The sequence below is a fragment of the Chloroflexus sp. genome (assembly GCF_034431535.1).
Lineage (GTDB): Bacteria > Chloroflexota > Chloroflexia > Chloroflexales > Chloroflexaceae > Chloroflexus.
In genome coordinates, this window is the sequence record NZ_DAOUDC010000069.1 from 1 (window position 1) to 57,671 (window position 57,671).

General features: G+C 58.9%; 49 protein-coding genes (1 of these 49 running past the window's edge). 28 read left to right on the forward strand and 21 right to left on the reverse strand.

The annotated features are described in order from the left end of the window. Positions 1 to 128: 128 nt before the first annotated feature. From U9R61_RS16665 to U9R61_RS16695, 7 genes are all read right to left on the reverse strand, one after another. On the reverse strand, positions 129 to 1,097 hold the full coding sequence (locus tag U9R61_RS16665) for a prephenate dehydrogenase (RefSeq protein WP_322489940.1): 969 nt from the start codon (positions 1,095 to 1,097) through the stop codon (positions 129 to 131). A gap of 15 nt (positions 1,098 to 1,112) precedes the next feature. Beyond that, positions 1,113 to 1,715 carry a hypothetical protein gene (locus U9R61_RS16670; RefSeq protein ID WP_322489941.1) on the reverse strand — a complete coding sequence of 201 codons (603 nt, stop codon included), beginning with the start codon at positions 1,713 to 1,715 and terminating at the stop codon, positions 1,113 to 1,115. After that, positions 1,708 to 2,802 carry a chorismate synthase gene (gene aroC / locus U9R61_RS16675; RefSeq protein WP_322489942.1) on the reverse strand — a complete coding sequence of 365 codons (1,095 nt, stop codon included), beginning with the start codon at positions 2,800 to 2,802 and terminating at the stop codon, positions 1,708 to 1,710. The genes U9R61_RS16670 and aroC overlap by 8 nt, the downstream gene beginning before the upstream one ends. Positions 2,803 to 2,844: 42 nt before the next feature. Next, positions 2,845 to 4,053: a glycosyltransferase family 4 protein gene (locus U9R61_RS16680; RefSeq protein WP_322489943.1), complete on the reverse strand. Its 1,209-nt coding sequence runs from the start codon at positions 4,051 to 4,053 to the stop codon at positions 2,845 to 2,847. A gap of 41 nt (positions 4,054 to 4,094) precedes the next feature. Next, positions 4,095 to 5,282, reverse strand: a complete 1,188-nt coding sequence (locus U9R61_RS16685; protein ID WP_322489944.1) for a class I SAM-dependent rRNA methyltransferase — start codon at positions 5,280 to 5,282, stop codon at positions 4,095 to 4,097. A 238-nt stretch (positions 5,283 to 5,520) separates the two neighbouring features. Further along, positions 5,521 to 6,762, reverse strand: coding sequence for a glucose-1-phosphate adenylyltransferase family protein (locus tag U9R61_RS16690; protein ID WP_322489945.1), 1,242 nt, complete (start codon positions 6,760 to 6,762; stop codon positions 5,521 to 5,523). Positions 6,763 to 6,803: 41 nt separating this feature from the next. After that, complete coding sequence (locus U9R61_RS16695) at positions 6,804 to 8,057, reverse strand: glucose-1-phosphate adenylyltransferase (protein ID WP_322489946.1); 1,254 nt, start codon at positions 8,055 to 8,057, stop codon at positions 6,804 to 6,806. Between the two features lie 191 nt (positions 8,058 to 8,248). On the opposite strand from U9R61_RS16695, the gene U9R61_RS16700 reads away from it, so the two are divergent. After that, positions 8,249 to 8,725, forward strand: coding sequence for a hypothetical protein (locus U9R61_RS16700; RefSeq protein WP_322489947.1), 477 nt, complete (start codon positions 8,249 to 8,251; stop codon positions 8,723 to 8,725). A 25-nt stretch (positions 8,726 to 8,750) separates the two neighbouring features. Next, positions 8,751 to 9,623 (forward strand): universal stress protein, encoded by an 873-nt coding sequence (locus tag U9R61_RS16705; RefSeq protein WP_322489948.1) that lies wholly within the window; start codon positions 8,751 to 8,753, stop codon positions 9,621 to 9,623. A 58-nt stretch (positions 9,624 to 9,681) separates the two neighbouring features. Here U9R61_RS16705 and U9R61_RS16710 read toward each other — a convergent pair whose 3' ends face one another. Next, a complete protein-coding gene (locus tag U9R61_RS16710) occupies positions 9,682 to 10,170 on the reverse strand; it encodes an MOSC domain-containing protein (RefSeq protein ID WP_322489949.1) in 489 nt (162 codons plus the stop codon). 97 nt (positions 10,171 to 10,267) lie between these two features. On the opposite strand from U9R61_RS16710, the gene U9R61_RS16715 reads away from it, so the two are divergent. The 4 genes from U9R61_RS16715 (at position 10,268) to acs (ending at position 16,625) form a co-directional block, all read left to right on the forward strand. Next, entirely contained in the window at positions 10,268 to 11,428 is a 1,161-nt protein-coding gene (locus tag U9R61_RS16715) for a hypothetical protein (RefSeq protein WP_322489950.1), read from the forward strand. A gap of 56 nt (positions 11,429 to 11,484) precedes the next feature. Continuing rightward, entirely contained in the window at positions 11,485 to 12,288 is an 804-nt protein-coding gene (locus tag U9R61_RS16720) for a universal stress protein (RefSeq protein WP_322489951.1), read from the forward strand. 285 nt (positions 12,289 to 12,573) lie between these two features. Next, positions 12,574 to 14,472: a propionate--CoA ligase gene (gene prpE, locus U9R61_RS16725; RefSeq protein WP_322489952.1), complete on the forward strand. Its 1,899-nt coding sequence runs from the start codon at positions 12,574 to 12,576 to the stop codon at positions 14,470 to 14,472. 218 nt (positions 14,473 to 14,690) lie between these two features. Further along, a complete protein-coding gene (gene acs / locus U9R61_RS16730; protein WP_322489953.1) occupies positions 14,691 to 16,625 on the forward strand; it encodes an acetate--CoA ligase in 1,935 nt (644 codons plus the stop codon). 63 nt (positions 16,626 to 16,688) lie between these two features. Here acs and U9R61_RS16735 read toward each other — a convergent pair whose 3' ends face one another. The 6 genes from U9R61_RS16735 to minC form a co-directional block, all read right to left on the reverse strand. Next, positions 16,689 to 18,191: a serine/threonine-protein kinase gene (locus U9R61_RS16735; RefSeq protein WP_322489954.1), complete on the reverse strand. Its 1,503-nt coding sequence runs from the start codon at positions 18,189 to 18,191 to the stop codon at positions 16,689 to 16,691. Positions 18,192 to 18,493: 302 nt separating this feature from the next. Continuing rightward, entirely contained in the window at positions 18,494 to 19,900 is a 1,407-nt protein-coding gene (gene era, locus U9R61_RS16740) for a GTPase Era (protein ID WP_322489955.1), read from the reverse strand. 4 nt (positions 19,901 to 19,904) lie between these two features. Continuing rightward, positions 19,905 to 21,065, reverse strand: a complete 1,161-nt coding sequence (locus tag U9R61_RS16745) for an AI-2E family transporter (RefSeq protein ID WP_322489956.1) — start codon at positions 21,063 to 21,065, stop codon at positions 19,905 to 19,907. Positions 21,066 to 21,191: 126 nt separating this feature from the next. Then, a complete protein-coding gene (gene minE / locus U9R61_RS16750) occupies positions 21,192 to 21,467 on the reverse strand; it encodes a cell division topological specificity factor MinE (protein ID WP_066785746.1) in 276 nt (91 codons plus the stop codon). Between the two features lie 15 nt (positions 21,468 to 21,482). Then, entirely contained in the window at positions 21,483 to 22,283 is an 801-nt protein-coding gene (minD, locus tag U9R61_RS16755) for a septum site-determining protein MinD (RefSeq protein ID WP_322489957.1), read from the reverse strand. 9 nt (positions 22,284 to 22,292) lie between these two features. Then, positions 22,293 to 22,955 (reverse strand): septum site-determining protein MinC, encoded by a 663-nt coding sequence (gene minC, locus U9R61_RS16760; RefSeq protein WP_322489958.1) that lies wholly within the window; start codon positions 22,953 to 22,955, stop codon positions 22,293 to 22,295. Positions 22,956 to 23,119: 164 nt separating this feature from the next. Between minC and U9R61_RS16765 the strand changes: the two genes are divergently transcribed. The 3 genes from U9R61_RS16765 to arsJ all read left to right on the forward strand — a co-directional run bounded on the left by U9R61_RS16765 (position 23,120) and on the right by arsJ (position 25,984). Beyond that, positions 23,120 to 23,419 carry a nucleotidyltransferase family protein gene (locus U9R61_RS16765; protein ID WP_322489959.1) on the forward strand — a complete coding sequence of 100 codons (300 nt, stop codon included), beginning with the start codon at positions 23,120 to 23,122 and terminating at the stop codon, positions 23,417 to 23,419. Between the two features lie 259 nt (positions 23,420 to 23,678). Continuing rightward, positions 23,679 to 24,686, forward strand: a complete 1,008-nt coding sequence (locus U9R61_RS16770) for an ArsJ-associated glyceraldehyde-3-phosphate dehydrogenase (protein WP_322489960.1) — start codon at positions 23,679 to 23,681, stop codon at positions 24,684 to 24,686. After that, a complete protein-coding gene (arsJ, locus tag U9R61_RS16775) occupies positions 24,683 to 25,984 on the forward strand; it encodes an organoarsenical effux MFS transporter ArsJ (RefSeq protein WP_322489961.1) in 1,302 nt (433 codons plus the stop codon). Before U9R61_RS16770 ends, arsJ begins: the two co-directional genes overlap by 4 nt. A 51-nt stretch (positions 25,985 to 26,035) precedes the next feature. Here arsJ and U9R61_RS16780 read toward each other — a convergent pair whose 3' ends face one another. Beyond that, positions 26,036 to 26,458: a MerR family transcriptional regulator gene (locus U9R61_RS16780; protein ID WP_322489962.1), complete on the reverse strand. Its 423-nt coding sequence runs from the start codon at positions 26,456 to 26,458 to the stop codon at positions 26,036 to 26,038. A gap of 150 nt (positions 26,459 to 26,608) precedes the next feature. Between U9R61_RS16780 and U9R61_RS16785 the strand changes: the two genes are divergently transcribed. The 11 genes from U9R61_RS16785 (at position 26,609) to U9R61_RS16835 (ending at position 38,682) form a co-directional block, all read left to right on the forward strand. Continuing rightward, positions 26,609 to 26,986 (forward strand): metalloregulator ArsR/SmtB family transcription factor, encoded by a 378-nt coding sequence (locus U9R61_RS16785; RefSeq protein WP_322489963.1) that lies wholly within the window; start codon positions 26,609 to 26,611, stop codon positions 26,984 to 26,986. Then, positions 26,974 to 27,210 (forward strand): thioredoxin family protein, encoded by a 237-nt coding sequence (locus tag U9R61_RS16790; protein ID WP_322489964.1) that lies wholly within the window; start codon positions 26,974 to 26,976, stop codon positions 27,208 to 27,210. The genes U9R61_RS16785 and U9R61_RS16790 overlap by 13 nt, the downstream gene beginning before the upstream one ends. A 120-nt stretch (positions 27,211 to 27,330) precedes the next feature. Then, positions 27,331 to 28,380 (forward strand): permease, encoded by a 1,050-nt coding sequence (locus tag U9R61_RS16795; RefSeq protein WP_322489965.1) that lies wholly within the window; start codon positions 27,331 to 27,333, stop codon positions 28,378 to 28,380. A 501-nt stretch (positions 28,381 to 28,881) separates the two neighbouring features. Then, entirely contained in the window at positions 28,882 to 29,292 is a 411-nt protein-coding gene (locus U9R61_RS16800; protein ID WP_322489988.1) for a sulfite exporter TauE/SafE family protein, read from the forward strand. Between the two features lie 72 nt (positions 29,293 to 29,364). Continuing rightward, positions 29,365 to 30,285: a phosphate/phosphite/phosphonate ABC transporter substrate-binding protein gene (phnD, locus tag U9R61_RS16805; protein WP_322489966.1), complete on the forward strand. Its 921-nt coding sequence runs from the start codon at positions 29,365 to 29,367 to the stop codon at positions 30,283 to 30,285. Continuing rightward, entirely contained in the window at positions 30,282 to 31,760 is a 1,479-nt protein-coding gene (locus U9R61_RS16810) for an ATP-binding protein (protein WP_322489967.1), read from the forward strand. The genes phnD and U9R61_RS16810 overlap by 4 nt, the downstream gene beginning before the upstream one ends. Beyond that, positions 31,735 to 32,376, forward strand: coding sequence for a response regulator transcription factor (locus tag U9R61_RS16815; protein WP_322489968.1), 642 nt, complete (start codon positions 31,735 to 31,737; stop codon positions 32,374 to 32,376). The genes U9R61_RS16810 and U9R61_RS16815 overlap by 26 nt, the downstream gene beginning before the upstream one ends. Positions 32,377 to 32,508: 132 nt before the next feature. Beyond that, positions 32,509 to 33,468 carry a 4Fe-4S dicluster domain-containing protein gene (locus tag U9R61_RS16820; protein WP_322489969.1) on the forward strand — a complete coding sequence of 320 codons (960 nt, stop codon included), beginning with the start codon at positions 32,509 to 32,511 and terminating at the stop codon, positions 33,466 to 33,468. Positions 33,469 to 33,479: 11 nt separating this feature from the next. Next, positions 33,480 to 34,622, forward strand: a complete 1,143-nt coding sequence (nrfD, locus tag U9R61_RS16825) for an NrfD/PsrC family molybdoenzyme membrane anchor subunit (protein WP_322489970.1) — start codon at positions 33,480 to 33,482, stop codon at positions 34,620 to 34,622. Positions 34,623 to 34,672: 50 nt separating this feature from the next. Beyond that, a complete protein-coding gene (locus U9R61_RS16830; protein ID WP_322489971.1) occupies positions 34,673 to 37,927 on the forward strand; it encodes a molybdopterin-dependent oxidoreductase in 3,255 nt (1,084 codons plus the stop codon). A gap of 134 nt (positions 37,928 to 38,061) precedes the next feature. Beyond that, a complete protein-coding gene (locus U9R61_RS16835; protein WP_322489972.1) occupies positions 38,062 to 38,682 on the forward strand; it encodes an FmdE family protein in 621 nt (206 codons plus the stop codon). A 61-nt stretch (positions 38,683 to 38,743) separates the two neighbouring features. Here the strand turns inward: U9R61_RS16835 and erpA are convergent, their stop codons facing one another. The 3 genes from erpA to U9R61_RS16850 all read right to left on the reverse strand — a co-directional run bounded on the left by erpA (position 38,744) and on the right by U9R61_RS16850 (position 41,352). Then, positions 38,744 to 39,187, reverse strand: a complete 444-nt coding sequence (gene erpA / locus U9R61_RS16840; protein WP_322489973.1) for an iron-sulfur cluster insertion protein ErpA — start codon at positions 39,185 to 39,187, stop codon at positions 38,744 to 38,746. Positions 39,188 to 39,304: 117 nt separating this feature from the next. Continuing rightward, complete coding sequence (locus U9R61_RS16845; RefSeq protein WP_322489974.1) at positions 39,305 to 41,068, reverse strand: heme o synthase; 1,764 nt, start codon at positions 41,066 to 41,068, stop codon at positions 39,305 to 39,307. Between the two features lie 71 nt (positions 41,069 to 41,139). Then, positions 41,140 to 41,352 (reverse strand): hypothetical protein, encoded by a 213-nt coding sequence (locus U9R61_RS16850; RefSeq protein ID WP_322489975.1) that lies wholly within the window; start codon positions 41,350 to 41,352, stop codon positions 41,140 to 41,142. 499 nt (positions 41,353 to 41,851) lie between these two features. Here U9R61_RS16850 and ligA point away from each other — a divergent pair, with 499 nt between their 5' ends. Then, the gene (gene ligA, locus U9R61_RS16855; protein WP_322489976.1) at positions 41,852 to 43,897 is read left to right on the forward strand and encodes an NAD-dependent DNA ligase LigA; all 2,046 of its coding nucleotides are present in this window, start codon (positions 41,852 to 41,854) and stop codon (positions 43,895 to 43,897) included. 67 nt (positions 43,898 to 43,964) lie between these two features. Here the strand turns inward: ligA and U9R61_RS16860 are convergent, their stop codons facing one another. Together U9R61_RS16860 and selB are read right to left on the reverse strand one after the other, a co-directional pair. Next, positions 43,965 to 45,149, reverse strand: a complete 1,185-nt coding sequence (locus tag U9R61_RS16860) for a zinc-dependent metalloprotease (RefSeq protein ID WP_322489977.1) — start codon at positions 45,147 to 45,149, stop codon at positions 43,965 to 43,967. 105 nt (positions 45,150 to 45,254) lie between these two features. After that, positions 45,255 to 47,102 (reverse strand): selenocysteine-specific translation elongation factor, encoded by a 1,848-nt coding sequence (gene selB / locus U9R61_RS16865; RefSeq protein WP_322489978.1) that lies wholly within the window; start codon positions 47,100 to 47,102, stop codon positions 45,255 to 45,257. Positions 47,103 to 47,486: 384 nt separating this feature from the next. On the opposite strand from selB, the gene U9R61_RS16870 reads away from it, so the two are divergent. The 7 genes from U9R61_RS16870 (at position 47,487) to U9R61_RS16900 (ending at position 55,609) form a co-directional block, all read left to right on the forward strand. After that, positions 47,487 to 48,086, forward strand: coding sequence for a DNA-3-methyladenine glycosylase (locus U9R61_RS16870; protein WP_322489979.1), 600 nt, complete (start codon positions 47,487 to 47,489; stop codon positions 48,084 to 48,086). Between the two features lie 70 nt (positions 48,087 to 48,156). Continuing rightward, positions 48,157 to 48,909 (forward strand): ribonuclease PH, encoded by a 753-nt coding sequence (gene rph, locus U9R61_RS16875; RefSeq protein WP_322489980.1) that lies wholly within the window; start codon positions 48,157 to 48,159, stop codon positions 48,907 to 48,909. A 59-nt stretch (positions 48,910 to 48,968) separates the two neighbouring features. Continuing rightward, on the forward strand, positions 48,969 to 50,192 hold the full coding sequence (locus tag U9R61_RS16880; protein ID WP_322489981.1) for a tetratricopeptide repeat protein: 1,224 nt from the start codon (positions 48,969 to 48,971) through the stop codon (positions 50,190 to 50,192). 412 nt (positions 50,193 to 50,604) lie between these two features. Continuing rightward, positions 50,605 to 51,504, forward strand: coding sequence for a UV damage endonuclease UvsE (locus U9R61_RS16885; protein WP_322489982.1), 900 nt, complete (start codon positions 50,605 to 50,607; stop codon positions 51,502 to 51,504). 339 nt (positions 51,505 to 51,843) lie between these two features. Beyond that, positions 51,844 to 52,587: a peptidylprolyl isomerase gene (locus tag U9R61_RS16890; RefSeq protein WP_322489983.1), complete on the forward strand. Its 744-nt coding sequence runs from the start codon at positions 51,844 to 51,846 to the stop codon at positions 52,585 to 52,587. Between the two features lie 130 nt (positions 52,588 to 52,717). Then, on the forward strand, positions 52,718 to 54,550 hold the full coding sequence (locus U9R61_RS16895; RefSeq protein ID WP_322489984.1) for a 2-oxoacid:acceptor oxidoreductase subunit alpha: 1,833 nt from the start codon (positions 52,718 to 52,720) through the stop codon (positions 54,548 to 54,550). A gap of 27 nt (positions 54,551 to 54,577) precedes the next feature. After that, positions 54,578 to 55,609 (forward strand): 2-oxoacid:ferredoxin oxidoreductase subunit beta, encoded by a 1,032-nt coding sequence (locus U9R61_RS16900; protein ID WP_322489985.1) that lies wholly within the window; start codon positions 54,578 to 54,580, stop codon positions 55,607 to 55,609. Positions 55,610 to 55,680: 71 nt separating this feature from the next. Here U9R61_RS16900 and U9R61_RS16905 read toward each other — a convergent pair whose 3' ends face one another. Continuing rightward, on the reverse strand, positions 55,681 to 57,671 hold the 3' portion of the coding sequence (locus U9R61_RS16905; protein WP_322489986.1) for a glutamate mutase L. The gene runs 25 nt beyond the window's last position; only the last 1,991 of its 2,016 coding nucleotides appear in the window; its start codon lies beyond the right edge, outside the window; its stop codon occupies positions 55,681 to 55,683.

Below are 57,671 nucleotides of genomic sequence, written 5' to 3' on the forward strand. Positions count from 1 at the left end.
GGAAGGGACTTGAACCCTTACGAGCGTGGTTAGCTCACTAGGCCCTCAACCTAGCGCGTCTGCCAATTCCGCCACCTGGGCGCTCAACGCCCCGTTATTATACGAAATGACAGCCTAGTTGTCAAATCTCACTGCTCGCGCTTGGGCAAGCGAAAACCGAGCAGGCTAGGTCGTTCAACGGTGGGCATTGCCGTGAAATCGGCTTCACCGGGACGCAAGTGCGGCTTGCTTTCCAGCCATGCGTCGCGAGTGGCTTTGGCCTGTTGTAGTATCTGTTCGATGGCAGCCACATCACCGGCATTGATCTGCTCACGGACTGTAACCAGAAACCGGATCAGTTCGTCAATCCAGCGTGTGAGACCATGCGGGTTCGTGAGCAGAATATCGCGTTGCATTTGCGGATCGCCGGAGGCAAGGCGTGAGACATCGCGAAACCCGGTGGCCGCCAACGGCGCCATCTCTTTCCACGCTGGGCTAGTGCCGGTGGCCGTCACCAAGCCGACCGAGAGCAGCAACGGCAGGTGTGAAATACCGGCCACATACGCATCGTGCTCTTCGGGGTCGATATAGTACGGTTTCGCTCCCACCGCGCGCACCAGCGCCTCAACCGCTTCAATCGCCGGCGGCGCAGTATCGCCGGTCGCCGTCAGGCCGTAGATCGCCTCGCGGAAGAGATCGGGATCGGCAGCAGCCGGCCCCGCCTTCTCACGTCCGGCCATGGGGTGCCCGCCCACAAAACTCACCGTGCGCGGAAGCAGTTCGGCGGCCCACTGGCAAACCTGCGCTTTGGTGCTAGCCACGTCCGTCACCACGACCCCAGCAGGCAAGAGCGCAGCCAATTCGCGAAATACCTCTCGCATCGCGCGCACCGGCGTCGCCACCACCACCATCTGCGCCTCACGCACCGCTTCGGCTAGCGTGCGCGCTTCGCGATCGATCGCCAACCTTCCCCGCGCCTCGCGGATCACGCGCGGCTCGCGGTCGAACCCGATCACCTCGACCACACCGAGCGGCGACTCTTTGGGGTCGGCGTTGCGCAGCGCCATGCCGAGCGACGCGCCGATCAAGCCGAGACCAATGATAGCAATCCGGATCATGGGTTTCCTCTTCTCCTAACCCGCCGGTTCGACGCCGATCAACGACAACAAGATAATCTCAACCAACACAACTATCACCGCCAACGCAATCAGCTTAATCGGATCGAGCGTGCGGAGCGCGGCTAAAGCCAGTGCTGCCGCAACCAAGATGCCAGCCTCATACGACTCGCGCCGCACCCGCCGGTTGTCGCGCGCCCATGCCTTGAGCGCTAGCCAGCGCCGGCTCAGCACCGCGATCACCGGACGCACGAGCGCGGCCACGCTGAGAAAGACGGCAAACAGCATCAGCGCATAGACCGGCGTATCCGGCGGGTCGAGCAGGGTGCCGGTTGGGGCCGGTACGATCGCGATGGCGGTGAACAACAACCAGACTCCTAGCGTCCCTTCCACCGTGAGGCCGGCCAGACCTAGCCACTTTTCCAGTGGCCAGAAGGTCAGGATGCCGGTAATAAGCGCCAGAGCGTGGAAGATGAGATTGATCGGCGACAACAAGTTCGGCCCGTGCGTCAGATCGACGCCGATGACCAGCCCAATCACAAGCGCCCAACTCAATCCTGCCAACAGACCGAGCGCCGGCAACCAGCGCTTGAGCGGCTCAACCAGCTCCTGTTCAGCCATCGCGCTGCTCCGGCCATGCCACGCGGGCAAGGCGCTGGCGCAGCAGATGATCGGCCAGCACCAGCGCCAACATTGCTTCGGCCACCGGCACCAACCGCGGCAACACGGTCGGGTCGTGGCGGCCATGCACTTCGATCATCAACGGATTGCCGTCGCGATCCACCGTCTGTTGCGGGCGGGCAATGCTGGCCGGCGGTTTGGCTGCTAATCGCACCACTATCTCCTCACCGGTTGAGATACCGCCGAGAATACCACCGTGATGGTTAGAGGCCGTACCGATTGAACCATCATCGCGCCGGATGAATGGATCGTTGTTCTGCGAACCACGCAGCATTGCCACCCCAAACCCTTCACCAATCTCAACCCCTTTGATCGCCGGAATCGAGAACATGGCCTTGCCAATATCAGCTTGTAGCTTATCAAACACCGGCTCACCGAGGCCGGGAGGCACCCCTCGCGCCCGCACTTCAACGATCCCACCCAGCGAGTCGAGTTCGCGGCGCGCCTGATCGACACGTTCAACCATCAACGCTGCTACTCGCGCATCAGGGCACCGCATGATGTTGCGTTCGATCTCTGCTTCGTCAAAGACCTCGGCGCGCAAATCGGCCAATTGGAGGGTATACCCCACAATCGTTACCCCCACCGTCGCCAACAGCTTACGCGCAATGGCACCGCCGGCCACCCGCCCAATCGTCTCGCGGGCCGACGAACGCCCACCACCACGCCAATCGCGAAAGCCGTATTTTACGTCCCATGTGTAATCGGCGTGGCCGGGCCGGTAGGCGTCTTTGATAGTTTCATAGTGGTGAGATTTAGCATCGGTATTGTAAACAACCATCGTTATCGGCGTACCGGTGGTGCGACCCTCAAACACACCGGAGAGTATCTGTACCTCATCAGCTTCGCGCCGTTGCGAACTAACCCGGCTTTGACCAACCCGCCGCCGGTCGAGTTCGCGTTGAATATCAGCCACATCGAGCGGCAAACCGGCTGGGCAACCGTCAACAGTGCAACCAACCGCCGGGCCGTGCGACTCGCCCCATGTCGTTAACCGAAACACATGACCAAAACTATTTCCGGGCATCTGTCGACTCCGCCACATACACCGCAACGCCTTTGCGTTGCCTTACGCCCGGCGCATGATCTCTTTGCCCCACGCGCCGGCTTTCCACTCCGTCCACACCCGATCGTACACCGCTTTAACCTCGCCGGCAATCCGGTTCCACGTATAGTATGCGCGAGCTAGCGCCGCCCCCCGCGCGGCGCGCAGGCGCGACTCGGCGGGAGCGTGCAGGCTAGCTAACAGCGCATTGGCAAGCGCTACCGCATCGCCAGCCGGTACCACCAACCCATTCAGCTCGTGTTGTACCACCTCGGCCAAGCCACCGGCGTCTGAAACGATTACCGGGCAACCGGCGGCAAACGCCTCGAGCGCCACGATCCCAAACGGCTCGTAGAGCGAGGGAAAGACGGCGACATCACCGACGGCGTACAAGCGATTGCGATCTTCATCGCTAATAAAGCCGAGAAACTCAACTGGGACCCCCAATTCGGCGGCGCGTAGCCTCAGTTCATCGAACGCCCTGCCAGCGCCGGCAATCACCAGCCGGGCCGGCAGTTCCGCCACCACCCGCGGCCACGCTTCGAGCAGAATATGGACGCCCTTTTCATACACCAGCCGCCCGACAAAGATCACCAGCGCCTCATTATCGGCGACAAAGCGGCGCCGAAACGCCACCCAGTCAGCCGGCGTGGCGAAGGGTTGCGGCGGGATGTGGACGCCATTCGAGATAACATCGATCTTATCAGGAGGAGTTGCGAAGTACTCGCGGATTTGGCGGGCCATAAAGTGCGAACAGACAATCACCCGCCACGCTTCATACGTGAGCCGCCACTCGAGATCGTTAATCTGCTGTGATCGATGGCCATTGAGATCACCCCGGCCCCGCCCCCGCTCAGTCGCGTGAATGGTCGCAATTAACGGCACCCGCCAATGGTGTTTGAGCGCAATGCCTACTTCAGCCGTTAACCAATCGTGGACGTGAATGAGATCGGGTCTGCCGCCGGGAAAGAGCGCATGTGCGGCGTGTTCAAGGTAACGGCCGGCGTGACGGACAAAGCTAGGGAAATCATCGGTATCGAACGACGGGATCTCCACCCGGCAGATCGTGAGGTTATGCTGGCGCTCGAACGTCTCACCGCCACGTAATTGCGGGGTAATGACGGTGACGGTTACTTCGTGGTCGATGAGCGCCGGCGCGAGATCGGCGACATGCCGGCCCAGACCGCCCACAATATGAGGAGGGTATTCCCACGAAATCTGAAGTATGTGCATGGTCAAAATTATAGCATAGCCGAGGCGTAACCGGCAGCGCCTTACACCAGCGACTGCACGCGCGCAACGATGAATTTCAAATAGCGCCCTTCGGGAAAACCAGCCGGCACCGGATGATCCAGCGGCTGGCCGGCCTCGTGAATAATTTGCAGGCGGCGGTGCGCTTGCGCTGCCGCTTCGCCGAGCAAGGAGCGGAACTGTTCGGGGCCGATCTGGGCCGTGCAACTGGCACTCACCAGCATACCACCGGGGGTTACGCAGCGCATCCCAAGTGCATTGAGGCGCACATACGCCCGCAACGCCACGTGCTGGCTGGCCCGCGCGCGGGCAAAACTTGGCGGATCGAGTATCACCATGTCAAAGGTACGCCCGTCCTTGGCATACCGATCGAGCAACGCAAAACAATCTTCCGTCTCGAACCGGTGGCGTTCCGCTGGCAGCCGGTTGAGCGCGATATTGGCAGCGGTCGCTTCGGCCAACCCACGTCCCACATCGCAACTCACCACCTCAGCCGCATCACCCCGCAGCGCATACAGCGAAAACCCGCCGGTGTAGGCAAAGCAGTTGAGCACACTGGCGCTGGCTACGAATCCCTCGACGGTGCGTCGGTTATCGCGCTGATCGAGAAAGAGCCCGGTCTTTTGGCCATAGAGCATATCAACCTGAAAGAAGAGACCATGCTCTTGCACCACCAAATCGCGCGGCGGCAATTCGCCCCACAACAACCCCGGCTGCGCTTCGCTCGCATTGTCGTCGTGAAGGCGGGGACGCTGCACCACCCCACGCAATTCGGGATCGACAGCGCGCAGGGCCGCAGCAATGGCTGGCACCAAGGTCTGCACACTTTCGGCATAGGTCTGGATAACGGCGTAATCGCCGTAGCGATCGACCACGATCCCGGGCAAGCCATCGCCCTCGCCGTAAATCCAACGGTAGGCTGTCGTCTGCCCGCTATCGCGGAGCGGCGCGCGCAATTCCCACGCCTCCCAAACCCGTTCGCGGAACCACGCCTGATCGGGCAGGCCATTCCGGCTAAAGATCCGCAACCCGATCGGGCTCTGTTCATCGTACAGACCATAGACAGTCAACCCGCCGCAACGGGCGCGCACCCATTGCCCGGAGCGCAACCGTTCCGTCCCGATCAGATGGTTGCGGTAGACCCACGGATGGCCTTGTTGCAGCCGGGTGCGAATAGCGGGATCAATCGTGATGTCGGCAAGTGATGGCATAAAGAACCAGTAAATACCAAAGCGCTTGTATACGAGGCGGGAAGGGCGAACGTTTGGTTCGCTCCCCGCTTGTCATTGCGAGCCGCCCCGGCGGTGCAGCAATCTCCCCCGAGCACGGGAGCGACCCGCTCAGCCATGCTTCCCGCTGCAGCAGGAGATTGCTTCGGGCGCTACGCGCCCGCGCAATGACAGGAGGGTACGACACGCGCAATGACAACATGCCACCGCTTTTCAAGCGCTAAACTGTCGCGCCGCTCGGCACGCAGCCATCGGCAGGGAAGGCAGCCGGCTGCGTGCGCGGACGGATCGCCACATTACGCCCAATCCGCACACCGGCGGGGATGTGCGCTTTCAGGCCAACAATCGTCAGCCCAGTATTGAGCCGCTCTGGCGCTTCGGCGTTGGGCGTGTTGTCATCGCCATCGCCAACCCGCGCCCCCGCGTCGATCCGCACCCCTTCATCGACGATACACCGGTCGAGAACGGCGCCTGCCTCAATCACCGCATCGCCGAGTACCACCGAATCGCGTACCACGGCACCCGGCGCCACCACCACACCCGGCGACAACACCGACCCGATCACGGTGCCATACACCCGGCAGCCATCGCTCAGCAAGCTGTTCTCAACCCGCACCTGTTCGCCGATCTCAGCCCCTGGCCGGTCAGAGCTCACGGTATGGATAACCCACTCCGGATCGTACAGATCGAGCGCAGGCGTTTCGGCCAACAGAGCCAGATTGGCCTCGTAATAGGCTTGCACCGTGCCGACATCGGCCCAGTAGCCTTGGAAATTGTAGGCAAAGGTGCGAGCGCTCGTGACAATCTTGGGCAGCAGATGGCGGCCAAAATCGACCGCATCGGTCGAGCGAAGCAAGTCAATCAAATATTGCTTGCGAAAGACGTAAATCCCCATCGAGGCCAAATTCGAGTCGGCCCGGCGCGGTTTTTCGACAAACCGATCGATCCGGCCATCGCTACCAACCGAGACGATCCCATAGCGATGAGCGTCGTGCGGGCTCACGCTGCGCACCGCCATGGTCAGATCGGCCGCGCGCTCTTCGTGCCATTCGAGCAAGGGGCGATAATCCATTTTATAAATGTGATCACCGGCCAACAACAGCACGGCATCAACCGGCTGATCTTCAACCACATCGAGATTGTAGCGCACCGCATCGGCTGTACCGCGCTGCCAGCCGCCACCGTCGGGCGTCGGCGAGGGATGGAGCAAGCGCAAACCACCCTGCGCGCGGTCGAGATCCCACGGTCGGCCAACACCAAGGTGCGCGTGCAGCGAGCGTGGGCGATACTGGGTGAGCACCGCCACATTGTACAACCCCGAATTGACACAATTCGAGAGCGCGAAATCGATAATCCGGTACTTCCCGCCAAACGGCACCGCCGCCTCGGTGCGTTCCGCGGTCAGCACACTCAACGCCGGTGAGTCACCGCCAGCCAATATCATCACCAACGTACGCAACATACCAACTCCCCTGTATGGGCATAGCGTGCGCTGCCCGCACATCAAATCGTCTCGCCGGAAGGCACATCACCGGCCGGAAAATCCTCGGCGTCGCGGTCAGCATTGATCACCACATTGCGCCCGATCGTAATGCCGGCCGGAATGTGGGCCGCTTTGCCGACCACCGTAATCCCCGTATTAATCTTATCGGGCTGCTTGCGGTTTGGCACGGTCAGATCATCGCCAAAACCGAGGCGGGCACCAGCGCCGACCACCACTTTCTTATCAACAATCACCCGATCAAGCACCGCACCGGGGCCAATCCACGTATCGTTCATCACCACGCTATCACGCACAATCGCCCCCGGCGAGACATACACTCCCGGCGACAGCACCGAATGCACCACTGTGCCACGAATGGTGCAGCCGTTGCAGATGATCGACTGCGTCACCCGCGCCTGCGGCCCGATCTTGGCCGGCGGGCGCTCTTCGCTGCGCGTGCGGATCAGCCAATTCGGGTCGAACAGATCGAATTCGAGCGAGGGGTCGAGCAGTTGCATGCTCGTTTCCCAATACGATTGGATGGTGCCGACATCAACCCAATAGCCCTTGAACCGGTGGGCAAAGACGCGATCTTCGGCAACCATCGCCGGAATGACATCTTTGCCGAAATCGATCCGCGGCTTCTCCGGACCGCCTTCCGACAGCCGCCGGATCAAGATATCGGCGTTGAAGACGTAGATCCCCATCGAAGCCAGATTGCCCTTATCGCGCGCCTTCGGCTTCTCGGTGAACTCGATGACCCGATCGTTTTCATCGGTGGTCATAATCCCGAACCGATCGGTCTCTTCGATCGGCACCTCCATCACCGCCACTGTCAGATCAGCGCGCTTGCGCAGATGGGTGTCGATGATGTCGTTGTAGTTCATCTTGTAGATATGATCACCGGAAAGGATCAGCACCAGATCGGCGCGGCGTTCTTGGATGTAATTCAGATTTTGGTAGATCGCATCAGCCGTGCCCCGGTACCACGACTCATCGCGCCGGCCTTGGTAGGGTTGCAGCAATCGCACCCCGCCCCGCGCCCGGTCAAGATCCCACGGCTTGCCAATCCCGATATGTTCATTGAGCGAATGGGGCCGGTATTGCGTCAATACTGCCACATCAAAAATACCGGAATTGACGCAATTCGAGAGGGTAAAATCAATAATGCGGAACTTACCGGCGAAGGGCACTGATGGTTTTGCGCGCTTTTCAGAGAGCACACTGAGGCGCGTGCCTTCGCCACCTGCCATAATCATCGCTACAATGCGCATACGCCTCCCGTAACATTGCTAAGATCCGGCTGCGCTATGGATTGTAAACCCAAGCGGGCAATCGCGCAACGCGCGCTGATTGCTAGCGATAGGTTGTGAATTGCCGCCTAACAATTCGTGAACATGCTCTAGACGGCTACCAGCGGTTTGCTATCATACAATTAACGATCTCGTGGATGCAGGAGTCTGGCATGGCGGTCTGTCCTTCCCCCACCCAACCGCAATCGACCGGATGGAAACGTTGGGTATTGATCGGCGTGGCGATCATCGTGCTCACCATCGCGCTCTGTTGCGGACTGTTTGTCTTCGGCGGCTGGCGCCTCTTCACCGGGGTGATGGAGGAAACACAGGCGATCGAGCAGGTGATCACGCAGTTGATGGATGCCGGCAGGCGCAACGATATCGATGCGGCGCTCGCCCTTTTCGCCGACTCCGCGCAGAGCGTCGTTTCACGCAATGATTTGGAACGGCAGTTTGCCAACCGCCAACTGTTCCGCGAGGTGAGCAGCGTTTCGCTCAATAGTTTCAATATCAATACCGACTTAGAAGGCACAACCGCCGAAATTGCCGGCCAGTTGAACTACGCTGATGGTTCGACCCAAGCATTTTCGGCCCGCTTGCAACAAGAGAACGACCAATGGCGATTGATCCGGATCAATTTTCGCTAAGACTAGCGGCATAAGGAGGCGCGCCATGTTTCGTACCATTCTCGTTCCGCTTGACGGCTCGCCGGTTGGCGAACAGGCCTTGGCCGCCGCTACCCGACTGGCGCGCGCGGTGCAGGCAACCGTGCATCTAGTGCATGTCCATTACCCCAATTCCCTGACGCCCATCGTGATCGAGACGTTGCCGATCATTGATGCCGAATTGCAATCGCTGGCCACCCAGCACGAGCAGTTCTATCTCGAACAGATTGCCGCCGCACCGGTGATGCAGGGCATTCATACGGTAACGAGCCTGCTCGAAGGCGAGATCGCCGAGACCTTAGCCGCGCATGCCCAAGCGATTCAGGCGAACCTGATCGTGATGACGACCCATGGCTGGAGCGGGTTTGAACATTTTTGGCTCGGCAGCGTCGCCGAATCACTCCTACGGATGACGCATACGCCGCTCTGGTTGATGCGACCGGGTGAGCCGGCGCAACGGGCAGCCCAACCGCTACGCCGCATTCTTGTGACGCTCGATGGATCTGCGCTCTCTGAGCAGGTGTTGCCATATGCCCAAGCGCTAGCATCGCTCGATGGCGCACGGCTGATCCTAGCGCGGGTGATGGCACGTCGCCGGCGCAGTGACGAACCGAGTGAAGCCGAGCAGAAACCGCAGATCGAGGCATATCTGCAAGAGGTCGCCAACCAGCTTGAAGCGCAAGGCGTTCCTGCCGATATTGCGGTTGGCGCTGCCGAACAACCGGCGCGCGCATTGCTCACCCTCAGCCGTGAGTTGCAGGTCGATGCGATTGCGTTGGCGACCCGCGGGCAAGGTGGTTGGCAACGTATCATGGTCGGCAGCACCGCCGACAAGGTAATCCGCGCCAGCCCGATCCCTGTGTTGGCCGTGCGCCCGTAAGCGCATGCCGCGACGTGTCCGGAGGGGCGGTAGGGGCGCATAGGCTGTATGCCCCCTATCATCCGGCACGCAGGTGGATTACCGGATCACCCACCCGCATCTCGCCTTCGCTGATCACCCGCGCATAGAGCCGGCTCCAGCCGGGGTAGAGGCGTTGGCTGATCCGGCTGAACCAGCCGCGTTGAAACGAACCAGCGATCGTGTTGCATGGCGTGGTGTAGTCGGTAATTTCGAGTTCAACCCATGAACCGATAAGTAAGCGGTCGCCGATCGCCAGTTGATCCCAATCGAGACCGCTAATGGTCAGATTTTCGCCGGTTGTGCCCGGCGCGATGGGGTGGCCTTCAGCTTGCAGCGCCGCAATCCGCTCGGCGGAATAGAGCGAGACGGCGCGCCGCGGTCCGCCATGGTGCTCGTGGTCGCGCTGGCGATCGCCGCGCACACCATCGATCGTGATTTCGGCGGCAGGCACCGGATACTTGGGAACGCCCCCGTTGGGATTGACGTTGATCTGAACGACTCGACCCTGCGCATTTGCTGAAGTCATGGAATTCACCTCTTCTCAAACAGATGGCCATCGGCTATCATACCAGATTACCAACGCTGTTCCACACCAACCGTTTGCCGTCTAAGGAAACATCTTTATGGAACCCTCACCACCCCGTAAACCAACCCCGCCAACCGCCACCGCTTTCACCGAGCCAACGGCAGCCGGCCAATTGGAACTCCGTGAAGCCGATCCGGCCACGTCTCAACCGCGTTGGTGGGCAGTAGCCCAACGAACTGTCTTTGCCCTCATTGGATTGTTGGTCTTTGTGCTGGCGCTCGAATTGCTCAAGCGCGGCGCTGCCGGCTACGGGAGAACGCTGATCGCGTGGCTTGATATCTCGTCAGCAGCCAACGCACTCGGCTTTGGCTGGTTGCTCGCCTATATCTTTCTCAGCGGTTCGCCAGTTGCCGCCGTCGCGGTCGCGTTTTTTGCTTCAGGCACGATCGACGGCTTGCAAACCTTTACCATGATCACCGGTTCGCGGCTGGGGGCTTCGTTCATTGTGCTCTTTGTCGGCTTTCTATACTATCTACGCGGCCACCGGCGCGCCGCCAGCGTCTCGATTGGCGTGCTGGCGTTGCTGACCACGGCAGCCATCTATCTCCCAGCGCTGGCCTTGGGGTATTGGCTGCTCAGTTCGCAATGGGTAGGAATCATTTCGGCCAGTGCCAATAGCCCGCTCAGCTCGGTGATCGATCTAGCCGTTGACCCGATTGTGGCCATCTTGGTCAGCATCTTGCCGGAATGGTCGTTGCTGATCGTAGGTGCGCTAGCGCTGCTCGGCGCCTTTAGCCTGCTCGACCGCGCTATTCCCGACATTCCCGGCGGGCAGACAGTCTTTAGCAGAGCCGGCCAATTGCTCTACCGGCCATGGGCGATGTTTCTGCTCGGCGCGGCCATTACCTCGTTCACCCTCTCGGTATCGGTGTCGCTGTCGATGCTGGTGCCGCTCACGGTGCGCGGCATTATCAGGCGCGAGAATGCGTTGCCCTACATTATGGGGGCAAATATCACCACCTTTATTGATACGCTAGTCGCCGCACTCATTGTCGGCGGCGCCGCCGCATTCACGATTGTGCTGGTCGAAATGCTCTGCGTTACCTTCTTTTCCCTGCTGGTCTTGCTCGTGTTTTATCGCCCGTTCGCGCGCGCGTTGCTCGGCTTGCAAGAATGGATTGTCAGCTCCACGCCGCGCCTGATCGGTTTTTTAGGAGTCATGCTGATCGTGCCGCTCTTGCTGTTGTTTGTGAGATAGGGAAGCAGGGAATCGCCAAGAGTCGCGCTCCTGCCTTCCCACGATAGAGAATGCCTATGCACCTTGCGCTCTACGCCGGAACCAGCTTGCAGCGCGCCGAGCTGCTCAGCTTTGCCGCACCGCTCATCACCGCATTAGCTGAACGCTTAACCCTCATCGCGCCGGTGAGCGAAGCAACGACGATCGATGACACTATCGCGCAGATCCAACCCGCACCAGCGATCCAGTTGCGCCGTTGGTGTCAGGGTGACAACTTCGCCGCTGCTATTCTCACAGCCATTGCCCGCGAGCGACCTGATCTGTTGCTCGTGCCGGCTTTCGCCGCCCACACCACCCCCATGAGCTGGCGCCGGCGGCAACTCGAGTTCAGCCTGCTCGGTTCGCTCCCCATCCCGTTTTTGCGCGTGTATGGCCGGGTCACACCCATTCGCCGGATCGTGGCCGCCAGCGCCGGCGGCGAGCAGTCGCTGCGCTGCGTGCCGCTGGTCAGCCAATTGGCGCGCGCGTGCCAAGCCGAGGTGACGGTGCTGCACGTGACGTCGCAGGAAGTAATCTATTTCGATGGGTTCACCGAAATGCCGCCCCGTGACGAAACCACGGCAGTCACCTTACAGCGCTTGGTGGCCGCCATCAACGACCAAAGGGTGACTGCGCGCTTAGAGGTAGTGTATGGTCTGGTTGAAGAGACCATACTGGCCGCATGCCACCAATACGACCTGCTAGTGATCGGCAGCCATCAGGCCGCCATCGCGCCAACCACGCCGGCAGGAAGCTGGTTGGGCCTGCTCCAGCGTCTGTCGCTGCAAGACGTCACCCGCGATTTGCTCGATCGCAGCCCGATTCCGGTGCTCGTGATATAACCCATCAGATCAACAACGATGCGTTGCCCAATGCTTCATCCCCTGCCCGGCGCGAGGACGAGAATCTCGGCGGGTAGGGTTAGAAAAGGGTCATAAAAACAGCAACGGTATTTCCTAGCCTACTAAGAGGTTATATCAACCTAACAACCATCGTTGTGGTTTCTCAATGAGCAATTGCACCCCATACGTTTTTAGCGTCACCCATCTGTGACTCAGCGATGGTATAATAAGGCAACCATTTGTCTCCCTCGCATACAATGCGTACACTCGCAGAGGAGGATCGCTGTGGGCTACGAAGCCGTCTATCACCGATCGATCGAAGACCCCGAAGGATATTGGGCCGAATTCGCCGCTGAATTGCACTGGTATAAGCCATGGGATAAGGTGCTCGACAACAGCAACGCTCCCTTTACGCGCTGGTTTGTCGGCGGCGAAACGAATCTCTGCTACAACGCGGTGGATCGCCACGCCTTCGGCGGCAAACGCGGGCAAGCCGCCATCATCTGGGAAAGCGCCGAGACTGGGCAATCGCGCACCCTCACCTACTTCGAGCTGTACCGCGAAGTCAACCGGCTGGCCGGCCTATTCCTCAACCTCGGCGTGCGCAAAGGCGATCGGGTGATCATCTACATGCCAATGGTGCCCGAAGCGATCTTTGCGATGCTTGCCTGCGCACGCATTGGCGCCATCCACTCGGTAGTTTTCGGCGGCTTCTCGGTCACATCGCTCGCTTCGCGCATCGACGACGCCGAACCAATGTTGATCGTCACCGCCGATGCCGGGATGCGCAAGGGCCAGCCGGTGCCGCTGAAAGAGGTGGTCGATAAGGCGCTCGACGAAGCGAATGTCGATAGCGTGCGCGATGTGCTCGTCCTTAACCGCGGGATCGTTCCGGTCGAGTTGAAGAAGGGACGCGATCTCGATTGGTACGAGCAACTCGCCAAGCGCGGCGAACGGTACGTTGAGCCGGCCCGCCTGGCCAGCACCGATCCTTCGTACATCCTGTACACCTCTGGCACCACCGGCAAGCCCAAGGGTGTGATGCGCGATACCGGCGGCTATATGGTGGCGCTCTACGCCAGTATGAGCACCATCTACAACTGCGGCGACGGCGATGTCTTCTGGAGCACAAGCGACATCGGCTGGGTGGTCGGCCACTCCTACATCGTCTACGCGCCGTTGCTCAAAGGCGTGCCCACCCTGGTCTACGAAGGCCGTCCCGATCACCCCGATCCCGGTATCTGGTGGCGGGTAATCGAGAAATACGGCGTCACCCATGTCTTCACCGCGCCGACGGCGCTGCGCGCGCTGCGCAAGTTCCCCGAGCAGTGGATGCGTGATGCTGATATTAGCTCGCTGAAGATCCTCTTCGCCGCCGGCGAACCGCTCGATGCGCCGACCTACGAGTGGGCAACGCAGGCCCTCGGTGTACCGGTCATCGACCACTACTGGCAGACCGAAAGCGGCTGGCCGATGGTGACCAACCCGGTCGGCGTCGAGCTGCTGCCGGTTAAACCGGGCTCGCCGACTAAGCCGGCCTTCGGCCATCGCCTCGAAGTGGTTGACGCTGACGGCAACCGGGTGCCACCCGGCGAGAAGGGGTTCCTCGTCGAACACGGCCCGTTGCCCCCGGGCACCCTGCTCACGCTGTGGAACGACGATGAGCGGTTTGTGAAGGGCTATTGGGGCTATTTCAAAGACAAACTGCTCTATATGACCGGCGACTACGCCATCGAAGACGAGGACGGCTACCTGTTCATGCTGGGCCGCGCCGATGAGGTGCTCAACGTGAGCGGCCACCGTCTCGGCACCCGCGAGATCGAAGAGGTGGTCTCGGCCCACCCAGCCGTGGCTGAAGCCAGCGTGATCGGCGTGCGCGATGAGCTGAAGGGCGAAGATGTGCTAGTGGTCGCGGTGCTCAAGCAGCACATCACACCGCAAATGCAAGATGATATCACCAACGAGATCCGGCAATTGGTGCGCGAGCGGATCGGCCCGATCGCGACGCCGAAAGCCGTCCACTTCGTCAGTATGCTGCCCAAGACGCGATCGGGCAAGATTATGCGTCGCGTCATCCGGGCCGTGTACCAAGGCGACAATATCGGCGACCTGAGCACGATCGAAGACGATGCTACCGTCGATATGGTGCGCGAGGCGATCGAAATGCTGCGCGGCGATCTCTAGTCGCTCCGGCGCGCCACCCAGCATCGCATTGTGTGGCGCGCCTACACTATGGTTGTGCAAAACTTTACCGGATCTTTAATCTCTGCTCACAATTGTTCGCTATCGTGAAAATATCCACATAGCATCGGTTTGACATGCCGGCGCGGCCACGCCTATAATCGTTGTATCCGCTGTGATAACGCATTGCCGCGCAGACACGCAACAAGGAGGTTCGACTCATGACCGAGACCCACGATGTGGCGCTGCCCGACACCAGCGATATGTATTATCCCGATCCGGCGCTGGTTGAACAATCGAACGTGATGGCCTATGCCCGCAGCAAGGGCTTCAGCTCTTACGACGCGCTGTACCAGTGGACGATCGCGAACCGCGAGGAGTTCTGGGCCGATATGGCCAACCAACTGGAGTGGTTCCAGCCGTGGGAGAAGGTGCTTGACGACAGCAACAAGCCCTTCTACAAGTGGTTTGTTGGTGCCAAGACCAATATTGTTCACAACGCGATCGACCGTCACCTCAAGACATGGCGCAAGAATAAGCTGGCGCTGATTTGGGAAGGCGAGGATGGCAGCCAGCGTACCTATTCCTATTACCAGCTTAACTATGAAGTGTCGCGGATTGCCAACGTGCTGAAGAGCATGGGGGTGAAGAAGGGCGATATTGTCACCATTTATATGCCCCGCATCCCTGAGCTGATGTTTAGCATGCTGGCCTGCGCCAAGATCGGCGCGGCCCACAGCGTGGTCTACGGCGGCTTCTCGGAAGCGGCCCTCGCTGACCGCCTGGCCGACGCCAAGAGCAAGGTGCTGATCACCGCCGACGGCGGCTATATGCGCGGCAAGGTGGTCGAGCTGAAGAAGATCGTTAACGAGGCACTGTCCCGCACTCCCACCGTGCAGACCTGTCTCGTCTTCCGCCACACCAACCACGGTGCGCCGATGGAGCAGGGTCGCGACTTCTGGATGCACGATCTGCTTGGGCTGCCGATCGCCAATGGCTATTGCCCCACCGAGCAGATGGACGCCGAGGATATGCTGTTTATCCTCTACACCTCGGGCACGACCGGCAAGCCCAAAGGTGTGGTGCATACCCACGGCGGCTATATGGTCGGCACCTATACCGCGCTGAAGTACGTCTTCGACATCAAAGACGAAGATCGCTACTGGTGCGCCGCTGACCCGGGTTGGATCACCGGCCACTCGTTTATCGTCTACGCGCCGCTGATCAATGGCGCTACCTCGTTTATGTACGAGGGCGCTCCCAACTATCCCTACCCCGATCGCTGGTGGAGCATGGTTGCCAAGCACGGCATTACCATCCTCTACACTGCTCCCACCGCAATTCGCGGTCTGATGCGCTTTGGCAATCTCTGGCCCTCGCGCCACGACCTCAGCACGTTGCGCTTGCTCGGTTCGGTCGGCGAGCCGATTAACCCCGAAGCGTGGAAATGGTTCTACGAGAAGATCGGCGGGAGCCGCTGCCCAATCATGGACACGTGGTGGCAGACCGAGACCGGCCACTTTATGATCACGCCGACCCCGGCAGTGCCGCTCAAACCCGGTTCGGCCACCCGCCCGTTCCTCGGCATTGATGTTGATGTGGTGCATGAAGATGGCACCCCCTGCGCCCCCGACGAGGACGGTCTATTGGTGATTAAGAATCCGTGGCCGGGTATGATGCGCACGGTGTTGAACGATCCGCAGCGCTATGTCGAGGGCTACTGGCAGAAGGTGCCGCCGTACTATGCCGCCGGCGACAGCGCGCGCAAAGACAAAGATGGCTACATCTGGGTGATTGGCCGCCTCGACGACGTGATTAAGGTGTCGGGCTACCGACTGGGCACCGCCGAGGTCGAGAGCGCGCTGGTCAGCCACCCGGCGGTGGCCGAGGCGGCGGCGATCGGATTGCCGCACGAGGTGAAGGGCAACGCGATCCACGCCTTCGTGATCCTGCGCGCCGGCCACGAGCCGAGCCACGAGCTGGAAGAGAAGCTGCGCGCGCATGTCGGCCACGAGCTTGGCCCGATTGCCCGCCCCGACTCGATCACCTTCGCGACCTCGCTGCCCAAGACGCGGTCGGGCAAGATTATGCGCCGCGTGCTGAAGGCGCGCGCCTTGGGCCTGCCCGAAGGCGACGTGTCAACCCTCGAGGAATAAACACCGGAAACGTAACGGGGGCGGCGCATGCGCCGCCCCCGCCATCATGTGTCACGCCAACCGTTACGGCCCCGGCACCCACACCTGCCCTGTCAACCGCACCCGATACGTTACCTGCTCATTCGCTTCACCTACTTGCACCGGTTGGCCAACGTAGCTGATCGGTACGTTTGGATTAATCTGCGCATTCGCACCGTACTCGCGTTGCACCTGTTCGCGATACACTTGCCGGAACGCTTCGCGCACCGCTTGATCATCACTCCCCGCCGGGACGGTCACTTCAAGCTCATACTCGATCGTTTGCAGTTGGCCGGTCAACGGCGCTGGCTGGCTGCTGCCATCGAGGATCGGTGCAATGAACGGCTCGGCCCACGCTGGCCGAGTTGCCACCACATACGCACTCAACAAGGTAAGCGCAATCAACCCCAGCAAGAAGAGCGCCGCGATCATCTGCCCAATCGGGCGGCGAACCGGCTGGGGGGATGCAACCGGCATTGACGGTATCGCTGGCGGCGGTGACGCCGGTCGCGTTGGTGGCGGCGCGGGCGGCGTAACCGGTCGCGTCGCTGGCGTTGGCGGCGGCGCGGCTGGTCGCGCCGGCACTGGCACTGCTGCCGGCGGGGCTACCCGCACTTGGGCCGGTTGCGGCTGCACGCGCGGAATCAACGCTGCCCGAAACTCATCTATCGTGGCGAAGCGATCCTTGGCTACTTTTTGCAATGCCTTTTCCAGCGCGGCGCTCGTGCGCTCAGAGATCTCCGGCACTAACGCACGGGCCGGCGAAAACGAAAACGGCATCTCTTTGGTTGGATCACGCCCGGTCAGCAAGTGGTGCAACGTCGCCGCTAAGGCATAAATGTCCGACTGTGGCGTCGCCAAACCCTGATACTGCTCAGGCGGGGCATACCCCGGCGTGCCGATCTGAGTGCCGCGTTCGGTGGGCTTGAACACCTTGGCAATACCGAAATCGATCAGCTTGACATCGCCGCTCGGCTCGATCATCACGTTCGAGGGCTTCATATCGCGGTAGATCAGCCCTCTGCCGTGCAGATAGCCCAGCACGTCGCAAATCTCATCGGCCCAGCGCAGTACCCGCTGCTCGTCGATGCGACCTTCGCGCTCGATGATCTGTTCGAGATCCTCGCCGCGAATGAAATCCATCGTCAGATAGTGGCGGCCCTCATCGGTGAAGTGGCTGTAGACGCGGGGAGTACGCGGGTGGCGCAACTGTTGCAATAGCTCTGCCTCGGCATTAAACCGGGCCACTGCTTCGGCTCGCTCGTTGGGATCGGCGAAGCGGTCGAGCATCTCTTTGATCGCATAGACGTTACCGTCTTGATCGATGCCCTCGTAGACCGCCCCCTGCCCGCCGCGCTTGATGATCCGGGTAATCACGTAGCGGCGATGATCGGTAGGCTGATCGTTGTTCAGCACCACATCGTGGCCGCAGTGCTGGCAAAACCGGGCCCGCCGCAGGTTGGGCTTATGGCAGATTGGGCAGAGGATTTCAGTCACCTCGGCCATATCACTCCGGGTTGTAGCAGCGGGCGAGCGGCGGGTTGCCATTGGTGCAGTGTGCCTTGCGGTACAATCTTTTGCCAATCTAACGAATCATACGCAATTGCCGGCGGCAAAGTTGCATCATGATGGTTCTATCGGACAGGCTTCGCTACCGCCAACGCACAGCCAATCTGCGCAACGTGTCCAACCGTACTTACGCTTATCGTAGCATGGATTGTTGCGCTATGCACTGCGCCCCAACCCTTGTAAAGAGAACGCGGCAGCGCAGTAACCGCATGCGATGAGCCGTGTATGCACTATCACGGTATTCATCGCCAGCGCACTCTCGTCAAGACACCTACGCCCAACTACAGAAAATTCTTCGCTCGATACCCCAACCATCCCAACGCCGCCGGATCATCGCGCCAGTTCGAGCGCACCTTGACCCACAAATCGAGAAAGACGGGCCGGCCGAGCATCCGCTCAATCGAGGCGCGGGCAGCGCTGCCGATCTTCTTCAGCATACCACCACCGGCGCCGATCAGGATGCCCTTTTGGCTCTCTTTTTCGACATTAATCGTCATGCGAATGTAGGTAGCCGTCTCCTTCTCGATCCACTCCTCCACCTCAATCGCGATCGCGTGTGGCACCTCTTGTTGCAGGTAGAAGAGCGCCTTTTCGCGCACAAACTCGGCGGCCAGTTGCTGCTCGTTTTGGTCGGTGATCTGGTCAAGCGGGTAGAGCGGCGGACCTGCCGGCAAGCGCGCGCTAATCTCGCTCAGCAACGCAGCCAACCCCAGCCGGCGGTAAGCCGAGATCGCAATTTCCATTTCCCACTCACCCAATTCGCGGTAAGCGGGCAAATAATCAGCGCCGGGCTGGCGCGGCTTCTGGTCGACTTTGTTGAGCACCAGCAGCTTATGCCCGCGCGCGCGCTGCACCTGCTGCGCAATCATGCGATCGAGTTTGCTCGGCGGCTGGCTGATGTCAACCATAAAGCAGATCACATCGGCATTGGGCAAGGTGCGTTCGGCCAATTCGACCATCAGCTTGCCCAGCCGGTGATCCGGCTCATGAATACCGGGCGTGTCAATGAAGATGATCTGTTCACCCGGACGGGTGAGGATGCCACGCACCGGCACTCGCGTGGTTTGCGGGCGCGGCGAGACAATTGCTACCTTTTCCCCCAGCAACGCATTGAGCAGCGTGCTCTTACCGACATTCGGCTTACCGACCAGCGCAACGAAGCCGGAACGCCACTGCTCAGGCGGGATGACAGCTAGCTCCGGCGGCACGGCTTCCTCGGCTGTCGCCTCATCCATAGTTGCTGGTGTCCCAAACACCACTGGCCCTTCGCCAGCCACCGGCTCATCGTCGAACGGCACCAGCAGCGGGGCCAGCCGGGCCAAGCGTTCCGGCGTGCGCCACTCGTCAGGTAACATCAGCTCGACACCGACCACCAGATCACCGGCGTCGAGATCGAGCACCACCGTTTCGTCCAGCTCTACCACCTCAGCCGGCTCTTCATCAGCCATACGGATGTAGAGGTGGCCGTATTGGCCATCGAGCCAATTGTATGGCCCATCCAGCGCCAGCTCGAGCTGGCTGAGAATCACCTCATCGTCAAGATCGATCCGACAGCCGAAGATCGCGCCCTGCGTATCGAGCAGCAGATGGGCGGGGTATTCCATCATCCCCGCCACCTGCCCCGTTTCCAGATCGAGAAAGTAGAAGTACAGCGTGCCGGCGTCGTTATCAAGCGAACAATACTTCATCGCGTCACCCTTGTGAACCGAGCGCCACTTCGCCGGTCGCCGGTTCGGGTTGGGCCGTTACCATCGGATGATCGGCGTCACATGGCGGTTCGGGCTGATCGGTCAACTTCCGGTAGATATAACTGAGCAAAATCCGGATCACAGCCGCAATCGGGATCGAGATAAACAGACCAAACGCACCGGCTAGCGCGCCGCCGGCCAAAATGGCAAAAATCACCACTCCCGGATGCAGGCGCACTAGCGGCCCCATGACATTGGGAATGATGAAATGGTCTTCGATCTGGCGCAAGACAAAATAGATGATGCCAATCAACACCGCTAGCGCCACATTCGAGAGCCCAAACGGTGTCACCGGCTGGAACAACGCCACCGTCATGGCAATCCCAGCCGCCGACCACGGCCCGATAATCGGCAAAATTTCGAGCACGCCAGAGGCGACCGCAATCACCAGTGCATACGGCACCTGCAAAATCGAGAGCGGGATGTAGAGCAGCACCGACATAATCACGATCAAAATCAATTGGCCGCGAATATAGGCACTGAACACCCGATCGATTTGAGAACCAAGCTGGCCAATCTCGCGCCGGTACGGGGCCGGAATCAGATGACGCGCCCATGCCTTCAATTGCGGCGCTTGTAAGAGCAGATAAAACGTAATAATCAAATACACCAACAGATAAATCACACTTTCGAGGGCCGAAAAGACAATCTTGGGCACATTGCCGCTCAACCAGCCGGCCACATCGCGCACCAAACTAATGACTTGCGCCTCAAGCGGAGCGAGGCTAATCACGACATCGCCAACGTTCACCAACTGATTCTGCTCAAAGAAGATCGTCAACTCACGAATAATCGCCGGCGCATTAGCAGCCAAATCACGGCTCTGCTGCACAATTCGCGGCCACAGCGCGGTAAACAGGCTATAGAGCGCAAACCCGGCCACAATATACAGCACAACAATCCAGATTGCACGCCCGATCCGGGTGCGGCGATACAACCAGCCAATCAACGGATTAAACAAATACGCGGTAATAATCGCGCCGATAAACGGCGGCAAAATATGGGTTACTTCCATCAACAACAAAATTGCCAGCGCCACTACGATGGCGCTGCTGATCCATTTGGCTTGGTACGAAAACCGGATTGGGCGCGATTCGGCATCCATGGCGATTTCCTAGACGACGCAAGCTTGCACGAACATAGCAGCACTGCCTACGACATGAAACAGGCGAACGAATCACAGCATCGGTGATTCGTCGCCCTTCATTATAACGGTAACGGCGAACGACGCCTAGCGGTTCGGATGGCTATCGGGCGCGCGGCGAAGCGGCACATCGGCCTTGAGCAGATCGTGGGCTTCGCCCCGGCTGAGCGTCACCTCGATCTGTTCGGCATCGATCGCCGGCAAATAGCGCTTCAACACTTCCGCCAGATCGGCTTTCATCTGCGCCATCATTTCAGGCGTTAATTTATAGCGGTCGTCGATCAGCACCGTCAACAGCCGTTGCTTGGCCAGTTCGGCGCTCGAGTCACGTTTTCGACCGAAAAGGCCGTTCAGAAACGACACAGGCTCTCCTTTCCGCTATGTCCGCCGCCGCCCGAACAAGCCGAGCAGCCGTTCAAGCATCCCCTGCTGATCAGGGATCGCCATTACCGGCACATCTTCGCCGGCTAAGCGTTGGGCGATATTGACATAGGCGCGCCCGGCGAGCGAATTGGGGTCGTAGACCGCCGCCTCACCGCGGTTGGTCGCAATCACAATCGTCTCGTCTTCAGGAACAATGCCGAGCAGCGAGATGGCCAACAATTCCAGCACATCTTCCACTGACAGCATCTCGCCCCGGCTAACAAGGCGCGGCTTGATCCGGTTAATCACCAACGAGGGCGGGCCTTTCTCAGCCGCTTCCACCAGCCCGACAATCCGATCGGCATCGCGCACCGCCGACACTTCAGGCGTGGTAACGATAATGACCTCATCGGCGCCAGCGATCGCATTGCGGAAACCGGATTCGATCCCCGCCGGGCTATCGATCAGCACAAAATCAAAATCATGGCGCAGTTGGTTGGTCAGATCGATCATCTGCTGCGCATTCACCGCGTCTTTATCCCGCGTCTGCGCGGCGGGCAACAGGCACAATTCCGGCAACCGCTTATCTTTAATCAACGCCTGCCGCAACCGTGCCCGGCCCTCGACCACATCCACCAGATCGTAGACGATGCGGTTTTCGAGCCCCATCACTACGTCAAGGTTTCGCAGGCCAATATCGGCATCTACCACCGCGACGCGCGCCCCGCGCATCGCCAGCGCCGTGCCTAGATTTGCAGTGGTCGTCGTCTTGCCAACGCCCCCTTTGCCCGAAGTGACGGTAATGACTCGCCCCATAGCACCCCGCTAACGCTTGAACGATTCCCATCCATCAACCACGATCTCGCCGGCCACCACCCGCGCAAACTCTGGACGGCTCACCTTATCGCGATCAGGCGCACGCGCAATCAGATCGGCAATCCGTAACTGGGTCGGCGTCAATTCGAGCGCGCAGATAATCGCATTCTGATCACCGAGCGCACCGGCATGCACCAACCCGCGCAACCGGCCCCAAACGACCACGCTCCCGCCGGCAATCACTTCGGCCCCCGGATTGACATCGCCGATCAAGGTAATATGGCCAGTATGGCGCAGCACCTGCCCCGAACGCAACGTGCGCATAACCATGAGTGCTTCAGCCTCAATTGCCGGCATCGGTTCGGTGTAGCGCGGCAACGGGCGCGCCGCCAACCCCACCGCTCGCGCCGCCGCCCGCGTGGCCCGCTCCGACGAATCGATCGCGGCGGCCTGCACCCCATGCTGGCGAATTAACGCTAACATCTCGTCGAGCTGCGCCGGCGACACCTCACGCTCACCCAGATCGATCACCAAGCTGGCGCCATGAAAAAAGCCGCGCCGTTCGCCCAAATGGTGGTCAAGCCGGCTGAGCAATTCCGGCCATGCAGCGTTGGCGTCTAAACGAAGCCGTAGCCCGTCACGGCTGCCTTTTATCGTGATCAAGTCGCTCATGGCTATACTACCAATATAGAACGCATGATTGTGAGAAATTATAGCATAGCTAGCGCGTGTTGTCGCGCTCTTGCGCGGGGATTTCGCTTACAGCATGCAGAGAAGAGAGGCGTGGTCATGGATAATGCTACTACAAGCGGACAATCCCATAACAGGCAATGATGATGCCGAACCAGATAACCTTTCCCCAAACCGAACTCGCTGCTTTCTGTCGCCGCTATCAGGTACGCCGGTTGTCGCTCTTTGGCTCGGCGCTTCGCAAAGAATTCCGGCCGAATAGCGATATCGATCTGCTGGTCGAATTCGAGCCGGATGCAGCGATAGGCTTCCTTACCCTCAGCCAGATGGCACGCGAATTGGCTGCCCTGATCGGCAGACCCGTTGATCTCGTGCCTCGCAGTGGTTTGAAGCCGTTGCTGCGTGAGACGATCCTGCGCGAGGAGCAGGTTATCTATGCGGTGTAAGCTGTCATTGCGAGCCGCCATCGGCGGCGAAGCAATCTCCTACCCAAGAGGGATCCACATCTTACGCTGCGTGCTTCCACCCTTCACCCAATAGCTTGCTTCGGGTCCTCTTGGGTATAAGTACATTTTATTGAGACAAAAACCGAACAGTTTGGATTAATAGCGCCACCTTCCTACCCCGCCCTGCCCGGCGGGATTCCTTTTCTGCTCCATATCGTATATAATATCAATGTTGATTGATATAAATCAGGAGGGCGCTATGGCGGTGCGGGTTGGGATCAACGGTTTTGGCCGGATCGGGCGGTTAGCGTTGCGGGCGGCGTGGGGATGGCCGGAATTGGAGTTTGCCCATATCAACGAGATCGGTGGCGATGCATCGGTAGCGGCTCATCTCTTAACGTTTGACTCGGCGCATGGGCGCTGGTCGCATGAGGTACACGGTGAGGGTGATCGGTTGGTTATCGATGGTCGTGCTATTGGCTATAGCCAGATCAAGGACCCGGCGGCGGTGCCGTGGGCAGCCGCCGGGGTTGAGATCGTGCTGGAGGCAACGGGGAAGTTTCGCAGCTCTGAACAGTTAGCAGCTTACTTCGCTGCCGGTGTGAAGAAGGTGATTGTGGCTGCACCGGTGAAGGGCGAAGCGCTTAATGTAGTGATGGGGGTGAATGATCACCGGTATGACCCGACGCGCCATCATCTGCTGACTGCGGCCTCTTGTACAACCAACTGCCTGGCGCCGATTGTGAACGTCATTCACGAGGGTATTGGCATTCGCCACGGTATGATCACCACCATCCACAGCTCAACCAATACCCAGAGCGTGCATGACCAACCGCATAAAGATTTGCGGCGGGCACGGGCGTCGAGCTTGTCGTTGATACCTACAACCACCGGCTCGGCAACGGCGATTGGGCTGATCTTCCCAGAATTGCAAGGAAAGCTCGATGGGCAAGCGGTGCGGGTACCGCTGCTCAACGCTTCGCTGACTGACTGTGTGTTTGAAGTCACACGACCAACCACCGTAACCGAAGTGAATGACTTGCTTCGGGTGGCTGCCGAAGGCTCGCTGAAGGGTATTTTAGCCTACGAGACGCGCCCACTGGTATCAATCGATTTTCTGACAAATCCGCACTCTGCGATTATCGACTCATTGTGTACCATGGTCACCAATGGCACACAGGTCAAGATCTACGCTTGGTACGATAACGAGTGGGGCTACGCCAACCGGTATGTGGAATTAGCACGAAAGGTGGCAATGGCGCTATGAAACCAGTCCAATCTGCCAGCGTGGCCGTCACCGCCGAACAGCGGCGCGCTGACCGGCGCAATTATCTGTTGGTGACGGCGGCCTACTGGGCCGATACCCTCACCGATGGCGCAATCCGGATGCTGGTGCTGTTCTATTTTGCCCAGCTTGGCTATTCGCCATTTGCGGTCGCATCCCTCTTTCTGTTTTACGAAATCTTTGGCGTGATCACCAATCTGTTCGGCGGTTACCTCGGCGCACGCTTTGGCCTGAAGACGACGCTCTTTCTCGGTTTGGTCACCCAGTTGGTTGCGCTGAGCATGCTGGCATTCGCGCCACCGTCGTTGCTGGTCGTACCTTACGTGATGGCGGCGCAAGCGTTGTCGGGTATCGCCAAAGACCTGACCAAGATGTCGTCGAAGAGCGCGGTGAAACTGGTGGCGGGCGAGGGCGAGGGCCAGCTCTACCGCTGGGTGAGTGTGCTCACCGGCTCGAAGAATGCGATTAAGGGGCTAGGTTTCTTTGTGGGTGCGCTCTTGCTGACCATATTTGGCTTTCAGACCGCATTGCTGATATTAGCGGCACTTGTATTGGCAGCGCTGATCGGCGCCGTCGGTACGATCAGCGGCAATCTGGGGAGGGCGGATAAGAAGGCAAAGTTCAAGCAGATATTTTCGTCCAACCGAGCGGTCAATCTGCTTGCCGCAGCACGGATCTTTTTGTTCGGTGCGCGCGATGTCTGGTTTGTGGTCGGGTTACCGGTCTTCTTTATTACTGTGCTCGGTTGGGATTTTTGGCTAGCCGGTGGGTTTATGGCAGCTTGGACGATTGGCTACGGCTTTGTGCAAGCCGCCACACCGGCACTTATCCGACGGCGTGTAGCCGATGCGCGCGCGCCTGATGGGCGTACTGCGATGTGGTTGGCATTTGCGCTGGCTGCGTTTCCGGCAGCAATTGCTCTGGCGCTTGGCGTTGGTTTTGCGCCGACTGCTGCGGTGGTGATCGGGTTACTCGCGTTTGGTGTTATCTTTGCGCTCAATTCGGCAGTACACAGCTATCTCATTCTGGCCTACGCCGATGATGCGAAAGTAGCGATGAATGTCGGTTTCTATTACATGGCAAACGCACTGGGACGGCTGGCCGGTACCGTCTTGTCGGGTGCGCTGTACCAATGGGGGATGCAGAACGGACTGTACGGTGGTCTCATTACGTGCCTCTGGGCTTCGGCGGGATTTGTGCTCATGGCCGGGTTACTTTCGATCCGGTTGCCGGCCCCGACGCGCGTCGTGACCGGTGAGTGGAAAATTGCGAGTGAATAGGTCGTTCATAACGGGAACATGATGACCGAACGCACAGCCGACACAGAAGACCTATGAGCCGGCATTATGCGCGGTGGCAAGTGCTCGATCACGCACCAGCGCACAGACACAATCTTCCCACAGCGTCGCGTTCCGGTTACCCTGCTGACGAAGCGCGATCAGCAAACTGTGTAATGCCTGCAAATCGGCGATACGTCGTTCAATTACGGTGATATGTTGATCGAGTGTATCTATCATCTCGGGACAAGGTACTTCACCGTGATCGCTGAGAGCGAGGATCGCGGCAATTTCACGTAATGAGAGATCAAGGCTACGTGCACCAACGATAAAGCGCAGCCGTTCGACATCGGCTTGGGTATAGCAACGGTAGTTATTTTCGGCACGTTGCGGCGGTGGTAGCAAACCAATCTGCTCATAGTAGCGGATGGTCTTAGGCGATACGCCGGTCTGACGCGCTAGATCACGAATGTGCATACCGTTTCCTTATCGTAAGGACTTCACGAAAACAACCTTACCGTTCTACCTAGCTCATCTTATCACAACCCCAGAGAGTTATCACATCGCAACGATTACTGTTATAATCTCTTAACGAACATATTCAAAAAATCGTATATCATAGCAACTATGAAGAACACAACCGCCGCCAAACAAGCTCACCTGTTCAAAGCGCTGATGCATCCCGTTCGGATACAAATCCTCGAGATCCTCCGGCAGGGTGAGGCGTGCGTATGCCATATCGAAGCAGTGCTCGGCCTACGCCAAGCGTATGTATCGCAGCAGTTAGCCGTCTTACGTAAAGCCGGCCTGATCGGCGACCGGCGCGATGGACCGAATATCTATTATCGGATCATCCACCGTGAGGTGCTCGACCTCCTCGATATGGCGCGCAACCTCGTCGGCGAAGGCGAGCCGTGGCAACCAAATTCGGCGGGGTGTTCGTGTCCGCAATGTACACCTCATTTTATCATCTTGGAACAGGGAGTGAAACCATGGTCGATGTGAAGGTACTTGGTCCCGGTTGTCCCAACTGCCAAAAGCTGGAAGCGCGTGTTCGCAACGTGATTCAGCGCTACCAACTAGAAGCGTCTATCGAGAAAGTGACCGACTACGCACAAATCATGCGCTGGAATGTGATGCGTACTCCGGGGTTAGTCGTCAATGATGTATTAGTCGCCGCCGGTCGCATTCCCTCGGAAGAGGAGATTGCCGACTGGTTGAAGCAGTAGTATCCGCAGTTAGAATTGGCTTTGCAGGTACAATGAGTGGGCGGTTACGCCCAATTTCTTCCGACCGGATATGCAAAAATTTGCATATCCGGTGAAAATCTACCGATGAGGACAATAGCAATGGAACAGACCCTTACCAAAACCTCTCGTCAATCTGACAACCGTGCGTGGCTGATCGTCGTTGGTATAGCAATCATCTGGCTCATCGCGTACAACGCAATCCAGCCTTTAGCCAACTGGCTAACGTATGATCTACTTGGTTTAGCCGAAGATTCGCATTTGGGTGAGTCGGTCGCCTTTTTCCTTTATGATGTACCGAAGATTCTCTTGCTCTTGAGCGGGATGATCTTTGTGATCAGCACCTTACGCTCGTTCTTTAGCCCTGAACGCACGCGGATGCTGCTCGGTGGCAAGCGCGAGGGGATCGGCAATCTGCTGGCTGCCGGTTTAGGAGTCCTGACTCCCTTCTGCTCATGCTCGGCAGTACCTTTGTTCATCGGCTTTGTTGAAGCCGGTATTCCGCTTGGTGTAACCTTCTCGTTCTTGATCGCTGCACCAATGGTAAACGAAGTAGCACTGGTGATGCTGTTCGGGATGTTCGGTTGGCGCGTAGCAATGCTCTATCTCGTAGCCGGAATGACTGTGGCAGTGGTGGCCGGTCTGGTGATCGGACGGCTGAAGATGGAGCGATTCGTAGAAGATTTTGTCTGGCAGATTCGTGGTGGTACCGGTGAGATTGCCATCGAAAACCCGACTTGGACTGAACGGTTCAGGCTCGCTTGGGAGAACACACGCGATATTGTCGGCAAAGTATGGCTCTATGTTGTCATCGGTATTGCTATCGGTGCTGGCATTCACGGCTACGTACCTGAAGATGCATTGGCCGGCATTCTAGGCCGCGATGCATGGTGGTCGGTACCGGTAGGCGTCATCTTAGGTGTACCGCTGTACTCGAATGCTGCCGGCATCATTCCGGTGGTGCAGGCCCTCATGGCAAAAGGGGCTGCGCTGGGGACGGTGCTCGCATTTATGATGGCGGTGGTAGCGCTCAGTTTGCCGGAGATGATCATTCTCCGCCGCGTACTCAAACTACAGCTCATTGTCGTGTTTATCGGAGTCGTCGCCGGTGGTATTGTGATGGTGGGCTACCTGTTCAATCTGATAATGTGAGGGAGGGTGGCCGCACGTACCGCGGAGGATGTCCACAGCACGGGAGGAAGGGGCCGGTTATGTTGTTGTACCCCATTCTGACCAGCGTGCTCTTCGGCCTGCCATTTCCCGCAGGGAGTGATGGGGTTAGGGGTTGTCTTTATCGCTACGCCGGTACTTGGCCTATTTGGGTTCGACCTCAAGCACGAGATTATGCCGCTCTCACAGTAGCTGAACGGCATCACCGTGATTACCGGTACGATCACGCTGGCGCGTAAGGGAATGGTAGACTAGCGTACAGCCATTCCCTTTGCTCCTCATCACTACCGTCGTTGCCCCAATTGGTGTGTGGTTACTGCAATTTGTAGCAACGACCACCGTTTGGTGGATATATGCCGGTGTGCTATTCTTTCTCGCCTATCGGATGGCGTTTCCACCAGTACAAGACGACTCCGCATCACAACACATCGATGATCGGATCGCATACGGATCAAAGCCGGCATAGCGAGCACAGCTATCGGCATCTTCGCCAGCTTCCTTGGCGTCGGTCTAGGCTTTCTGACGATGCCAACATTGGTACTTCTCGGTTATACGGCGCGGATTGCTATCACAACTAATGCCATGATCGTCACGCTACCTTCTTTTTCGGCTTTTGCCACGCATCTGCTCAATGCACGTTTTGATTGGTGGTTGCTAATTCCGACCTCAGTTGCGTCTGTATTAGGAGCACAAGCCGGTGCTGCATTTATGGCTCGGCGGGTGAAGAGCTTGACACTGACGCGCATTTTTGCAGGAGCATTGGTATTGTTGGCGTTACAACGGGCTTGGATTCTCATCATGGGAGAACATCTGGCACCAGCCGATACACACACGGCACCGTTTTACAGCAGTAGAGCAGTGCTCTATCGCTGTAGACTATTTACCGATAGTTAACATCTTTATTCTAACACGCCGCCGTACCACGTGATATGCTCGATTTATCACAAAGAATGCAACGAGGTCACGATGGTACGACAGATCAGATGGCTCATCCTTACCCTTCTTTTCATCGGTGCTTGCGGCAACAACCCATCAGCGCCGATTATTAGTCTCAACAACTTACAGCCACTACCGGCACCGACACCGGTGACATCACCGCCACTACGAGTATCGGTAGCATCGGTGGTTTCACCGCAAGGCACCGTGCAGAGTTATCAACCGCTGCTTGACTACCTCAGCGCCCACCTCGGACGGCAGGTCGTGATCGTCCAACGCCGAACATACAGTGAGACGAATGAATTGATCGGGCGCAACGAGGTCGACATCGCATTTGTCTGCACTAGTGCCTACATTGACGGGCGTGATCGCTATGGGATGCAGCTTCTGGTTGCACCTCAGGTCAACGGCGAAACCGTCTATCACTCGCTGTTGATTGTACCGGCCCATAGTGCAGCGCGCTCCATGGCGGATCTACGGGGGAAGACCTTTGCCTTTACTGACCCCACTTCTTTCAGTGGACGGGTATATCCGACGGCACTGGTGCAGCAGCTTGGCGCCACACCGGAGCGCTTTTTCCACAACACCTTCTTCACTTACAGCCACGATACTGCGATTGAAGCGGTAGCCAATGGTTTAGCCGACGGTGCAGCCGTCGATAGTCTGGTATTCAATTTTGCCATAGCGCGCAATCCGACTCTCGCCGACGCTGTAAAGGTCATTCACACCTCGCCACCATTCGGCATCCCACCAGTAGTGACGGCCTCAGGCGTGCGTCCGCAACTCCGCGCCGAGTTGCAAACTATTTTGCTCGGTATGGCCGACGATCCATCATCGCTGGCTCAAACTGCGTTAGCGGTACTTGGCATTGAGCGCTTTGTCATGATCGACGATGCCGCCTACGCGAGTGCGCGGCTATTACGCTCACAGGTAGGAGACTTAGTGCCATGAACCCAACCGTGCTTCGCCACTACGCTACGGATGTTATAGACGCAATCTGGCATGTGATCGGTGCAGTCAATATTCGAGCCAAGATTCTGGGGATCGTGCTGGGATTAGTGACTCTCATGGGGATTGTGGTGACGATTGAGGTCCGATTACTGCTGGAACATACACTTACGAATCAAGCTTACGAACGTTCGACGGCCATTGCGCGCGATGTAGCTGCCCGCGCAACTGATTTGGTGCTCATGCGCGACTACTACGGTCTCTTTCGTCTGCTCCGCGACACGCAAGTCAACAATCCCGATCTGCGCTATGCCTTCGTGATGGATAGCGAAGGGACAATTATCGCTCACACCTTTGGAGCCGGCTTCCCGCCGAACCTGCGCGACGCCAATACGGTAACGGCCAATGAGCACCACCGGAGCGTATTGCTAACCACCGACGAGGGCGAGATCTGGGATACAGCCGTGCCAATCTTCGACGGACGCGCAGGAATCGCGCGCGTCGGCTTGTCATTGGTAACACGTGAACAGACGGTTGCCGCAATGACCGGACAGTTGCTCCTCACAACGATGATGGTGGCGGCTGTGGGTATTACCGCGGCAGCCTTATTGACATGGATTCTCACCCGCCCAATTCTCCAATTGGTAGAACTAACCCAAGCTGTTGCCCGCGGTGATTTTAACCGGCGAGCCTCACGGTGGGCAAACGACGAATTGGGCGCGTTAATCGAGGCGTTCAATGCGATGAGTGAAGCATTGGCACAAGCTGCACAAGAACGGACCGAGCGTGAACAGATGCAGACTCAGTTCGTTGCCCAAGTTATTGCCGCGCAAGAAGAGGAGCGTAAGCGGATCGCTCGCGAACTCCACGATAGTACTGGTCAGGCGCTCACATCATTGCTGATCGGATTGCGTTCCTTGGCCGAACGCCATCACTCACCCGATATCAATCGCCAAATCAATGACCTGCGGGGCATTGTCGGACAGGTACTGAAAGATCTCCACGGCTTGGCTCGCCAACTACGCCCTAGTGTACTTGATGATCTCGGATTGGCGGCGGCCTTACAACGCTATATAGCTGAGTGTCGCGCACGTAGTGGTCTTATCATCGACCTAACTCTACCCGGTTTAGCCGATAGCCGCCTCGATCCGGTTTTGGAAACGGCCTTGTACCGAATCGTCCAAGAGGCCTTAACCAACGTGATTCGTCACGCCAATGCGACCACTGCCAGTGTAGTAATCGAACGACAATCAGATCAGGTGCGGGCAATTATCGAAGATGACGGTTGTGGGTTTGATCCTAATCGGGTGAGTGGCGATGGTCATTTAGGATTACAGGGGATTCGCGAACGGGCGGCACTACTGAACGGCAGGTTAATCATCGAGTCGACGCCCGGTCATGGGACTACCCTGTACATTGAGCTACCATTGCCGGTCGCAAAGGAGGAGGTTGATGAACACCATTCTGTTGGTCGATGATCATGCAGTATTACGTGCCGGTTTGCGCCTGTTGCTCGATACGCAACCCGATTTGCACGTCATCGGCGAAGCTGAAGATACACGAACCGCCATTATCCAGGCGAGTACGCTCCAACCCAATCTGATCTTACTCGATCTGAGCCTGATGAACAGTAGTGGATTGATCGCCATTCCTGCGCTTCGATCGGCTGCACCCCAGGCCTACATCGTGGTACTGACAATGCACGACGACGAAGGGTATGTACGACAGGCGCTAGCAGCCGGTGCCCATGGCTACGTCTTGAAACGCGCTGCCGATGCTGAATTGATCGCTGCGATCCGAGCTGTGCTGCGGGGAGAGCTGTACCTCCATCCCGCATTAACCCGCCAATTGCTTGAGGACCTATTGCCCCACACACCATCGGTTAGCCCCTGGGAAGGGCTGAGTGATCGTGAACGGGAAGTACTGCTGTTGGTGGCGCGTGGCTATACAGGTGCCGAAATCGCTACTCAGTTGAGCCTTAGTCCCAAGACGGTCGAAACCTATCGTACCCGTGGGATGGAGAAGCTAGGTTTACGTTCGCGTGCGGCGCTAGTACAATTTGCGCTCGATCACCATCTCCTGACACCAACGTGAAAAGCCGCAATCTGTCGGGAAAATCCTGACAAATCAGTTGCAAGGAACCGACATTTTCCTGCTACCACTAACACAAAGAACGACTTACCGTATTGTTAGTGACACACTATGTTAGTACGAGGAGCTTGGCCTATGTCCCGTCAACCGATCATTCCCCTCACGCCGGTCAGTCGCCGCAGGGTTCTCGGTACACTGGTAGCCGGGGCAAGTGCGCTCGCATCTGCTTCAGTTCACGCAGCTCTACCGACCGTCCCTGCTAAACCACACCACACGACGGTCAAGATGATGTCACCCGAAGAAGCACTTGCCGCCTATGAAGCCGAAATCGCCCGTCTTCGTGCAGCCAAGATCAACGGTGTTCCAATCGATCATCTGGAGCGGATGCGAGCCGATCTGTTACGTGCACTTGCCAAGCCGGTGAGCGAACGCCGTTGGGTCATGGTCATCGATCTGCGGGCATGTGTAGGCTGTCATGGCTGCACCATCGCCTGTGTCGCCGAAAACAAGCTACCTCCCGGCGTCGTTTACCGTCCGGTGCTCGAAGAGGAGATCGGGCGTTATCCGTATGTCAGCCGTCGCTTTATTCCGCGACCCTGTATGCAGTGCGACAACCCACCCTGTACCGGGGTTTGTCCGGTTGCAGCCACATTCACGAATGAGCATGGGGTTGTCGAAGTGAATTACGAACAGTGCATTGGCTGTCGAGCCTGCATTGCCGCTTGTCCCTACGGTGCACGCACGTTTGATTTTGGCTATACCTACACAGCCGATAGCCCTGCGCCTGGGGCGGTTTTCGGCGATGAACGGGCCGTCCAGTACGAACAAGTCAGCACCTTTGAGAATGGCGAGGTTCGTGAACGCCGCAACCTGCACGATTCGCCGGTCGGTAATGTACGCAAGTGTCACTTCTGCCTGCACCGTGTGCTCAACGGTCAATTGCCGGCCTGTGTCACGACCTGCATTGGGCGGGCGACGTTCTTCGGTGATGCGAACGATCCAGAAAGTTTGGTGAGTGAGTTAATTGCCAAACCGAATGTGATGCGCCTAAAAGAAGAGCTTGGTACCGAACCGCGTGTTTATTATTTGCAGTGAGGAGCAGACCTATGCTCAAACGACTTCTCTATCTCGCAGGTGCCTTTGGCCTCCTCATCGGCCTCTGGGGCTTATACGACCGCTTTACATATGGTCACATGCACGCTAACTATGGCTCGTATGTGGTATGGGGATTATGGGTAGCGCTGTACATGTTCTTTGCTGGTGTGGCGACCGGTACGTTCATGTTAGCCACGCTCGATTTGCTATTCGCGTTGCCGCTCTTTCGCGGTACCGGGCGGATGGCATTGTGGGGGTCATTGGTTACGCTACCGGCGGGTCTAGCCGCCATTGGTCTCGATTTAGGACATCTTGATCGAGTCTGGAAAGTCTATGTTCAACCGCAATTCGGCTCGGTGATGGCGCAACTGGTCTGGGGTTACACTATCTTGCTTGGCATCATTATCATCAGCCTCTGGCTTAGCTTGCGCCCACAGCCTTCACGCTGGCTAAAACCGGTCATGGTAGTGGGTTTGCTGCTTGCCATCTTCCTCAGCGGCGGTATCGGCGCACTACTCGGCATCAATCAAAGTCGGATAAGCTGGCATGTGAGCAACTTACCTGCCCAGTTCCCCGTCTTTAATCTCACTTCAGGTGTTGCCCTGATGCTCATTGCCATTGGCTGGTTTGGCCCGCAACACGATCCGCGCCGGCCCCAACAATTGCACGTCCTCTCAATCGCACTGGTCTTGTTGCTGTTGGTGAAAGGATACTACCTCTGGACGGATGTATCACAGGCGTTGTACCAGAACAGTAGCCATAGCGCAGCCGCGATCAATCTGGTCCTTTTCGGTCCTTACGGCTGGGCGTTCTGGTTGCTCCAACTTGGATTCGGCATGTTGTTGCCAATTCTTGTGCTGACCATACCGACGGCCCGTACCGGCTTTACAGCCGGCCTGATGGGTGTATGTGTATTGCTCGGGTTGGTCGTCGCGCGTGCAAATATTATCTTCCCAGCACTGAGTTTACCAGAGTTAAAGGGCCTCGGCGATGCTTTCCACGGGCCGCACTTGAGCTTCACCTACAGCCCAAGCTTGATGGAATGGGCGGTTACTGCCGGTATTGTCGGTGCAGCGACCATCGGTTTCTTGTTCGGTATCGACCGACTCCCACTCTTAAACCGTACTACCCAAACTGTCGGCACGGCTGATTAGGCCAACCGGCAATGACGAGTATCACCTGTGATAACGACGGGAGTAGTGATATGAAGCGACAGCACGACACTTCAGCGCCTACCGGCTCTGGTATCAGCCGGCGCGATTTCCTCAAAGTTTCGGCATTGCTCGGCGGCAGCGCAGCTTTAGCCGGCTGTGGTCCGCTCGCTAGCCTCTCACGCGGCGAACCGATCGATCTGCCGCTGGTCGATGCCGCTAACTCGATCCAAACCGTTTGTTTGCAGTGCAATACCGGCTGTGGCCTCAAGGTCAAGTTGCTCGATGGCGTGGCCGCCAAACTTGAAGGTAACCCCTATAGCCCTTGGACAATGGAGCCGCCCTTGCCCTACACGACCCCAATTAGCTCTATCGGGCCGGTTGATGGCGCACTCTGCCCAAAAGGACAGGCCGGTATCCAGACCGCCTACGATCCGTACCGGTTGACTCGCGTTCTCAAGCGCAAACCGGGAACACCACGCGGCGCCGGTCAGTGGATTACTATCGACTTTGATCAAGCTATTACCGAGATCGTCGAAGGCGGCGATCTGTTTGGCGAAGGGCCGGTCGAAGGGTTACGCGCACTGTATGCGCTCAAAGATGCAAAGCTGGCCAAAGCGATGGCCGCTGCAGTGAACAATATTCTCGCCGCGAAGCCCGAAGAGAAGCCCGCACTGGTCGAGCAGTTCAAGCGTGACTTTGCCGAGCATCTCGATGTCTTGATCGACCCCGATCATCCTGATTTAGGGCCAAAGAATAACCAATTCGCCTTCATTTGGGGACGCTTGAAGAACGGACGTGGTGACTTGGTGCAGCGGTTCGTCAAGAGTGGATTTGGCTCGGTTAATGCGAACGGCCATACGACCGTCTGTCAAGGGTCGCTCTACTTTACCGGCAAGGCAATGAGTGAGCAGTTCGATCCGGCAACCGGCAAATTCACCGGTGGTCAGAAATTTTACTGGCAAGCCGATCTCGAGAATGCCGAATTTGTGCTGTTCGTCGGTACCAACCATTTTGAAGCCAACTACGGTCCGACCCCGCAATCGCCGCGCATTACCCAAGGCGTCATTAATAGTCGCCTACGCTACGTCGTACTCGATCCACGACTCAGTAAACTAGCTAGCAAAGCATGGAAGTGGATCCCGATCAAACCAGGCACCGACGCGGCCTTTGCTATGGCGATGATTCGGTGGATCATCGAACAAAAGCGTTACAACGCTACCTTCCTCGCTGCTGCTAATAAAGCTGCTGCCGCTGCCATCGACGAACCAAGCTGGACAAACACCACCTGGCTGGTCAAGGTCAAAGATGGGCAGCCGGGCAAGTTCTTGCGGGCAAGTGAGATCGGGTTGGTTACGGCAATCGCAGAGATCGATACCGAGGGTAAGAAGCATACGAAGTACGTTACTACCGATGGCACGAGCTTCTCCTTCGATCCGTTCGTGGCATTGGTTAACGGCATACCGACGCCGATTGATCCGAACGACCCCGCCGCCGCACCAGTAATGGGTGACTTGTTGGTCGACACCGAAGTAAACCAGATCAAGGTAAAGAGTGGGCTGCAAATCATCTACGAAGCCGCCAGTATCCATACGATTGAAGAGTGGGCAGCAATCGCCGACGTCAATGCCGAAGACATCGTCGAAGTCGCACGCGAGTTTACCAGCCATGGCACTCGCGCTGCCGCCGACATCCATCGTGGCCCTTCACAGCATACCAACGGCTTCTATACCAACTTTGCGTTCTATACCCTGAATGCGCTGATCGGTAACTTCGACCATCGTGGTGGCATGATTAAGGCAACAACCTATGACCGGCTCGGCAACAAAGCGAAGGGGCCATTCCCGATCAACACCATGAACAACGGAGCCAACGTGCCATTTGGTATCGATCTGTTGCGTACCAATACCGCCTATGAAAAGTCGACACTCTTCAATGGCTATCCGGCGCGACGACCATGGTTCCCGCTTGCGACCGATGTCTATCAGGAAGATGTACCCTCGATGGGTAATGCCTATCCGTACCAGATCAAGGTCGCTATGTTCTATATGTCGGCAATCAACTATGCATTGCCGGCTGCCCAGACGGTGATTGAAATTCTTGCCGACCCCAAGAAGATCCCGTTAATCATCACCAGTGATGTGATGGTCGGTGAAACCAGCACTTATGCCGACTACATCTTCCCTGATCTCAGTTTTCTTGAGCGGTGGGAGTTCCATGGTTCGCATCCGAGCATACCGTGGAAAGTCGAAAATATTCGCCAACCGGCGATCAGTCTCCCCAACTGGCCGACCGTCAAGGTCTTCGGCGAGGAGATTCCGCTCAGCTTCGAGGCGCTCGTCCTCGCCATCGCCGAACGACTCAACTTACCCGGTTTTGGTCCCAACGGTTTTGGTGAAGGGATACCGTTTACGCGACCAGAGCACCTTTACTTGAAGTTGGTGGCCAATATTGCGTTTGGCGAAAAGGAAGATGGTAGCGATGGAGTACCACCAGCTGACGATACCGAACTCGCGGTCTTCCGCCAAGCCCGACGATTCTTACCGTCGAGTGTCTTTGACGAAGCAAAGTGGCGGGCTGCCGTCGGCAACGATGAACAACTCTGGCGGCAAACCGTCTATGTGCTTAACCGCGGTGGCCGCTATCAGGCGTATGAACAGGGATGGAAAGGAGATCTGGCCGGCAATCCTTACGTCAAACAGATCAACCTCTATCAAGAAAAAACCGCGAGTACGATCAACTCGATGACCGGTGAACATCTGATCGGCTACCCGACCTATATCCCGCCTGGGCTGGCAGTCGATGGAACGCCCATCGTCGACGAGGGCTATGATCTCCACCTGATTACCTATAAAGAGGTGATGATGGCTAAGGCGCGCGGGATTGCCGATTACTGGCTGCTAGCGTTGATGCCGGAAAACCGCATCTTAATCAATCGAGTCGATGCCGAACGACTGGGGCTACGCGATGGCGACCAAGTACGGATTAGTTCGGCGAGTAATCCCGACGGGGTATGGGATCTGCGAAACGGGATACGGAAGCCGATGATCGGGAAGGTGAAGGTAATCGAAGGCATTCGTCCCGGTGTGATCGCCTTCCCGCTCGGTTGGGGACACTTCGCGAGTGGAGCACGTGAGATCGTAATCGATGGTATCACTATTCCCGCCGACCCACGGCGTGCAACCGGCGTCCATGCCAATGCCGCAATGCGCGTCGATCCGGTACTCGGCAACGTTACGCTGAGTGACTTGGTAGGTGGGAGTGCCGTCTTCTACGACTCGAAGGTGAAGCTAGAGCGAGTTGGATAGCGTAGACCAGTGCGGCTATAGCGACTGCGGGAGGACGTGACCCGTCCTCCCGCTTGCTTTAGTTGTCAGGAAGCATAATGTTCTGGTATCATATCACCACCAAAGCACTGCATCCCCAGAAAGGAGAAAGGATTGTGTCGATTGACGAACTCATCGATACCGCTTCGTTACAATGGCTTGTCGCCTCTGAACCTCTCGCCGAGTTCTTGCGCCGCTCATCGGCGATGCACCGTCACCTCTGTCCACGACAGGTACTAGGGGCACGAATGGGGATGTATGCGGGTGAATTACTCAACCTACCGTTACCCCAGACCAACAAGCGCCTCTATGTCTTCGTTGAAACTGATGGCTGCTTTGCCGATGGAATCGGTGTTGCTACCGGCTGTTGGCTCGGCCGGCGAACGATGCGGCTCATCGATGAGGGCAAAGTTGCCGCAACGTTTGTCGATACGCAGACCGGCAACGCCGTGCGAATTGCCCCTCATCCGAACACGCGAACCTTGGCCCACCAATACGCACCCGATGCCCGTAGCCGTTGGCATGCCTACTTGATCGCGTACCAACTGATGCCGGTGACGGATCTGCTGATTGCCCAACCGGTAACGTTAACCGTCGATCTGAAGGCGATCATTAGCCGTAACGGAATTCGCACGATGTGTGATCGTTGTGGGGAAGAGATTATCAACGCCCGCGGGATATTACGCGACGGGCAAACGTTATGCCGCACTTGTGCCGGTGAACGGTATTATACGTAGAATGATGAGCGCACGACCAACCGCTACGATTGGTCGTGCGTTTCGACCGGTCATCTGTTCATCAATACCCGCAGGTACTGCACCCGCCGCCAACCGGCGCATCATCATCTTCGCTGTAATCGGTATCGCGGGCGCGGAATGAATGACCACAACCACACGACGAAACGGCATTCGGATTATCGATCTTGAAGCCACCACCCATCAGCGTATCAACGAAATCGATCGATGCGCCGATCAAATAATTAGCGCTAATCGGATCAACCAATACGCGCAGGCTGCCGACGTAAAATTCGTTATCCCCCTCGCGCACCTCATCATCAAAGGTCATGCCATACTGGAGACCCGAACAGCCACCTCCGGCGACAAAGACACGCAGGGCATATCCTTCCAGTTGCTTCTCCTGCATCATCTTCAGTAACCGGTTGACAGCCGTTTCGCTAATCATCAGAAGTGGTTGTGGGTTTGTCGATTGCACACCAATCTGGTCGACACCGATCATCGTCATGGACGAACTCCTTACCAGTACTATGTAGCCACCAGAGTGGCTATCTCCTTCGATAGATGAAGTATACACTAAGTCAACTCAAATTGCTAGTCGCAGCTTTCGTAAATCAATAAACCTTCACCCAAGAATCAACCGATCGGCCACCATGATTGCAAACACCAAGGCCAGATAGAGCAAAGAATACTTATACAAGCCCCAGATCGCCGCCTGATCGCCTACCTTCCACACTGCCCAGGCATCACGCATAAAGCGCAGGCCAAACAGCAACGCACCGGCGAGATAGATCCAACTCATCGCACCGATCGCTACCGGCAACAGCGATACCGCAACCATGATAGCTGAGTAGACAAGAATCTGCCAGCGCGTTTCACCTTCACCGGCCACCACCGGTAACATCGGTACCCCGGCACGGGCATAGTCCTTCTGCTTGACCAACGCCAAAGCCCAAAAGTGGGGTGGCGTCCAATAGAAGATAATCGCAAACAGCACTACCGCCATCAGGCTAATCGAACCGGTCACCGCTGTCCAACCCACTAACGGCGGGATCGCACCGGCGCCACCGCCGATAATGATATTTTGCCACGTACTGCGTTTGAGCACGCCGGTGTAGAAATAGGCGTAATAGATAATGCCGAGGAAGGCAAAGAAGGCAGCTAATGGCGTGGTAAAGACCCAAAGCACAATGATCGACAACACGCTCAGGATCACGCCAAAGATGAACGCCGCGCGAGCCGAGATGCGCCCACTCGGTACCGGTCGCCGACTGGTGCGCCCCATGTTGATGTCAATATCGCTATCAAACGCGCAATTGATCGCGCCAGCGCCACCGGCTGCCAAATAGCCACCGATCATCGTCCATAAGACCAACCACCACGATGGCAAACCGGCCTCGGTGATAAACATCGTAGTCAGCGTCGTCACCAGCAACAACGAGATCACCTTGGGCTTGGTGAGGCTGATATAATCGGCGACCACCTCACGCCATTTCGGCGTGGGGCGAGCAACGGCAGTGGTGGTGGTGAAGGTCAGCGGTGCGCGCTGTAACACGACAATTGCCGCCAGCGCGCCGGCCCAGAGCAGTGTCGCCGCGGTCAGACTGAGCAGATGGCCGCCGGTAGGCAGGAACAAACCGGCCAGCGCCACGGTGGCCAGCACCGGCAAGAGCGGGCTATAGCGCGGTAGGGCCAGCGCTGCCGCCGCAGTTTGCGCAGCCGGGTGCAACCGCCGGCGCGCCTCAACTGCCATCCACCCGGTCAGCGCCGCCGCAAAGCCCAACGCGCCCACGCTATTGGCCGGCAACGCCACCGCCATCTCAATCTCTGGCGCCACGCTACGCGCGCCAATTGCCAACGCCGCTACGCCAGCCGCTGCCGATCCCCACGACGCTAGTCCGCGCAACCGGCGCTGGGTTTGCGCCGCCCGCCCGGCCAGCCGCTCCGTCGCTGGTCGGGCCGGCACAACCACCAGCAAGAAAGTGAGCGTCTGCGCGCCGAACGCCAGCAATGCACCGGTAAGATGCCAGACATCGGCCACCATCGCCGGCATGCCCCAGACTAGTAGCGCGCCGGCCAGCGCCTGCAACAAAAAGAGCGTCACTGCACCCAACGCTGTCCACCGCGGCGCGCCCTTCGTTTCCGGTGCGCGCCACACCATCCACGCACTGCCAATCACCGCCAGCAACGCAAGCGCGACAATGAAGCGATGGCCAAGCGAAATCCACACTAGCGGATTCGCCTCGCCGTTGAGGGCGTCAAGGCACAACGGCCACGACGGGCATGCCGTGGCGCTGGCCGAAATTGTGACCAGCGCACCGGAAATGATTGTCGCCAAGGTTAGGAGTAATCCAATTAACAAGATTCGCGCGAGATGACGAGTCGCCATACCGATCCTCGCTCTGCTCACATCAGAGAATACCGCAAGGGATGATTCCGTTTCGTTTTGTCAACTTCCCGCTAGGGCAATGCCGCATACGCCGCCACGAACAGCGCCAGCGTCCCTACCGCGGTCACCAGCGTCCAGCCGAGATCGGCCCGGCCATCGCTGCGCGGCACATTGGCCGGCGCTGCCGAAGGCTGGCGGTACAGGCACCACGCCGCCACGATCAGGGGAATTTGCCCGCCGACTGCGATGATTGCCGCTACCCAGAAAATGAACCATGCGAACATTGTAAGCCTCAACCAATCATATTTCGTGGATTTTTTCACGAGAATGACACTAGCGGAATTATACCATGCGTCTGCCCTCCCAACAATGAACGTTTCAATACCGAAATGAATTTTACAGCGCTGTGATGCGTTTTTTTGGTTGAGATTCGTTAACTATCAGTCTGGTAGCCCGGCGTTACAGTGTAGCAGTAGACTGCACACCGATGTAAGGTGATTAGATAGTAGCGAGGGTAGCAAGCATGAGGAGCGGTTCGTTGCACGCAGATGCGAGCCGCTCGCACCAACCCTGCCAAGTTGTGCTAGAATAATGCACGGATGTTCGCATTATGCAATCGCCAGAAACACGAAACCCCCTAGCAGCTACTAGAGGGTCTCGTGTGGGGGGGGTATTTCTATTGTAACCATTCTTTTACTTTCCTGCAACCCCCCAACGGTACTACCTTTCTCGTGTTTTGAGTAGTACCTTTGGCGGATTTCTCTTATGACCATGGAGCTGCCGATGAGCCAACCAGATGTAGCGCAGCGCATTGCCGAGCTACGCGCGTTGATTCGCCGCTACGATTATCACTATTACGTCCTCGACGATCCGATTGTGAGCGATGCCGAGTACGATGCGCTGATGGCCGAGTTGCGCGCACTCGAAACAGCTCACCCTGAACTGATCACGCCCGATTCGCCGACGCAGCGCGTGAGTGGCACACCGGCCAGCCAGTTCGCCAAAGTGCAGCATCCCCAGCCGATGTTATCGCTCGGCAATGCCTTTACCACCACCGACTTGCTGGCGTGGCGCGACCGGGTGCTGCGGTTGCTCGGTAACGATGCCACAATCGCGTATGTGGTCGAGCCCAAGATCGATGGTTTGGCGATTGCGCTGACCTATCGCGATGGCCGCTTCGTGCAAGGCGCCACTCGCGGCGATGGCGAGGTTGGCGAGGATGTCACCGCTAATCTGCGCACGATTGGGAGTATTCCGTTGACATTGCACCTACTCGATGGCATGCACGATCCTGATCTACCGGCGGAGTTGCCGGCGCTGATCGAGGTGCGCGGCGAGGTCTATATGCGCACCGCCGATTTCGAGGCGCTGAATGACCGGCTCGCCGCCGCCGGCGAGCGGATTTTCGCCAATCCGCGCAATGCCGCCGCCGGTTCGCTCCGCCAGAAGGATCCCTCCATCACCGCCGGCCGCCCGCTCCGCTTTTTTGCCTATGGCGTCGGCCCGGTCGAAGGGGTGACGCTGACCAGCCAATGGCAGACGCTGCGCTACCTGCGCGCGCTCGGCTTTCCGGTCAATCAAGATGCGCGCCGGTTTACTGATTTTGCTGAGGTGCTGGCCTATTGTGAAGTATGGATGGCCCGGCGCGATTCGTTGCCTTACGAAGCTGACGGGATGGTGATTAAGATCGATGATGTTGCCCAGCAGAACGAGCTCGGCGTGGTCGGGCGCGACCCGCGCTGGGCCATCGCTTTGAAGTTCCCGGCCCGCGAGGCGATCACGCGGCTGCTCGATATTACCGTCAATGTGGGCCGCACCGGCGTGGTGACGCCGAATGCTGAATTAGAACCGGTGCCGATCGGCGGGGTGACGGTGCGCAACGCCAGTTTGCACAACGCCGATTATATTGCCCAGCGTGATATTCGCATCGGCGATTACGTGATTGTGAAGCGGGCCGGTGATGTGATCCCGTATGTGGTCGGGCCGGTGGTTGCCCGGCGCGATGGCAGCGAACGACCTTGGCAATTCCCGACTCATTGCCCGGCATGCGGCTCGCCGCTCGAACGCGAACCCGGCGAGGCGGCATGGCGCTGCAATAACTTCAGCATCTGCCCGGCCCAACTGGTGCGCCGGGTTGAGCATGTCGTCAGCCGGGGGGCGCTTGATATTGTGGGCATGGGTGAAAAGCAGGCCGAACTCTTTGTGCAGCTCGGTCTGGTGCGCGATGTGGCCGATCTGTTTTACCTCAAGCCGGAACAGCTCGCTGGACTGGAAGGTTTTGGCCCCAAGCGGATCGCCAATCTGCTAGCCGCCATTGACGCCGCCCGCTACCGTCCGCTCGACCGGCTGATTGTCGGCTTAGGCATTCGCTATGTGGGTATGGTGGTCGCGCAAGCCTTGGTGAACGCGCTCGGTTCACTCGACGCAATCATGAATGCGCGCCAAGAGGAGCTAGAGCAGATTCCCGGCATCGGCCCGGTGGTGGCGACGAGTATCGTCGATTTCTTTGTCCGGCCAGAGAATCGGGCTCTGATCGAGAAGTTGCGCGCCGCTGGGGTACAGATGGATGGCAGCGCTCAGCGCGAACGCCAGAGCGATGCACTCGCCGGCAAGACGTTTGTGCTCACTGGCACCCTCCCTTCGCTGACCCGCGAGCAGGCCGGCGAGTTGATTGTCTCCCACGGCGGTAAAGTGACCGATAGCGTGAGCAAAAAGACCAGTTATGTGGTCGCCGGCGTCAATGCCGGCAGCAAGCTGGCCAAAGCGCAGCAGCTTGGCATCCCGGTGCTCGATGAGGCGGGGTTGCTGGCGTTGATTGGGGAGAGATGACGAGCGGTAAGGGCAGGTATCAGGGCCGGTTTGAAACCCGCCCTTACACTCAACTACTACTACGCCTCTACCACCCACCTTGCCGATCCATCCGGATCATCCACTGGGCCGGATTGCGGATCTCGTCGATAGTCGGCAGATTCTCTGGCCGTTCCCATACCCGGCTGGCGAAGCCTATGCCACGGGCAGCGACGATGGCGTCGACAAAGGCTTCGCCTTGCTGGTATTGCGCCAGTTTGAGATCGAGCCCGGTGAGGCGGAAGACCATTTGATCAAGCAGGGTGCGCTGGCGCTGGCGTTGGCCGATCTGGTGTTCGATCTGGCTAAAGCTGGGCAAGAGCCGGCGTCCAACCGCGTTCATCACGTGGTTGCCGTAACCCTCGATAATCGACATCAGCGCCTGAATCCGGTCAAAGACCGCCCGCTGCTCAGGCGTCAGCACCGTCTCGATCCAGTGCTGGCCGCTGCCGATCCCTTGCAGCAGCCGCGTGAGCATATCGAACAGACTGTTGCCGCTGCTCAGCATTTGCCCGCTGATCAGGGCAAAATTCTGCTCAAGCAGTTCGCGGAAGTAGCTGCGCACCCACGGATACGCCTCAAACTCGAAGGCATGGGTCATTTCGTGCAACGTGATCCAGAGCCGGAAATCCTCGTCGCTCAGACCAAGTTGCTGCTGCACGCGGGCAATATTCGGCTCGACAAAGTAGAGCGCGCCACCAGTCGCTTCCGCCGAGAGCAGGCTCAGATCGTATTGGCCGAGGACACGCTGGGCTAAGTAGCCCAACAAGCCGCCGATCTGCACCCCCAGCAGCTTGCTGCTCACATCATTTATGACCATGCCCAGCGCACCGCGCCCGCCGCCGTTCTTCTCGTACATCTCTTCGATTGGGCGGAAGAGCTGGCTAAACGAGATGATATTCGCTTCCAGCCATTCGCGCCGGTCGAAGACAAAGATGCGGCTGACCGGTTCGGGCAAGCGCACACCGAGATAACCCGCGATCAGCGGCTCGCTGATTGCCACCATGCGCGCATACTGCTCGCGGCGAAAGGCGCGGTTATCAACCGGGGCCTGTTCCCACTGCGAGATACGTAACGCTGCTTGGCGGGCCTGCTCCCAGTCGATCAGGCCGGTCTGCACGCGATTATCGTTGCGCGCGCGCGCCTCGAAATAGTAGCGCGCCGCTAAACCGGCGGCCATGCCTAACAAGAGGGCAGCGCCAAACCGGCGAAAGTCGTTTTGATTGCTTGCCAATGCCAGCTCCTTTCCAATGGATGCTGCAATGAATTGGGATAACTGCTCAGAGTCTATCACGCTTTATGGGCATTTGTCCACTGTTATATAACAACGGCTCATTGCTCACACCAACACCCGCTCATCGCCTTGGCGGCGCGTGATCCGCCGTTCGTCAAGATGTTCGAGCAGGGCGACGGCATAGCGGCGCGAGATGCCGAAATGGTCGCGCAGTTGGGCGACGGTGAGGCTGCCTTGCGTCTCGATCGCGGCCCGCACCCACGCAACCATTTCGGTGTAAGCGGCAGGCAACAGATAGAGATCGGGCGCAATCTTCACCAGCAACCCTTGGTCGAGCGCCCACGCCAGCAACTCGCCATCGAGATCAGGGGTTGGCGGTGCATACGGGGTGCGGGCCATCGCCGCCAGTTGCTGATCGAGTTGCCGCCGTTGCGCCGCGGTGGGTTGCGGCGTAACATCGACCAACCGTACTGTGGTCTCGTCAGCGCCGATCCATCCCTCAGCCAGCGCCGTTGCCAGCATTCCCGGCCAGAGCCGCGCCGGCGCTTGCAACCGCTGCCGCGCCTCTTCGCGCGGCATCCCGCGCCGAAGCGGAAACCGCTGGTGGTATGACGCCAGCGTCGCGCGTAAAGTTGCGCGCAGCGCCTCCCAGCCAGCGGCGCTGATTAACCCGTCATTGCCGAGCGCGACGATCTGCCCGTTCGTCAACAACGGTGGCAAGGCCGCCGCCGCTTCAGTCGCGGTCACGCCGGCGGCGGCTATCACCTCGGCTCGGAGCCGGGACCGGCCATCGGCCAGCGCCTGCACGATACGCTCGGCGGGGCTACCCTGCATGCGGAGGGCCAGTGCCGCAATCACATCCGCGCGAAACCGGCGATGGCGCGGCGGATGCGGATCGACCACGACCCCGCCAGCTACCGTCTGGCTCGGTGACGGAATGCGCAGAACGAAGCGATCGCCAGCCACCGCCGCCACCGGTTTCGCCAGCCGGATCTGCGCCCATCCCTCCTCGCCGGGGGCCAGCTCGTCGGCGGCCAGCAACGCCAACCGGCCCGGCGCTTCACTACTACTGATAAAGAGATCGAGCGCCATGTTGTGGCGCAACGGCGGCGCATCCCGCACGACCCGCACCTGCGCATCGAGCAACGTGGTCGGGGTCAATGTCCCCGGCACAGCCAGCACATCACCACGGCCAACATCGCGGTAGTGAACGCCGGCCAGATTCACCGCTACCCGCGTGCCGGGCAGCGCCTGCTCGATCGGACGCTGGTGGCTCTGGAATCCGCGAATCCGCGCTCGCAACCCTTGCGGCACGATTTCAACCTCTTGGCCAATACTCAGCGGGCCATCGCGCAGCACGCCCGTCACCACGGTACCAAAGCCGGCCACTGCAAAACTGCGGTCAATCGCCAAACGCGGCGCACCACTGGCCCGATTGCGCGGCGGTAATGTGTCAAGCAGACGATCCAGCGTCTGCGCCAACTCGGACAACCCGGCGCCGGTGCGGGCCGAAACCGGCACCACTGGCGCGGTTGCCAGCGCACTTTCAGCTAAGGTTGCCCGCACCTCATCGCGCACCAGCGCCAGCCACTCGGTATCAACTAGATCGACCTTACTTAAGACAATGATCCCGTGGCGAATAGCCAGCAGGTCGATAATCGCCAGATGCTCACGGGTCTGCGGCATCACCGCCTCGTCGGCGGCGATCACCAACAACACCGCGTCGATCGCACCGACACCGGCTAGCATATTCTTGATAAACCGTTCATGGCCGGGCATATCGATCAAACTCACTTCCCGACCGCTCGGCAAAGTGAGCCACGCAAACCCCAGATCGATCGTCATCTCACGCTGCTGTTCTTCCACCAGCCGATCGGGGTCGATGCCCGTCAATGCCTTGACCAAGGTTGATTTGCCGTGATCGACGTGGCCGGCAGTGCCGATAACAAACATTGGCGATCCATCCTCGCAAGTATCGATGACAATGGCGCTGATCATATTGTACGGTGAAAATGACGAGAGCGGCAGGCAGCGAGCACAGCCTTTGCCGTTGCGTTTCACCCTCACCCCCTGCCCCTCTCCCGCGGCGCGGGAGAGGGGCGCAGCTGCATTCCGCACCAGCAATGCTGTACTTACTTATCTCGCGGCTCCCTCTCTCCCGCCGTGAGGTGGGAGAGAGGCAGGGGAGTGAGGGCCAATTCTCAAGCCGCAAAGCGGGCAAAGACGCAAAGGCGCAAACAACGCCGAGGGCGCAAAGGGAAGCGACTGTGCTAGAATGCAGATGTTCTGTCCGCCTCTCAAAGAGGGTTGGGGTGAGGGCCTGAACATAACACCGCTATGGAACACGCACTTCAACACCTGCGCACCGCTGATCCGCACCTCGCGCCGTGGATCGAACAAATCGGGCCGTTTGCACTCGAAGTGCAACCACACGGCTTCGTGACGCTAGCCTATGCGATCATCAGCCAGCAAATCTCGCTCGCCGCTGCCCGTGCCATCCGCAACCGGCTGGAAACAGCGCTTGGCGAACTCACCCCGGCTGCCATCCTCGCCGCTGAAGAGAGCACCTTGCGCGCTGCCGGTCTCTCGGTGCAAAAGAGCATCTATCTGCGCGACCTTGCCGCGCGGATTGCGAGTGGGCAACTCGAACTCGCCCGCTTCCCGATGCTCGATGATGAGACGATCATTGCCCAACTGACGGCAGTGAAAGGGATTGGCCGTTGGACAGCGGAAATCTACTTGATGTTTGCGCTAGGCCGGCTTGACGTACTGCCCGCCGCCGATCTTGGTCTGCGCGACGCCGCGCGGTTGGTCTATGCGTTGCCGCGGCTACCTTCCCCCCGTGAATTGCTTGCACTCGGTGAACGCTGGCGACCGTACCGCAGCATCGCCTGCTGGTACCTCTGGCAAACCCGGCGTGCTATCCGGCCAAGTTAAGCAATTGCACGTTGTATGATGTAGTTGCGTATGGTATGATGCTGAACAAGAAGGAGTGAAACGGTTGCGTATGATGCGAAGCGATGGCCGGGCGCCAGATCAACTGCGCCCTATCTCAATTGAAATTGGCACCGCCCCGTATGCGGAAGGATCGGCGCTGATTGCGTATGGCAACACCCGTGTGCTCTGCACCGCCACGATCGAAGACGGCGTGCCGGCGTGGATGCGCGGCCAGCAGAACGGTTGGGTCACGGCTGAGTATGCGATGCTACCACGAGCGACGTTGCAGCGCACCCGCCGCGAACGCAACGGCCCTAGCGGGCGCACCCAAGAGATTCAACGCTTAATCGGGCGCTCGTTACGGGCAGCGGTCGATCTCAGCGCTCTCGGCGAACGCACCATCACGATTGATTGCGATGTCTTACAAGCCGACGGCGGCACCCGCACCGCATCGATCAGCGGCGGCTACGTGGCGCTGGCACTAGCGGTTGATTATCTCGCGCGCAGCGGCGCCGTCGAGAGCATGCCGGCCCTCACCCCGGTGGCTGCGGTCAGCGTCGGTATCTTCCAAGACGTGATGCTGCTCGATCTTTGTTACGAGGAAGATAGCCAAGCCGACCTTGACTGCAATGTCGTGATGAATGCCGAGGGCGCATTTATCGAAGTACAGGCCACTGCGGAAAACACACCGGCCAGTCGCAGCCAACTCGATGCGCTCCTTGATCTGGCCGAACGCGGTATCCGCCAGATTCTCGCCGCCCAAGCCGCGGCACTGGCCAGCGTTCTGCCCAACAATACTGTGAGCCGAGACTCCGAACCGTAACTGCATGCGACGTGATGGCTCGCAACAGGCGCCCGCCACAACGGGCGAGGAGGCTAAAGATGACCGACGAGACCAAGCGCGTCGCCAGTCGTCGCCACTTACGCTACGGATTGGCTTTTGAGCGCACCCAGCGCCCACTGGCGGCAGTTGATCATTTTCGTATGGCAATTGCCGCCGACCCGACTTTGCGTGATGCGCACAATGCGCTGGCGTTCCACTACCAGCAGCAAGGCTTGCTGGCAAAAGCCGCTGAAGAGTTTGCCGCTGTAGCCAATCTGGCCGACGACTACTTTGCCCATTTCAACCTCGGCTACGTCTTGATCGAGCTTGAACGCTACGACGAAGCCGAGCGCGAATTTCGCCGCTGCCTCGAAATTGACCCCAGCGACGCAGCCGCCCAACTCGAACTGGCCTACATCCATGCGGCGCGCGGCGAATACACGACGGCGCTGGCCTTGCTCGAAACGCCACGCCAACGCTACTACGATGATTGGACCGTCTTTCATCTGCTGGGCCGCTGCCTGTTTCAGTTACAGCGCTACGATGAAGCGCAACAAGCGTGGCAACAAGCATTAGCGCTCGCCCCGGCTTCCGATGCGCAGTTTGAATTACTCGCCAGCTTGCAGAGCATCGAACGGCGGCGCGAGTTTCATGCAACTACCGGTCTCAAAGATGACCTTTATGTGCAAGAGGGTGTCATTTGCCTTGGTTCGGCAACCGACGACGGGATCACGATTGCGCCGTTGGCCGATCATCACCTGAGTGAGCATGATGTTGCCCGTACCCTCTACCGTTTCATTGCCTTAGCCCGGAGCAGCAACTGGCGTTTGGCAGGCGTCACTGTGCCCGACGGCACCAGCAAACCGCTCGCCGCCGCGCTGGCCGCCTTGCTCGACATTCCGCTGCTTAACCTCCACCACCTGCCGGAAACAACCGCACCGATTCTGATTGCAATCGCAGTGGGCCATTCCGCCGATCTCTTCACCCTCTCCCGTGAACGGCTGCCGGCTCCCGGCCCCGGCTTCTGTCTCGCACTCAACTGGACCCGGCAGAGCAAATTGTTGCCCGAAATCATTGGCGTGGTGGTGGAGGGTAAATGCACCGTGCCGTGGGAGGCCGAACTATCCCATGTACCTCCATCAGAGCAGACCACCCGGATTCACCAGATTGCCGGACGGCTGGTTCACCACGTACAATCGCTGCCGGGCGAAGACAATCTGCCGCGCCAAATCCGTTACTACACCCGGCACCACCGCCGGTTGGCGATCAATGGCTTGTTGTAGGCGGCAAGAGCGCACTCGGCGTAGGGTTTGCCTGCCAGCTCAACACAATAAACCACTGGCACGCCCACCGCCAAGCTAGGTTAAACCCCGCGCAAACCGGCTAAACCGCCCTTGACAGTTTAGAACAAATGATCTATACTTTCACTCAGACTTCTGATGGAATGCGCACGCATGGCAGTGCCGAGAAGATGCCATCCCACAAAAAGATGGTTTCTGAAGGTAGAGGGGATTACTGCGGGTGCGTCACACCCTCGCCATAGCATGCCCATACGCTGATACATTATAGCGACTTGCCGATAGATCACGATCAGAGTAGCGCCGGGGCCGCTATGACGAGGCGAGATGCCGCGCCATGACGCGCATCAGGGCCACCACAGCGGGCATCGTCACCGTTTATCGAACCAGCACACCTATGATCCGGCTTGGCTTCGCTGTCCGCACCGTCCACCAACCCGGCCTTGCCGGCGGTTCGCCGCCCCACCTTAGCATCGCGCTCACACACCTGCGCGATGTAATCGGCTACCTCGAACGCCATGCCATCCGGTTTTACCGGTTTGCCATGCCGCGCCACATCACGCCAGCCGATCTAGCAGATTGCCACGCACAGATCGAACTGCTCGGCCACCGGATCGCGTCGCTCAATCTGCGGCTTGGCATCCACCTCGATCCAGCGCTGAGCCTCAGCCACCCCGATGATGCCACCGCTGCCGAGGTAATCGCTATGATCGAAAGCGCAGCGCAGCTCTTAGCGGCGCTCGATCAACCCAACGCGACGAACCACACCCTCGTGATCCATACCGGTGCCGGCGATGATGCTGCCCTCGAACGCTTTGCCCGCCGTTGGCCTGCCCTTTCAGCCAATGCCCGCCAGCGCACCGCCATTGAACACACCGCCACCGGCCCCTCGTTACGCGCCCTGCTTGAGTTGGCCGCCCGCACTGGTGCGCCTATCGTGTTTGACTACCTCCACTTCCAGTTGCACAACCCCGACCGGTGGAGCTTGCCCGTCGCATTAGGGGTTTGCCTTGCTACATGGCCGCGCAATGTACGTCCCGAAGTGCATCTGAGCAGCCAGCGCAGCGAAGCCCACCTCTTACCGGGACGCAACGGCACGACGCGGGTGCTACCACCGCGCACCGGCCAGCACGCCGATTTTATCGTGGCTCGCGACGCCATCGAGCTGCTCGCGGCCAGCCGCGGCTTGCCGCCATTCGATCTGATGCTCGAAGCCAAAGCCGGCGATCTGGCGCTGCTGCGTTTGCGCCACGACCTCACGCACTCCGCGCCGGATTGGGCCGAGCGGGTGGGGTGAACGTCCTTCCCGTTTCCCACCGGGGTTTAGGGGTGGACACCAACGCATTAAACCTAGCAAGGAAGTGAGAACGTCTCCCTCTCCCAGCGGGGTTGAGGGCTAAGGTGAGGGAAATAGATCATCGCAGAGGACGCACAGCGCGCCGAGGATAATGCTCATTCCAAACTCCTTTGCGCCCTCTGCGTCCCTCCTTTGCCCCCTCTGCGCCTTTGCGTTGAGCATCCTCTGCGCCTTTGCCGGAGATAGAAGTCTTACCTGCAACCGATTACGGCACTTGTCACGCTTGCCCTCTCACCGGTATAATGCCTGCGGCAGATTCAGATTGCATTGAGGTGTACCGTGAGCTCACAACGTCCATCTTCCGCTGCAAACCCGCTGGCCGGCATTGTGGCCATCGCGATTCTGTTACTCATTCTTGGGTTGGTTGCCGGTTTGTTAATCAGCCGCGCTGCACCGCCAGCTGCCGCGCCAGCGCCAACCACACCGCCACTCCCCACCGTCGCGGCGCCAACCACGGCGCCAACGCCGGCTACGAGCACGATGCCGATCATGCCGACGGCCACCACCTACCAGTACAGCAGCCCGCCGCCGATGGCGATCGATCCGGCCAAGAAGTACACGGCAACCATCTACACGCCCCGCGGCGAGATTGTGATCGAGCTATTGCCCGACATCGCCCCGCAGACGGTCAATAATTTCGTTTTCCTTGCTCGCCAGAATTTCTACAACGGGTTGACGTGGCATCGCGTGCTGCCGAACTTTATGGCCCAAGGCGGTGATCCGCGCGGCGACGGCACCGGTGGCCCCGGCTACTCAATCCCGGCTGAGTTCACCGACAAAATTCTCTTCGACCAACCCGGCATCGTCGCTATGGCTCGCTCGTCGGATCCCAACAGCGCCGGCTCGCAATTCTTCATCACCACCGCACCAGCCCCGTGGCTCAACGAGCAATACACGATCTTTGGCCGCGTGATTCAGGGCCAAGAGATCGTTGACGGCATTCCGTTGCGCGATCCGAGCAACCCAGCCGATCTGACGAGACCGGGTGAGACGATTCTGGGGATTACGATTACCGAGTCATAGCGAAACGCAACGATCATCACGCCTCTACTGGAGCGGCGTTGCTTGGCAACGTCGCTCCTTGCTCTAGCCCGCTTCTCCCGCGTATAATAGGATCTATCGCTCAATGTCGAGCTTGCGCTGCGAGGAGGCTATGCAATCCCCCCAACCACCCCAACCGATCGTCAACGAGTTCGCCATCACTGCCGCCACCGTGAACGGTTCCGGCAGCCAGACGGCAAATATGGTGCTGATGCGGGCCATCTTTCAGATGGGTATTCCCGTCTCTGGCAAGAACCTCTTTCCTTCCAACATCCAAGGTGAACCGACGTGGTATACGCTGCGGGTGAGCCAAGCCGGCTATACTGCTCGCCCCGCCGAGACGCCGATTTTGGTGGCATTTAACCCGCGCACGGCCAATGAAGACCTCGCCCAGTTGCCAGCGGGCGGGATCTGTCTCTACCCGGCTGATGGGCCATGGCAGCCACAGCGTACTGACATCATCCCGCTTGCGCTCCCCGTGCGCCAGATTCTCGATCAGGTGGGAGTGGGCCAACGCCTGCGCCCCTATGCTGCCAATATGGCGTACGTTGGCGCGTTGGCGGCGTTGTTGGAGATCGAAGATGCCGTTTTGGGCAAAGCCGTGCAACACCAGTTCCGCGGCAAAGCATCGGCAGTCGAGCTGAATCTAGCTGTGATCCGGGTAGCGCAGGCGTGGGCCGCTAACAACCCCTCGCCGGCCCATCACCGTTTCCGGGTGGCCCGGATGCAGGCCACGACCGGTATGATGTTGATCGACGGCAATACCGCCGCTGCGATCGGCGCGATTACCGGCGGCGTCGGGGTAGTTGCGTGGTATCCGATCACCCCGTCCAGCAGCCTGATTGAATCGCTCGAGAGCTATCTCCCCCGCCTGCGCCCGGCTGACAATGGCGCGACTTGTGCTGTCGTCCAAGCCGAAGATGAGATCGCCGCGCTAGGGATCGTGATCGGGGCCGGCTGGGCCGGTGCCCGCGCAATGACCGCAACCTCCGGACCGGGCATCTCGCTAATGACCGAGTTCGCCGGGCTCGGCTTCTTCGCCGAGACTCCGGCTGTGATTTGGGATGTGCAGCGGGTTGGCCCTTCGACCGGCCTGCCGACCCGCACTGCGCAGAGTGATTTGCTCTCGGTCTACTATCTGGGACACGGCGACACGCGCCACGTCGTCTTGCTGCCGGGTACGATGGAAGAGTGCTACGGCGATGCTCAACTGGCCTTCGATCTCGCCGAATATCTGCAAACGCCGGTCTTTGTGCTGAGCGATCTTGATCTGGGGATGAATATCTGGATGAGTCGCCCCTTCACCTACCCAGAGCAACCGCTGCAACGCGGCAAGGTGCTCAGCGCCGAAGACTTGGCTAAACTCACTTCGTATGCCCGCTTTGCCGACGTTGACGGCGACGGCATCGGCTACCGAACGCTGCCCGGCAACCCGCACCCGCTGGCAGCGACGCTCAGCCGCGGCACCGGTCACAACGAACGCAACGTCTATAGCGAGCGGCCCGACGATTGGCAGCGCAATATGGCTCGGCTCTGGCGCAAGCACGAAACGGCCCGCCGTATGGTACCGCGCCCGGTAGTCGATCTCCATCCGCAGGCGACCGTGGGCCTGATCGGGTTTGGTTCGACCGCACCGGCAATTGCTGAAGCGCGTGATCTGCTGGCCGCCGCCGGGGTTGACACCAGCAGCATGCGGGTGCGCGCGTTGCCGCTCGGCCCGGAAGTGACCGATTTTATCGCCCGCCACCAATATTGTGTGGTGATCGAGCAGAATCACGATGGCCAGTTGCACCAGCTGCTCCGGCTCCATTGCCCGGCCTACGCCACCCGGCTCGGTTCGGTGGCGCGGTGCGATGGCTTGCCGCTCACTGCGCCATTTGTGCGTGATCAGATCATAGCGGTGTTGGAACAGATGCGTGAGCTGGCGCTGGTGATGAGCAAGTAAGCAACGTTGCACGATAGAGGGACAACGATGACCCAAGCAACTGTGAATGCGATTGGCTTGACCAAAAACGACTACCGCGGCGCGCCTTCGACCCTCTGCGCCGGTTGCGGCCATGACTCGGTCGCCAGCCAGATTATCGCCGCCGCGTTTGAACTCTCGTTACAACCGCATACCGTCATCCGTATGAGCGGCATCGGCTGTTCGAGCAAGTCGGCGGCGTACTTCCTTGGCCGCTCGCACGGCTTCAATTCGCTGCACGGGCGGATGCCTTCGGTTACGACTGGCGCGCATCTTGCCAACCACACTCTGCGTCCGCTAGCCGTCAGCGGCGACGGCGACACCGCCAGCATCGGTCTCGGCCAGTTTATTCACTTACTGCGGCGGAATGTGCCGATGGTCTATATTGTGGAAAACAATGGGGTGTATGGCCTGACTAAGGGCCAATTCTCGGCCACCGCCGACGAGGGGCAAGAGCTGAAGCACGCCGGCGTCAATCACTTGCCGCCGATTGAAGTGTGCGCCGAAGCAATCTTGGCCGGCTGCGGCTTCGTGGCTCGCTCGTTTGCCGGCGATGCCAAGCAGGTGCGCGAGCTGATCAAAGCCGCTTTCAATTTCCACGGCGCAGCGGTGATCGATGTGATTAGCCCGTGTGTCACCTTCAACAACCATGACCGCTCGACCAAGAGCTATACCTACGGCAAAACCCACGAATCGCCGATCCACGACATTAGTTTCATTCCGCACTACGAAGAGGTGACGATCGATTACGAACCGGGTGAGGCGCGCGATGTACAACTGCACGATGGGCCGGTGATCCGGCTACGCAAGCTGCACCGCGATCACGATCCCACCGACCGGATGGCAGCGCTGGCGCTGCTCGAAGAGGCGCGCGCCGCGAACGAGTTTGTGACTGGATTGATCTACCTGAACGAGCGCCGCCCCACGCTGGCCGAGACGCTCGGCATTGGTCAGACACCCATTGCGGCGTTGCCAGAGGAACGTTTGCGTCCCAGCCGGGCAGCGTTTGCGGCGGTAGTGGCCGAGCTAGTGGGCGAGTAGATAGAGGATATAGCACACGGAGAGGTGCCTAACCTAACGCAACATGGTAAGGGCGGGTTTCCAACCCGCCCTTACGACTTTGGTACCGATGGCGGCGACTCTTCAACTGTTGGCCCAGATGCTTTCTTACGACCAAACCACCCTCCCCGCGGCTTGGCGGCTGCCGGCGGCGTAGGTTCCGTCTCCGGTCCAGCAGGTTTCTTACGACCAAACCACCCTCCCCGCGGCTTGGCGGCTGCCGGCGGCGGGGTCGCTTCAGGCACCGCAGGTGCCGGCGGCAACGCAACTTCCGTTTCAGGGTAGGGGCTATCGCTGCGTTCAGCGCCAAGCGCACGCAGCCACGACCACAGCAACCGGCGTCGCTCGGTGCCATTGTCAGGCAACACGAGCGGACGCCCGCGCGCATCGATGATCAGTCCAAGCAGGCTGCCCGGCACCGCAGCCGGATCGCTCTCAACCGGCTCACCGAGGGCATCGCGGCCAACCCGCACCCCAGCAATCGGCTTCACCTTCACCTGAGCGTACCGGCCCGGTGATAGCGGCAGTCGCACTATTTCACCGTAACGCACCTGTACTGTCTCACTGCCGCCGCCAACTGTAATCAGCTCCACGTCAGCCACTGACTCACCGAACCGGCTGCCGCCTTGCAACACAATACACGTCGCCAGCGGCGTATTCGCCAACAGATCATGGTCACACACCGACAGCGCAGCGTCGGCGCTGATAGCGGCCAATGCGCCGCACACTGCTAACAGGCTGAGCGTGTCAAGATGCACATGCAACAGCAAGCCGGGCAGATCGTTGCCGGGTTGCAAGCCATCGAGCAAGGCCAGCAACGCCATACCGGGATGCGGGGCATGAATGAACGGCCCGCCGCTGGCAAATAACCAGCTATACTCAAGATCAGGCGCTTCATCGCGCAGGCCTACCATCCCTAGCGCCAACGCCTCACGGATGAGCGCCAAATCGAGATAACATTCCTCGCGTGTCGCCGGCATCGTCTGCGGGCGTAACACCCGGTTGAGCAGCCGTTCCACCAGCTCTGATTCATCAATTGCAAACGGCAGCCAGCGGCTCATTGCAGCTGGCCCAACTTCGTTCAGCAGATTGGCAACACCATAGGCCGTACCACGAACACCGTGGATCGCCGCATGGATCTCACCGGGTGCAGCCGCCATCAGAGTTGTCACTGTCGCTCCCACATCAACGAACAAGACCGGTTGTTGCCGCCGCTCGGCCAGAAACCGGGTCATTGCATACTGCGCCTCAACCACCGTGCAGAGCGTGAGATGGTCACGATCGAACTGGCTGAGACCGGGCAAATCGGCCAATTGGCGCGCGTACCGGGCCAGCAACGCCTGTCGCAACGGTGAGAGTGCTTCGCGGTCAAGCGCCGGGCGCACATTGGCCACGGTAAGTACATCAGTATTGCGTTCACGCAACGCCATCTGCACCTGCGCTTGCGCCGCGGTATTACCGGCATAGATGACGGTGGGCAACGGTTCCCGAATGGTTTCGCTAAACAAGAGTTTTAAGTTAACCAGATGGGCAAGCCGGCTCATCGCCTCAACGGCGCCGCCTTCAACCCCACCGGTCACAACAATCACATCGGGCAAGAGTGGCAGCAGCGTTTCGAGCTGGCGTTCGATCCACGATTGATCATCAGTCACTGGCGGACGGCCCAGCGTATCGTCAAGCGTCAAGACGGCTAACGTGACGCTTGGCACGCCGCGCACTGCGTGCAAGGCGCTGCGGGCCGAGACATCAGAGGCAACCGCCGTCACGACTACCCGCAACGGTTCGAGCGCTGATGCCATTACCACCACCGCATCGATCCCATCGCCAGCGCTGGTTTGCGGAATAAGCAAGCGGCCATCGCGCAGCAACTGGCGGCTGGTAAGATCAGCCAACTGCGCCGTCGCTTCTTGCACGGCGAAGAAAATATTTTGATATGGCAACTCGCGGCTAGTGAGCGTCTCGGCCTGAGCAATCAACCGGCTCTCGCCATCAACGAGATCGATCAGCGACACGCGCGTGGTGACGCTGCCAATTTCCACTACCA

What these genes read in the sequence shown, in the direction of transcription:
- U9R61_RS16665 (WP_322489940.1), bottom strand. Translation starts at nt 1,097, where the DNA reads ATGATCCGGATTGCTATCATTGGTCTCGGCTTGATCGGCGCGTCGCTC.
- U9R61_RS16670 (WP_322489941.1), bottom strand. Translation starts at nt 1,715, where the DNA reads ATGGCTGAACAGGAGCTGGTTGAGCCGCTCAAGCGCTGGTTGCCGGCG.
- aroC (WP_322489942.1), bottom strand. Translation starts at nt 2,802, where the DNA reads ATGCCCGGAAATAGTTTTGGTCATGTGTTTCGGTTAACGACATGGGGC.
- U9R61_RS16680 (WP_322489943.1), bottom strand. Translation starts at nt 4,053, where the DNA reads ATGCACATACTTCAGATTTCGTGGGAATACCCTCCTCATATTGTGGGC.
- U9R61_RS16685 (WP_322489944.1), bottom strand. Translation starts at nt 5,282, where the DNA reads ATGCCATCACTTGCCGACATCACGATTGATCCCGCTATTCGCACCCGG.
- U9R61_RS16690 (WP_322489945.1), bottom strand. Translation starts at nt 6,762, where the DNA reads ATGTTGCGTACGTTGGTGATGATATTGGCTGGCGGTGACTCACCGGCG.
- U9R61_RS16695 (WP_322489946.1), bottom strand. Translation starts at nt 8,057, where the DNA reads ATGCGCATTGTAGCGATGATTATGGCAGGTGGCGAAGGCACGCGCCTC.
- U9R61_RS16700 (WP_322489947.1), top strand. Translation starts at nt 8,249, where the DNA reads ATGGCGGTCTGTCCTTCCCCCACCCAACCGCAATCGACCGGATGGAAA.
- U9R61_RS16705 (WP_322489948.1), top strand. Translation starts at nt 8,751, where the DNA reads ATGTTTCGTACCATTCTCGTTCCGCTTGACGGCTCGCCGGTTGGCGAA.
- U9R61_RS16710 (WP_322489949.1), bottom strand. Translation starts at nt 10,170, where the DNA reads ATGACTTCAGCAAATGCGCAGGGTCGAGTCGTTCAGATCAACGTCAAT.
- U9R61_RS16715 (WP_322489950.1), top strand. Translation starts at nt 10,268, where the DNA reads ATGGAACCCTCACCACCCCGTAAACCAACCCCGCCAACCGCCACCGCT.
- U9R61_RS16720 (WP_322489951.1), top strand. Translation starts at nt 11,485, where the DNA reads ATGCACCTTGCGCTCTACGCCGGAACCAGCTTGCAGCGCGCCGAGCTG.
- acs (WP_322489953.1), top strand. Translation starts at nt 14,691, where the DNA reads ATGACCGAGACCCACGATGTGGCGCTGCCCGACACCAGCGATATGTAT.
- U9R61_RS16735 (WP_322489954.1), bottom strand. Translation starts at nt 18,191, where the DNA reads ATGGCAACCCGCCGCTCGCCCGCTGCTACAACCCGGAGTGATATGGCC.
- era (WP_322489955.1), bottom strand. Translation starts at nt 19,900, where the DNA reads ATGAAGTATTGTTCGCTTGATAACGACGCCGGCACGCTGTACTTCTAC.
- U9R61_RS16745 (WP_322489956.1), bottom strand. Translation starts at nt 21,065, where the DNA reads ATGGATGCCGAATCGCGCCCAATCCGGTTTTCGTACCAAGCCAAATGG.
- minD (WP_322489957.1), bottom strand. Translation starts at nt 22,283, where the DNA reads ATGGGGCGAGTCATTACCGTCACTTCGGGCAAAGGGGGCGTTGGCAAG.
- minC (WP_322489958.1), bottom strand. Translation starts at nt 22,955, where the DNA reads ATGAGCGACTTGATCACGATAAAAGGCAGCCGTGACGGGCTACGGCTT.
- U9R61_RS16765 (WP_322489959.1), top strand. Translation starts at nt 23,120, where the DNA reads ATGCCGAACCAGATAACCTTTCCCCAAACCGAACTCGCTGCTTTCTGT.
- U9R61_RS16770 (WP_322489960.1), top strand. Translation starts at nt 23,679, where the DNA reads ATGGCGGTGCGGGTTGGGATCAACGGTTTTGGCCGGATCGGGCGGTTA.
- arsJ (WP_322489961.1), top strand. Translation starts at nt 24,683, where the DNA reads ATGAAACCAGTCCAATCTGCCAGCGTGGCCGTCACCGCCGAACAGCGG.
- U9R61_RS16780 (WP_322489962.1), bottom strand. Translation starts at nt 26,458, where the DNA reads ATGCACATTCGTGATCTAGCGCGTCAGACCGGCGTATCGCCTAAGACC.
- U9R61_RS16785 (WP_322489963.1), top strand. Translation starts at nt 26,609, where the DNA reads ATGAAGAACACAACCGCCGCCAAACAAGCTCACCTGTTCAAAGCGCTG.
- U9R61_RS16790 (WP_322489964.1), top strand. Translation starts at nt 26,974, where the DNA reads ATGGTCGATGTGAAGGTACTTGGTCCCGGTTGTCCCAACTGCCAAAAG.
- U9R61_RS16795 (WP_322489965.1), top strand. Translation starts at nt 27,331, where the DNA reads ATGGAACAGACCCTTACCAAAACCTCTCGTCAATCTGACAACCGTGCG.
- phnD (WP_322489966.1), top strand. Translation starts at nt 29,365, where the DNA reads ATGGTACGACAGATCAGATGGCTCATCCTTACCCTTCTTTTCATCGGT.
- U9R61_RS16810 (WP_322489967.1), top strand. Translation starts at nt 30,282, where the DNA reads ATGAACCCAACCGTGCTTCGCCACTACGCTACGGATGTTATAGACGCA.
- U9R61_RS16815 (WP_322489968.1), top strand. Translation starts at nt 31,735, where the DNA reads ATGAACACCATTCTGTTGGTCGATGATCATGCAGTATTACGTGCCGGT.
- U9R61_RS16820 (WP_322489969.1), top strand. Translation starts at nt 32,509, where the DNA reads ATGTCCCGTCAACCGATCATTCCCCTCACGCCGGTCAGTCGCCGCAGG.
- nrfD (WP_322489970.1), top strand. Translation starts at nt 33,480, where the DNA reads ATGCTCAAACGACTTCTCTATCTCGCAGGTGCCTTTGGCCTCCTCATC.
- U9R61_RS16830 (WP_322489971.1), top strand. Translation starts at nt 34,673, where the DNA reads ATGAAGCGACAGCACGACACTTCAGCGCCTACCGGCTCTGGTATCAGC.
- erpA (WP_322489973.1), bottom strand. Translation starts at nt 39,187, where the DNA reads ATGACGATGATCGGTGTCGACCAGATTGGTGTGCAATCGACAAACCCA.
- U9R61_RS16845 (WP_322489974.1), bottom strand. Translation starts at nt 41,068, where the DNA reads ATGGCGACTCGTCATCTCGCGCGAATCTTGTTAATTGGATTACTCCTA.
- U9R61_RS16850 (WP_322489975.1), bottom strand. Translation starts at nt 41,352, where the DNA reads ATGTTCGCATGGTTCATTTTCTGGGTAGCGGCAATCATCGCAGTCGGC.
- ligA (WP_322489976.1), top strand. Translation starts at nt 41,852, where the DNA reads ATGAGCCAACCAGATGTAGCGCAGCGCATTGCCGAGCTACGCGCGTTG.
- selB (WP_322489978.1), bottom strand. Translation starts at nt 47,102, where the DNA reads ATGTTTGTTATCGGCACTGCCGGCCACGTCGATCACGGCAAATCAACC.
- U9R61_RS16870 (WP_322489979.1), top strand. Translation starts at nt 47,487, where the DNA reads ATGGAACACGCACTTCAACACCTGCGCACCGCTGATCCGCACCTCGCG.
- rph (WP_322489980.1), top strand. Translation starts at nt 48,157, where the DNA reads ATGATGCGAAGCGATGGCCGGGCGCCAGATCAACTGCGCCCTATCTCA.
- U9R61_RS16880 (WP_322489981.1), top strand. Translation starts at nt 48,969, where the DNA reads ATGACCGACGAGACCAAGCGCGTCGCCAGTCGTCGCCACTTACGCTAC.
- U9R61_RS16885 (WP_322489982.1), top strand. Translation starts at nt 50,605, where the DNA reads ATGATCCGGCTTGGCTTCGCTGTCCGCACCGTCCACCAACCCGGCCTT.
- U9R61_RS16895 (WP_322489984.1), top strand. Translation starts at nt 52,718, where the DNA reads ATGCAATCCCCCCAACCACCCCAACCGATCGTCAACGAGTTCGCCATC.
- U9R61_RS16900 (WP_322489985.1), top strand. Translation starts at nt 54,578, where the DNA reads ATGACCCAAGCAACTGTGAATGCGATTGGCTTGACCAAAAACGACTAC.